This is a genomic window from Runella sp. CRIBMP, assembly GCF_009905605.1.
Classification (GTDB): Bacteria; Bacteroidota; Bacteroidia; order Cytophagales; family Spirosomataceae; genus Runella.
The window spans coordinates 1-57,671 of record NZ_JAAAKZ010000019.1 but is presented as its reverse complement, the minus strand read 5'-3'; the positions used below and the strand labels follow the sequence as shown (position 1 = coordinate 57,671).

Here is a 57,671-nt window from a genome sequence, read left to right as displayed (position 1 = left end):
GTGAAAGCAAATACGGGTAGACGGTTTCTGGTAATAGGAAAACATGATACACATTATGGAGAGTATTTGAAAGAAAAGTATAAAACACATAATTCAATGTTTTTTCTGGGGGGAATTTATGATATTAATAAATTAAATTCCATCAGGTATTTTTCCAATTTGTACTTTCATGGGCATACTGTAGGAGGTACTAACCCGTCACTACTCGAAGCTATGGCATCTGAATGTTTGATTTGTGCTAATCAGAACCCTTTTAATGCATATATTCTTGGTGATGATGCGCTCTATTTCTCTACAAAAAGTGACGTTGCAGATGTTTTAAGAACTGTTAAAAAGCAGGATATGTCATCTGTATTTATGATAAAGAATAATATTGCTAAAATAAAGGAAACCTATACATGGGACAAAATTGTGCATCAATATGAGCTTCATTTAGAATCTGTAATAGGCAAAATTAATCGAAAGTGATATTGTTAAAAACGTGTTCGCATCAGTTAATAAAATACCTATATATAACGTTATGAAAATTATAAACACTTCACTAAAAGATGTATTAATCATTGAGCCAAAAATTTTTGAAGATGCCAGAGGCCACTTTTTCGAATCTTTTAACAATTTAACATGGCATGAAAATGAGCTCCCAGTACATTTTGTACAGGATAACCAGTCTTTTTCAATCAAAGGTGTGTTAAGGGGGCTTCATTTTCAGAAGGGTCAACATGCTCAAGGGAAGTTGGTTAGGGTAATCAGGGGAAGAGTTTTGGACGTTGCGGTTGATATTCGTCCTGAATCTCCGACCTTTGGACAATATGAATTTTTTGATTTGGATGCGGAAACTAGCAAAATGGTATATATTCCGGAAGGATTCGCTCATGGTTTTATAGCCTTAGAAGACAGTATATTCAGCTATAAATGTACAGCGGGCTATCACAAAGCTTCAGAGAGCGGTATTCTCTGGAATGACCCGACGCTGCAAATTCAATGGCCGATTTCTGCGCCTATTGTCTCCGATAAGGACAAAGTGTTGCCTACCTTTGAAATGCTCTTTAGTAAACAGAGCGTTTAGAGGTAAGTTTTTTTGAGATTGTTATTCTACTCAACGTACACAATGAAAAATATACTGATCACTGGAGGGGCCGGCTTTATCGGTTCTCATGTAGTACGCCTTTTTGTTAAAAAGTATCCGGAATATCACATTTACAATCTGGATAAACTTACCTACGCCGGCAATTTGGCCAATCTGACCGATGTGGCAGGGGCTTCTAATTACACATTTATCAAAGGCGACATCGTAGACGCTGATTTTATCAATGAACTTTTTGCGGATATCCCTTTTGACGGGGTCATTCATTTAGCGGCGGAGTCGCACGTAGATCGATCGATCCTGTATCCGATGGCGTTTGTTATGACCAACGTGGTAGGCACCTGTCATTTATTGAACGCGGCCAAAAATAGCTGGAAATTAACCGGGTACGAAGGGAAACGCTTCTACCACGTTTCTACCGATGAAGTATACGGTGAACTACATCGACCCGAAGACTTCTTTCGGGAAACCACGCCGTATGATCCCCGGTCACCTTACTCGGCCTCCAAGGCATCTTCCGATCATTTTGTTCGGGCCTACGGCAATACGTATAAGCTGCCTGTGGTCATCACTAATTGTTCTAATAATTACGGTCCCAATCATTTTCCTGAAAAGCTGTTGCCACTGATGATTCATAATATCCTGCATGATAAACCTTTGCCGGTGTACGGTAAAGGCGAAAATGTGCGGGATTGGCTGTTTGTGGAAGACCACGCCCGCGCTATTGATTCGGTGTTTCATACAGGTAAAGACGGAGAAACGTATAACATTGGGGGTTTTAACGAATGGAAAAATATTGACATCGTCAAACTGCTCTGTACGCTGATGGACCAAAAGTTGGCCCGTCCTGCTGGTACCTCTGAAAAACTCATTACATATGTAACGGACCGAGCAGGCCACGATCTGCGCTACGCCATTGATGCTTCCAAGATCATGAATGAACTCGGCTGGAAGCCTTCGTTGCAATTTGAAGAAGGGTTGGAGTGCACGGTCGATTGGTTTTTGAGCAATCAGGTTTGGCTGGATGAGGTCACTTCGGGCAACTACCGGAACTATTATGAAGAAATGTACGCCAATCGGTAGCTGATATGTATGTACTATGATTTTACGATCCGATAGATTTGTGCGCTATAAAAATTCCAAGAATATTATAATCCGGAATGCTCCGCAGCCGCGTCCGCTCAAAATAAGAGCAAGCCAGCCCCGGTAGCGAAGCCGTATATACATGCCGTACCGTATGAAATAGATAAAATTTCATCCCTAGACTATGATACGTTACCTACTTTTCTTTTAATACTTTCGGTAGATACACAAGTTAATACTCTTAAGGGCATTGTTTCACTGACTGATGTTTATTTACCATGTTTTTCGAAGTGAAATCATACCGCCAACATTTGAGGAATAGAGATTACCAAAATCAGCAGAAATAGCGGTTTTTAATTCCATCCCTTTTTTCGGGTATGGAAATGACAATTGAAAAAATCCTGAAAACTGATTTGCCTGATTAGAAATCTTTCGAAAATATTGCGGAAAATTTTGACTGAAAGCCAGCTTCGTTTCAGCCTTAATGAGATTTCTGAATTTACCCTGAAGACCCAAATAGAGCATCGTGACAGTGTTATTGCTAATGATATTATGGCGCAAGCTTTTGGTTAAATAGCGTGGGTCTATAAGCTCTTTTCTGGTATCCATATAGCGGGTAATGAAAGGAGTGCCAATGACATATTGCTGATATGACCAACCACCCGTATATTGCCCATGGTTAAAATAGGTGTCCGGTTCATATCGGTTGAGTAAATCTTCACGAATGTTACCGCCTTTATCCATTGTAGTGAGATACTCAAGGGTAAAATGTTCAAGATGAAAAAAGGAAGCTGAGACTTTGCTTTTATTATTTAATCGAATACCATACAGGCCATCGGGGAAGTTAATGAATACTAATCCCGATTTATCTTCATATGGATGCTGGTGATAAAGTAATACATCCCACTTAATGTTACTGTTTATTTCAACAGCAAAATCAATGGAACCAAGATGATTCCCTAATTGATTCATTAAGTCATGAGAGGAATAATTGGCCCCCTGAGGTGGTTTAGCTACGATTAAATATAAATAATCTTTGAATGAGGAGGGGTAAAGTCCATTGGATGATAGACTCTTACTTAAAAAACGTGCACGACCTCCCCACTGTACATTGTGAATGATTCCGGCAAAAAACTTCACTTTTGATTTACCTATCCGAACATAAAGACTCTTTTGGTGCAGGTACGATTTAAGTGAAGAGTCCTGAGAGCCAAACCAACCGTGTGAATAGGTTACCTGAAAAGCGATAAGCCCCTTCGTAAAGCTGATAGGAACAAAACCGCGTGTACCGATCTGTATCTTGGGCAGGGGTAATGCATTACCGGACCAAGAATAGGAGCCCGAAGTAAGCAATGTATCACCCAAACCAAAGAATTCTTTGCGGCGGCCAGCGTAGATTTCAAATTTTCGGAATCGGAGCGTGGCAGCGGCTGTGGGCAACAGTACGTTGAAAGTTTTACTGGCGTTGGCCACAAGTTCAGCTTGCAGGTGCAGTTGGGGTTTGCGTGAATCGGTACCAAAGGTGGTTTGGCCGCCCAATTTCACAAAGGCAAACGGGTTTTCAAGCGGTACAGTACCGAATTGATTGGCCCGCAGCCAAAACGGCGTCCTTGAATTAGAGGCGGCCATACCGCCCGCTTCAGCAAAGTAGCTTGTTTTACGTAGGGTGGTATCGGTTTGGGCAACCACACTGAAATTCAGGAACAAGAGTAAAAATAAATAACACAGAGCAAAAGGTTGTAGTTTTTTCATAACGTTTAAATTGTGTAGCTTGACTATTAATAAATCACATACTTTTCTATTTCAGAATAGTAGTTTAATAAGCTACCCAAAAGTAATACTTTATAATTCAAATAACAAGTTGATTGTGCTTTAGCTGGCTATTTATACATTAATATTATATATTGATTTTTTACTTCATTGAATGACCCTTTTTGTAATCCAATTTATACTATATCTGCAATTTATATTAGTTTTTTTATTATATTGTATTTTGGAGCTAGAATGAATTTTTAAAGTTTAATGCTGTAATTTAAGCTTTGATGTGCCTTTTTTGGTGATTTGTTTGTTTGGAGAATACAATACTTAGCATTGTGATAATATAGAATAATCCCAATTTTAGCATTGATAATGAATGATATTGCCAGAAGTGGTATAGAAGTAACAAGCAGGATTAGTACAAAAAAGAAGCTGATTATACTGCGGATTATTGTTGCTGTCATTTTGTTTTAAATTAAGTTAACAAAGACTGAAGGTGTGTATGTAATATGCCTGTTTTGTAATAATAATTATGTTTGCAATAATTTTGAAAAAGTTTATAAATCCGCACTACAATATGATACGGATTTATTTTCACTGTTCAACGTTATGAATTATTTATCAAAGATATTATATATGGATTTTGCTTTCTAATTTTTAAGATTATCAAATGATTAATTTACTTTAAAACGAATCAAAGCTTCAGTTAATTTCTGTTAAGTATCCTGTCTTGTTCCTTGATAATGTTTATGTTTTTTAGTAGTTTCTTTCAACGGAATAGCTTATTTTTACCCCACGTTATGACGAAAACTCTACCGTATTTTAGCTATATTTTTTATTCGCCTTTGGGGAATGTTGTTTATGTTAACCGCTGATTCTTTGACTCTATTCGATACCATAGGTCCGCTGGTGGAACTTGCCACGCTGTTTCAGTATGAGTGTGTACTGCCCGAAAACGTAACATCCAAAACGCCGCACCCGTTAGGGGGGGGCTGGCGTGGGCATGCTGCAAACCAGTGGACGGGCGTAGCAGTAGTGTGACTTTTTTCTAGGCGGGTGGTTTGTCCGTTACTATCAAATACTATTCGTTTTGCCACTCGCAAGTTTTGGATCATTTGCAGGTGGCGGCCATACCGCCCGCTTCGGCAAAATAGCTTGCTTTGTGGTGCGTCGTATCATTTTGGGCGGTTACGGCAAAAGCGGATAGACAACAAAGAAACAGAAGCAGCGCTTTAGGGGAGGGGAAAGAATGGTTCATAACGTTGAGTAGGCGGGATTTCTTTTGAGTTTTGGAAATTTACGCCACGTCAAAAATAGGCTAAGAACGCTTATCCTCCAAACTGCTTGGTAACTTTTAGGGGTTTTTGTAGCATCATCCGCCCAAAATTTCTATTTTTATCCCACGTTATGGAAAATACTATACTTAAGTGCTTCCAATTTTTGATTTCTTTTTGGTCGGTAAGTCTTGCAACAATTACCGTTGCGGGGGCCCAATCGGATACGGTACGTCCTCAAATTGAGGGGGGAACGGTATTTCACTATGGCTATGTACGTCCCGAAAAGGTAACGCCCGCGTCGGCACATCCGCCCGTGGGGGTGGAACTGACGCTGGGCCGGCTGCAAACGGGTCAACGGGCGTGGCAGCAGTGCAACTGTTTTTTTCGGGCGGGCGGTTACTTCAATTACTATTCATTTCGCAATCTGCAGGCCCTAGGGCATTCGGCGGGCGTGGGGGCGTACATGGAGCCGCTGCTTTGGCACCGGGCCGCGTTCAGTGTGTCGGTGCGTTTGTCGCTGGGTGTCTCCTACGTGAGTAAGCTATACGACCCGATAGAGAATCCCAACCGCAATTTTGGCTCGCACGCCAACGGCATGACGGGCGTAGGCGTGTACGCGAGAAGGCGCCTTGCGGGCCGGTGGTCGGGGGTGCTGTCGATGGAATACCGTCATTTGTCCAACGCGGGTATTTGGCAACCCAATCAGGGCCTCAACGTGCCGTCGGTGGGCGTGGGGCTGGTGTACGGTCCGCCCGCGATGAAGCTACCCAATCCGCAGTCGTGGGGAAAAGCACCGATGCTGTCTAAGCGATGGTTTGGGCGGGCGGTGGCGCTGGCATCGGTGCGGGTGATGGCGGCGCGGGATGCGTTTCCGGAGCGTTCGTGCCCGATGTTTGGTGTCAATCTGCTGGCGGGCTACCGCTTCACCAAAGCCCACGCGCTGTCGACGGGCGTAGAGCTGCTGAACGACGGCTACATGAAAGAAGAGCTGCGGCGCGGCGGCAGTTCGGCGCGGTACCAACAGGCCACGTGGCTGGCGGGGTATGAATTATGGCAGGGTCGGGTGGCGTTTACGGCGCATTTCGGCTGGAACGTCGTGCGTCCCGGGGCCGCGTTCATGGGGCAAGGTGGCTATCGACCGGCTACCTATCAAAAATACGGATTGCTGTACGTCCTCCACAACGGCCTGACGATGGGCATTGTGGTGAAGGCGTTTGGGGAAAATACCAAGGGATTTCAACTGGCGGTGGGAGGGAGTTTTTAGAAGAATTAGTGAATAATATAAATGTAGGGGCAGGCCTTGCGTCTGCCCGATCCACAACCGAAAAACCAAAAAATGTTAAATGAAAAATGTAAAAGGGGGCAGGCCTTGCGTCTGCGCGATCAACAACCGAAAAACCAAAAAATATTAAATGTAAAATGTAAAAGGGGGAACGTGCTATCTTTTACATTTTGCAGTTTCGCGCGGAGGCGCCTTAAAATGCCACTAAACCAATATCAATTATATGAAGAATGCTCTATTTGTACTCTTTTTAGCCCTTTCGTTGGCTGGGCGAAGTCAATCATCGGCGACGAGTGAGGTAAAGGGACAGGGGACGCCGGTATCGCCCCAAGGAATTTTGTACCGTCCGGGCGTGGTGGTGATGCTTCACGGCGGGACGGCGGGTTTGGGGGCCGGCGTGGCGGTAGCGCTGCACCGACGCGTCAACCTGCGGGTGGGTGTGAATGCCTTCACGTATCAAACCCAGATCCTGAGCGGGAAAGATACGGATGACCTTCAGATTGCCTTTGACGTAAAAGCAAAATTGAAGTCGGCCAATGTGCTGTTAGATCTCTATCCGTTCAAAAATCTGGGCCTGCACTTGACGGGCGGGCTGTATTATAACCTCAATGAAATGACGTTTTTCGGTAAGCCCACCAAGGACGTGAAATTCAACGATGTGGTCTTTAACATTGACGAGATCGGCACCCTCGACGGGAAGGCAAGCTTCAACAAAACTGCGCCCTACGTGGGGTTTGGCTGGGGACAGCCTTTTTTGCGGAATCGCTTTAAAGTGTCGTTCGATGCCGGATTTTTCTTTATGCAATCGCCGAAGATCACCTTCCGCACCACCAAGATGCTGGAGCCTTCTTCCGATCAGGGAGCCGTGATCGAGCAGAGCCTGGAGCCGGTAAAGTATTATCCTGTCGTGAATATCAGTCTTTCATATAATTTGGGAAAATTTTGGTAAGGCGATACAATGGAACACGGATGACACGGATTTATACGGATACATTCATTTAAACCTCAACCTCGAAAAACGCTATACCAATGAAAAAATCACTACTGTCTTTTAATAACCCGGCCGGCATTCTGCTGTTGTTGGTACTGATGACTGGCTGCAAAGCCATCACGGACATGACCAAAGTGGAGCCTTTTGCCAATGTAACCTATAAACTGAAATACCAACCCGCCAAAACGCTGGTGCAGGGCCTGATCGTGGATGCCAAAACGGGCGTTCCGCTGACGGTTCCCGTACAGATCCTGATCACGGGCAAGGATGCGGGGCGGATCGTGACCTTTGAAGGCAAAGCCCTGCGCAACTTTACCGCCGACCGAGGAAGCCTGTACCTTGGATTGACGGGCACGGTGCCGTCGGTGTTGGCCCCGGCCGAAATTAAGATCGTGGCGGATGCAGCGGGGTACATTCCTTCGAGTGTGACGGTGCCGTTGGTGCAGGAACTCAATACACCTTTTACCCTCGCATTGGTCAAAGAGTCGGCACCGCCGGCGGGCGTGGGCGTCAAGACGGAAGCATTGCCCGCCGCGACCGCAGCGGGACTGACGGCCGCTAAGCAAATAACGGTTTCGGCCCCAGCCACCGCCAACAGCGCACCCGTACAGGCGACCATCGAATTTCCGAAAAATACAATTTTGCGGGATGATAAAGGCAATCCCATCATCGCGACCGTCACCGCGACGGTTTCGACTTATTCGACGCAGTCTTCGACGGCGATGCTGGGGACGGCCATCGGGTCCAACATTCAGTTGGCCAAAGATGCCGACGGAAAAACGGATGTGAAGGCTACCCTGCAACCGGCCGGGTACCTATCGGTGGAGCTGACTGACGCGAAAGGCACCAAAGTAAGCGCGTTTAGCAACCCCGTAATGGTGAGCACGGGCATTTCATCAGAATTCGTTCACCCGATCACTAAGCAAAAGGTAAAAGCCGGTGATGATCTGCAGGTGTACGTTTACGACGAAAAAACGGGCGTATGGGCGTACGAGCAAATGACCAAAGCGGAAATGCTGGGCAGCGGCTTGGGGGTAAAATTTTCCGTGACGCACTTCTCTGACCGAGCCATTGGCTGGCAGGCGCAGAATCGCTGTGATGCGAATTATTTCAATGTCACTGGCTTACCGGCGGGGTTAGCGTTTGAATATGAATTTCGGGAGAATTTTTATCCGGGCAATGTGTACCGCTACCAAAGTGCGATCGGGGCCGATGGTACCGTGTCCATTTATTTTCCCGGTGCTTCGTTGGATGCGGCAGGGCGCAGCATGTCCGTCGAGCTTTTTACGCCATCGGGCATCAGTCTTTACAAATATACCGGCTCACTTTGCGCCCTTCCGCTGCTGTTGAGACTTACCCCTCCGGCGGCAGGAAATACGGTGAATGTAGCGGCGGTGGCCAAAGCAACCTGCGAAAACGGCAAGAAGTTTGAGATCACGTCGCCCGCCACTATTTACTACGCCAAAGTAAGCTCACCGCCGCCTTTCGGCTGGCCGAGTACGCAGTTTGGCCCCGATGGCAAAGGAACATTCGTGGGTTTGGAACCCAATACCGACTATGAAGCACGTTTATACTACGGAGAAGATGTTTTTTCACAACCTTTTAAAACAGGAACCACTAACACCACCCTTACCTTTGAATACCAAATCAGGGGCGATGTAAGTTTCTGTAAATAAAGTGTCTCTGAAACTGAAAAATGTTAAATGAAAAATGTAGGGGCAGGCCTCGCGTCTGCCCGGCTATAAACCGAACAGGCCTGCCTCCCGCAAGGCCGATTAGACGCAGGTTAGACGCAAAATAGGTTAGACGCAAAAGAGGGCAGACGCAAAATAGGGTAGACGCAAGGCCTGCCCCTACGGATTCGGTTTTGCATTTTGCGGTTTTACATTTTTCGGTTCTTTTAACCACTATTAGATGAACAAATACAATCCATACCATCTGTTCGCGGCGCTATTGGCCGTGCCGGCGCTGTTTTCTCATTTGGGGTATGTCCCGCTGGACATGTCGACCGATGAGGCGCGCCGGGCTTTGGTGGCCTTGGAGATGGATTTGACGGGTAATTACCTTACGCCGACGCTGAACGGCAAATTTTATTTCAACAAACCGCCGTTGTACAACTGGCTGATTTTGGGGTCTTATCGGCTGTGGGGCGATTATTCGTCGTGGAGTTTACGGTTTCCCATGGCAGTGTCGGTACTGGGGTTTTCGTTGACGATCTTTTTATGGTTACGACGATACGTTTCATACCAAACCGCCGCCGTGGTAGCGCTGCTGCAACTGGTGAACGGACGGGTATTGTTTTACGAAACACTTTATGGACTCATCGACAGCACCTATTCTTGGGTGACTTTTTCAGGTTTTATGGTGGTTTATGCCTACGACCGAAAGAAAAATTATTGGGGCCTTTTTCTCCTTTCATACCTGCTCACTACGCTGGGGTTTATGATGAAGGGATTGCCTTCGTTGGTATTTCAGGGCCTTACTTTGGTGGCGTGGCTGGGGTATCAACGCAAATGGCGGGTGTTGTGGCATCCCGCGCATTTTGTGGGAATTGCGCTGTTTGTGGGCATTGTAGGTACTTACTATACCCTGAGCGCGGCGCAATTTGGGTTCCCTCTCGACAAAGCCGTTCAGATTTTATGGAGTGAAAGCGCCAAACGGACGGGATTGGTGTTTGGTTGGGTAGCTACGCTGGAGCACTTGGCGTCGTTTCCGTTCGAGTTTTTCTTTCACTTTTTGCCGTTTACGTTGCTGTCGTGGGTGTTTTTTGGCTCTCCTTGGCAGGCTCGGTTGAAAGAGAATTCATTTTTTACGTTTTGTGGGTTGGTTTTTATCGCCAATATTCCAGTGTATTGGATTTCTCCGCAGGTATACGCGCGTTATACGCTAATGTTGTTGCCGCTGCTTTTTGTACTGTTTGTCGATGCCTATGAGCGGCACCCCGAAGGTCGCCCGCGCAAATGGGTTGAGTGGGTGTATGGCGCGGCCATGGGGCTGACTTCGGTGGCGATTTGGGCGGCGGCATGGATCAAATCGACGCGGGATCTGCCAGAAGTATACTGGGTATGTACACTTAGCATGGTAGCATTGGCCGGATGCACGTGGGTATTTTGGAAAACCCCCGCCTGGCGCTTGGATGTGTTTATTGTATTTTTATTGGTGGCGCGGCTGTCGTTTAATTTTTTGTTTATTCCACCCCGAAAAGACAAGCGCCAACGCTACCAAGACAACAATGAGCGAGTGGCTCGCCTCACGCTGGATGGGCAAGGAAAGCCCTTGCCTTTGTACGGTTATGGGCAGACAATCGGAGATGATGGCGCGACCGATGTTAACAGTTTTCACGTTTCGGCCCTGCGTGGGCGGGTGCTGACGAGCACGTCGAAAAAAATACCAGGCGCTTATTACATTGCGGACTCAGTGCATCTGGTGGGAGAACGCTACCATGAGTACGCAACGGTGCTGCTCTACCCCGAGCGTCAAGCTAAACTTATTAGGTTTGACTCAACCCAAAAGAAGGAGTTAGGAGGCGGTACTACTATCCACAACAGACTCCTCACTATTAAATTTAACCATTAAATATGACTTTAAAACTTCCTACGGAGGATCTTCAGGTCTCCATCGTCATCGGGGTTTACAACGAGGAAGAGAATATTCGCCCTTTGCTCTCCGAAATCAGGAATGCCCTGCGCGGATACATGTACGAGATCATCATTGTCAACGACGGCTCAACCGACGGTAGCCTTGCGGAAGCATTGAATCCCACGGTGGGCCACCCAGTCGTGGTGGACTTACAGAAAAACTACGGTCAAAGCCAGGCCATGGCGGCGGGTATTGAAGTGGCACGTGGTAAATACATTGTCACCATTGATGGCGATGGGCAAAACGACCCTGCGGATATTCCATCCATGCTAACCTTGGCCCAAAAGGACAATTATGACTTGGTGGCTTCTGTGCGCAAAAGACGAAAAGATAACTACTTTACCCGTAAGCTCCCTAGCCAACTCGCCAATGCGCTCATTCGTCGGCTGGTGGGTGTTCACCTCCATGATTACGGAAGTACCTTGAAGGTGTTTCGGGCTTCATTGGCCAAAAAGCTGCCCCTCTACGGCGAACTCCACCGGTTCATTCCTGTGTTGGCGGCCATCGAGGGCGCACGCATGACGGAGGTGCCGGTCAACCATCGCCCTAGGCTTGCGGGAACCTCCAAGTACGGCTTAGGGCGTACGGTGAAGGTCATGAGTGATTTGGTATGGGTCTATTTTTTAAAAAAATACCTATCGAAGCCTATTCATTTTTTTGGACGTATCGCTTTTTGGCTGGTCATGGGTGGGAGTGGGTTGGGGGCTTTAACGGTGACCCGATGGTGGTTATCTCCACATAGTACCTTAGGGAGTTTGCCTTTGGCAACCCTGTTGTTGATGCTTTCGGCGGGTTATTTTCTGGGCTTGGGTATTTTGGCCGAGCTGCTGATGCGCACATTCTATGAAGCAAAAGGTAAAAAGCCTTATACGATTCGGCAGATATATTATCCAGAATTTAAAAAGAAATAAACATGGTTGTATTAATCACAGGGGGGGCGGGCTTTATCGGTTCCCATTTATCGGAGCGATTGTTGCGGCAGGGGCATACCGTTCTGTGTGTTGATAATCTAGATAATTATCTTTATTCCGCGGCACTTAAGCGCGAAAATGTTCAACTTCTTTCGGCCTACCCTGCCTTCATCTTCGTTGAAGAAGACATCCGCAACAAGATGGCGTTGCGGCAGGTGATGCTTGATTATGGTTGTGAGGCAGTGTTTCACTTGGCGGCTTACGCGGGGGTGCGGGCGTCGGTAGAGGTTCCCGAAAAATTCATGGAAATCAACATCAACGGCACCTTGGCGGTGCTGGAAGCCATGCGGGAAGCGCAGGTAAAAACCTTGGTTTTTGCTTCCTCTTCTTCAGTGTACGGCGATACAACGCCTACGCTATTTAAAGAAACCGACGCCGCCGAGTGCCCTATTTCCCCCTATGCGGCTTCTAAACGAGCGGCGGAGCTGTTGGCGTATTCCTATTACTCCCTCTATGGCTTTGATATTACATGTTTACGGCTTTTTACGGTCTATGGCCCCCGCCAACGGCCAGAAATGGCCATTAGGAAGTTTATACAGCTGATACTAGACGAAGAGCCGATAGAATTGTACGGTAATGGTCAGACTTTTAGGAATTACACCTACGTGGCAGATGCCGTGCAGGGCTTTATGAAAGCACTTGAACATTCGGCGGAAGGATTTAGGGTGTACAACATCGGCGGGGCAAAGTCCATTGGTTTGGAGGAGGTCATTTCGACGCTTGAACGGGTTATTGGGAAAAAAAGCACTGTAATCTATCGCGCTGCGCAGGCGGGCGACGTGCGACATACGGCGGCGGATATTTCAAAAGCGGGTAAACAACTCGGGTATGCCCCCGTAGTCACGCTAGAGGAAGGCATTCGCCAGTATATGAAATGGCTGATGGCGAGTGCTACGCCCGTAAACGTTTAGGTCGTTTTTTGTTTGCTTCGGCATCGCCAAAATAGGGGGAAGTGTGATAGAATAGGGGCCCTTCGTAGAAATAATACCTCGCGGTTGTGTTCTTGAAAATTTAATATAAAAAAAACGCATTACCATATTTCGGGGGGGGCTGGCAGGCGAAAAACTGATTTTTTACGAAATTTACCTTGCAAGTAGAAGGAAGTTTGGTATTTTTATCCAAGTTTATCAAGGCTTCCTTAGGTTGGAAGGCTGAAAACAAACTCAACGTTTTGAAAATGTAGCGTTATGAAAAAAGCACTATGGGTGGTTTGTGTCCTTGCTTTGGGGCGAGTGTATGCAGTGGAAAGCAAGGGAGATTCTTCCGTACAGTGGTTGCCGGGAGGCATTGGAATCCACGCTGGAATCACGGGTGTGGGGGGGCATTTGGCCTGGAAACTACCCACTAAGGCGCGGTTAGTGCTGCGGCTAGGAGGTACTTATTTAGGATACAAAAAAACGTTAGAATTGGATTTGGGCGATAGCTCGATTGTTGAGCTGCGACCTGATTTTGTAATAGGACTTGTACAGACCTCCCTTAAATGGCATCCCTTTCGGCGGGGTGCTTTTTTTGTGACTGGCGGCGTAGGCTACACTTGGCGCCCCGATATTCGACTGGAAATGACGGCTAAAACCCTGCTCGAACTGGGTGGTATTCAGATGAAGCCCGAAGAGTTTGGAACCATACAATTGGGCGTGAGGTGGTCGCCGATTGTGGGTTATGCTGGGTTTGGCTTCGGGCGGTCTATTCCCCGTCGCCGCTTCGGAATGGGAGTAGAAATGGGCTGCTATTATTTAGGCTCACCCAAAGTGGACATGGAGTTTGAAGGTTTTCTAGAAACCACCACGCTTGCAGAACAAACTCCACTCATCGAACGAAATATGCGCGGGTATCGCTTCTTACCCAATCTGCAATTGGTGTTTACATATTCATTGTTTAAAAAACCGCTCCGCCCATGAAAAGAGTTCTGTTGCTGTTGGGGATGTGGCTAGGAATGGTCAGTGCCTGTAAGAATCCCATTGATGGGCTTGAAATTCGTTTCAAAAAGCCGTATCCAGTGGCCCTGGATGTACAATATTACACAGCGGCGGGCGACAGTGTGCCCGCTTCGACGCAGGTTATTTTGACCGGGCCAGATGCTAATCGCCTGATTACGACGGTCAATACCAAGAAAATTAAAGTCTCCTCCGACGGGGCGTTGTTTTTGTCGATAGATTCTCTTGGGCTTCGGCCTACCCCCGAAAATCCCCTACGCTTTACAGTAGTGGTGAAGTCGCCGGGCTTTGTAGATGCTATTTTGCCAGTAGAAATGAAAAGCGACGTGCAACGCTCGGTAGTGCTGATCATGCAGCCTTCGGGGACTAATTCCCGGGTGAGGGTATCCCAAATGAATGCGGGAGGGCAAGGAGCCTTAGATAAAGATTGGAATATTGAAACCCCAACTCCGATTTTATCGGGGCAATCAACAGCGAAAGCGCTAATAGTCAAAGGGGCCCAACTAAAAGATGTAAAAGGAGCGGCGGTCGACGGAACCCTGACGGCGAGGTTTCAATCGGTCGACATTGCCAAACCCTACGAAACCTTCCTGATTAATCCCATCACCAATCAAACCATTACAAAGCCCTTGCTCCCAGGTGGTACGGCGGTGGCGGCCAATCAGCAGTTGACCCAAATTGCGGGGGCTTTTCTGCTTCAACTGCACAATGAGCAGTACCAGTTGGTCAAAACACTTTCGCAACCGATTCAGGTGCGTTTCAGTGTTTCGCCGCAGTTGTACAATCCACAAGAACGGCGGGTAGTGCAGGCGGGTGATGCTATCCCGCTTTACAGCTTTGATGCTGCCACGGAGCAGTGGCAAACCGAAACCGCGGGGAAAGTACAAAAGTCGGCCAATGGCGGGTTGGAATACATTGCCGAACTGTCGCATCTGTCGCTGTGGGTGGCAGGATTTACGAAGCAGAAGTGCGACACGGGCCCGAGTTTTAAGATTAAGAGCAGCCTGCCAATAACCAACCTCCAGTACCAGTGTGAGGTTATCAACGAAGCCACTGGTGCACGTCTGCAAGTGTTTAAATCAACTGTCAATAACGGCGAGATCATAAAAGTCAATGGGTTAGAAAGTGATCAATTTGTCCGTTTGCGCATTACAGATGTGTTGGGAACGGCGGTGGTCAATTCTCAATTGGTCAACGGGTGCAGTGGGGAAGTGCAAGAAATAGACGTATCGTCGTTTAAGAAACAGATTCAGAAATGCCCCAATGGGCCAAGTTTTAGAATAAGGAGCCCCTTGCCTAACAGCGACTACCGCTATAATTTTACGGTTATTAACGCCGAAACCAACGTCACGTTGCAAAGTTTCCAAACCACGGCCAATAACAACGAAGTGGTGCGTCTGAGTGGGCTTGATAGTGACCAGAGGGTGCGTTTGAGAATTACGGACATTGTAAGCTCGGCCGTGGTGACCTCGGAGCCAGTGGATGCTTGCGCGAGTAATGCGGAGTTGGGAATAGAGATCAATAATTTCAAGGTACCGCCGCAGCGCTGTGCTGCTTCGCCCGTATTTCGCATCAGCAGTACTCTGCCCAACAGTGATCGACGGTATTCGTTTGAGGTGATAGATGCCGATACCAAAGGGCGTATTCAGTTCTTTCAAACTACTGCCAACAACGGTGATTTGATTCGACTCGGCGGGTTTTATGAAAATACGGGTAAAATTCAACTCCGCGTTTTTGACATTGTAAGCTCGGCTCAGGTGCTTACGGGAGCCGTAGAAGCGTGTAGCAACGTAACATTGGCATTGGTATTGGAGAATTTCAAAACACCTCCACCCAAATGTTCGGTTCCGTTGGGATTCCGGGTAAAGAGCAATCTACCAAACAGTGGTACGACCTATCAGGTGCAGGTAATCAATGCCCTTACCAACGGAGTGATGCAGTCATTTGCCACCACTATCAACAATGGTCAAATAATCAATGTCAACGGCCTTTATAGCGACGAGACAGTTCGCCTTAAGATTATGGATAACTTAAGCGGGGCTGTGGCGCTCTCAGCCGCTGTGGGAGCCTGTAATACGACAGTTCAGGAAATTGATGTGACCTCGTTTAAAAAACCAGTTCTGAAATGCCCGTCGCCGCTGACTTTCAGCGTAAGAAGCAATTTGCCCATCAGTGAGCGGACTTATAATGGGGAGGTAATCAAAGTATCCAATAATGCAGTACTGCAAACCTTTACAACAACCCTTAATAATGGTAATCAGATTAGAATCAACGGATTGGATGCTGAGCAGAATGTTCGTTTAAAAATTTATGATAACCAAAGTACGGCAATTGCCAACTCTGCTTCGACGGATGCCTGCGCGACGGGGACGCAGGTTATTGATGTGACCTCGTTTAGGGCGCCACCAGATATCAAACCAGGGCAAGTTTTGATCACCTTGCAATTCCCTTGTAAGGAACTGGACCGCACTAAACTGCCTACGCTAGAACTATACGGCCGATTCAGAGAAACGGGTACGCTCCAATGGAGGAACCTGCCCAATTTGGCCTATGAAGAAGGTAAATCTTCATTCAGTATATTGACCGACTTGCTGGTAGTGGGCAAAACCTACGATTTTCAGGCTGGGCCTGCACCAGGATATTATTCTTTCAGTGAAAATGCCTACAAGCTGGAGAAGGCGGATTGGATCATTAAAATTAAGACCGATGAATATTGTAAATAATAAATATTGAACCGCCTAGCTGAAACTACGGAAGGGTACATTTTGGAGCAAAAATCAGGCGCTAATCGGAGGAAGCTCCCGATGAAGATAAATATGCTTTAAGAGATATTGGCGAGGCTTGAATGCAAATTAAATATTTTTTTTGGTATATATAATTTGAGGACTTTAAAGTGTAAAACTTGTTAATTAGAGATAATTAAAGGTATTTTTGGTTGATTGTTCTTTAAATATATGCTGTTTTATGGGATATTTAATTATGAATTAAGTAAATAAAATTTGTAATATTTTTAGATTTTCACCCTAAGTTAATGCATTTGTGTATGCTTTATCGGTTTTACGAATTCAATTAAAAGAATATTATTTGATAACTTTTTTTGAAAAAAGGTAAAAATTTATGGTTTATTTTACGGAATTCGTCTATATTTGATATACCAATAAGAAATGACAAAAATCATATTTATTGTAAGGTAGTTTTATAACTTTACCGATATTAAAATTTATTATTTTGGCATTTTGATAAAGGTACATTACTAGTGCTTTGGTCGAGTATCAACCATTGTAAATTCAACGTTATGTCTCAACACTCGTTACTACCGTCTACGATTACTTACCAAATTAATCGACGGAAAAATCACCCACGCTTTGTGGCTGATGTTATGCTAGTTATGCTGTCTTACATACTGGCCGCCAATTTTACCAACCGTACCTTACAACAGGTAGATGTTTTAATTATTTCTGGAATGGGAATGGGTTGGTACTTCTCTTCCAAACTCACAGATCTGTACAATGAATTTCGAACGGTAACCTTCATTGATGAGATTCTGGCATTGTTGCCCAATTTGCTTACCCAATTTATTATTTTAGTGGTCTCGCTTTTCTTCTTGAAAGATTACGACTACACCCGCAGCTTTACCCTTGCGTATGTGGCGGTTTTGGGGGCAAATGTGGTATTCAAAATGTACAGCACCCGAAAGTTAGTTCGCTTCTGGAATCTAAAAGGCGTAAACCAGCGGAACTTAGTGATTGTTGGTGAAATGAATCAAGTCGATGGTTTTCGCGATTTGGTGCAACGAAACCCACAGTTTGGGTACACCATTTTGGGAGCATGGGGCTACAAGGAAGCTGGCAGAAGCACGCCACCACTTCTTGAAACCATTGATTTTCTGAACGAAACGGCCCTTGGCAAAGTGATTGATGAATTGGTGATTGCGCCGAGTCAATTTGAAGAAAGTTACGTAAAAGGCATCATCACCTGGGCAGACAAAAAAGGAATTTTGGTGCGTTTTACGCCCGGCTTTTTTCAGTTCAGCGCCTCACGTTATTCACTGGAGCTGTTTGGTAATTATCCGTTGATTACCGTGCGCAGTACCCCGCTCGAAATGGATTCGTGGTGGATGCTCAAGCGGGCGTTTGATGTGCTTTTCAGTGCGGTATTTTTGGTACTAGTCGCTTCTTGGTTATTTCCCTTGATTGCGCTGGCCATCCGGTGGGATTCGCGCGGACCCGTGTTTTTTGTCCAGGACCGTTGGGGACAACGCGGACGTAATATTGGGGTTTGGAAGTTCAGAACCATGTACCACAACGCTTCAACGGTGAGGGCAGATGGTGGATTTAACCAAACGACCCAAGATGACCCACGCATCACAAAAGTTGGACGGTTTTTACGGAAGACCAACCTCGACGAACTTCCGCAGTTTATCAATGTGCTGCTGGGAACTATGTCGGTGGTAGGCCCGCGACCACACGCAGTAAAGCATAGCTTAGAAACACTCCCCAAAATTGATAATTACATGATTCGTCACCGCCTCAAGCCGGGCATTACGGGATGGGCGCAGGTGAATGGTTTTCGGGGCGAAACGCAAGAAATCGGCCTGATGCGCAAACGCGTCGATTATGATATTTGGTACATTGAAAACTGGAGCTTAGTGCTTGATTTTCAGATTGTACTCCGTACTGCTTACAACATGGTGAAGGGAGACCCCAAGGCATTTTAACGGGCTCATTTCACCGCAACCCTCCTCTTTGACAATGAGTGGAAGTGTAACAAAAACCCTTTTCTGACGGAAAAGGGTTTTTTTATGGGCCGATTAGCGTTGTCTTTGGGGATTTCTTCCTTATTTTTATGAAATGATCCACAATTCTTATTTTGAATGGCCTTTTTATTCTTTTTTCAGACTTTTTTTTCTTCCCCAACGCTGCTTGATGGGCTGATTATTGCCGCTTTGATTGCGCTAATAGCCGTTCAAATAGGAGCCCTTTTGAGGGCAAACTCATTGTCAAAAAAAAGAAAGCAAATCCGTTTGGGGCTCAACGTTTTGATGGGAATTGTACTTTTAATTTATGTCATACAGCCGCATTGGACAACCTCAGCCGATACCAACCGTGTATTGCTCGTCAGTGAAAATATACCCTTAGATGCTGTAAAAAAAGCCCAAGATAGTCTGAAAATTACCGAAACTTTTTCTTTAGAAGACTTTGAGCGCCGTACGTCAGAAACGGCCGATTTTGTGGCCCAATTGGGAACGGTTTATGTGCTGGGGCAGGATGCTCGCCCCCAATTGCTCGCCCATTTGAGTAATCATGAGATTCATTGGATTCCGTGGTTTAAAAAAAACGAATTAACGTCGATTCAGTGGAAGGCCATGCTCCGAAAAGGAGAATTGCAGGAAGTGTCGGGAGCCGTCGCCTTGGACGCGCCTAAGGTGCTCAAAATCAACTATGCCAATCAGGTACTGGACAGTGTTTCGTTGCGCAAAGGAAGCCAAACTTTTCGCCTTACGTTTCCTTCTTTTGCCATTGGACGAACCGAAACCACCTTGCTGTTAGACAATCAACCCTTACAGAAAGTGGCTTTTTATTCCCGAAAACCGCAGCCTATCTCGGCCTACTTTGTTTTGCAAAACCCTGATTTTGAGAGCAAAGCCGTAGCAGAGTGGTTGGGAAAAAAGGGTAGCAGGGTAGAAATGGTTACGGCCGTAGCCAAGAATACTCAAATGAGTGTATCCATGAATCAGGTAAAAAATAAAAAAGATTTTGTGCCCGATATTGTCTTTACTGACCCCGAAAATGCGGGCCATCCGTTGGTGAAAAAGGCCGTATCGGATGGGAAAAGTGTTTTATTTTACAACATAACGAATCCTGAGCAAGCTGCAAAAAAGGTGAATGCCGCACTGGGAACAAAATGGAATCTAAAGAAGATTTCGAATGATGAAAGTGTTTTGGTAGGAAACGAACTGACGGCCTTGCCGTACCGATTGGCAGAAAATCCAAACCAAAAGAATATTTTGGGCTATCCCGTTGCCGTGCAAAAAACGGGTGGAATGGTGGGTCTTAGTTTATTCAACGAAACTTTTTCGTTGAAATTAAGCGGCGATAGCTTGGCTTATGATAAAATTTGGTCGGGTATTTTGCAGGCGTTGGTGCCCGCGCAAGAAGGGAATATTGTAGTGACTGCCCCGCTTTGGAAAGACACGCGCGCGAGCCTGGTTTTGAATAAATTTTCGCAACCTCTCCCGTCCATTTCGGTGGCCGAAGATACGGTTTCACTCCAACGTTCTGCCCTCAACTCGCTTAGTTATGGTACTGACTATATCTTCAGAAAATCGGGTTGGCAGACCTTTCTGGATTCGTTGGAAGTGTACGTAGAGGAAAATGAAACGATGGTATCGAATGCGGCCCGAATGGCGGAGAGTGTGCAGGCGCACAAGAGCAATTTGCCGAAATATTCGAGAGAAACGACGCAACAGATGACCGAAAAATTGCCAGATTGGGCATGGTTGGGGCTCTTTTTGCTTTGCCTAACTGCCCTTTGGGTTGAACCTAAATTAAGGTATTAACTTACCAGTTAGTCGGTTCAAAACCGACCGACAGCTAATGACTAAGCTATTGGCAGGAATTGTTTATTCATCTTTAAGCAAAAAAAGGCAGACCAACACGGCCTGCCCTTCAGACTTAAAATATCATGGCTGTGAATGGGTATTATTTTTTAAAGAAAAAAGTACTCGGTGCGATTTCGGCCTTGACCGAATCAATCAATGTACCGTTGGGTTGATAGCGGAGAACATAGCCAGCTTGTTTGAAAGAGGGCACCAAACCCGCATAAATTATGCCCGTTTGTGGGTCAACGCCCAACCCACCCGAAAATAACCGATTGATGAAAGGTTTGTCGGCCACTACGACCGCCGCATCGATGGGGAAGCTGTAAGTTTCGCCTTTTTGGAGGTAGCCGTCGGCCGCGTCGTAGAATGAATGGGTGAAATAAATGGTCTTTTTGTCGGCGCTCAGCGTGAACGAACTAGGCGATTTTGACGCATTGGGCGACGTAATTTTAAAACGTGTTTCCACCGTTTTGGTTTGGGTGTTTAGCCGTATCATTTCTCCTCCCGCGTACAGCCAAAGTTTGTTATTGACATCAAGACCCACCAATTCAGGATTTCTGCCAATTTCGATTGATTGTTTAACGGCATCGGTGGCAATATCGATAACGGTAATTTTTGTCATTCCGCTTCCCGTATTTCCCACAAAGGCTTCGTTGCCAATGACCAAAATGCTTTCGGCGCCGTTTTGGACGGGGATTTTCTTGGTCAATTTGTTGGTGGTCAAATCAAGCACGGCCACGTAGCCAGGGTTTTTGTAAAAATTAGAAAAATCTCCGGTAACGTCCCAGCAGGTAACGTAGGCTTTGGTATCGGTTGCTTTGGCCACCGCCCGAGGATTCTCCACTTCGGTGGAAGGAATTGACGTTAGACTTTTAAACGTTCGGGCGTCAACGATTTCGATGCCGTCTTTGCCCGCCGTTGAGTTATCGACGAGGATAATACCTTTTTCGTTGACTTCCGCATAACCGCTCAGGCTCCCTGCAAGCGTACGACTGTTCTCTTTCTGAAAAATGTCATACGAGGCGGTTGTAGAAGTTCGTTGTACCAAAGAAATAGACCCATTGTTGTCCAGAAAATTTCCCGCATTAATGACGAGTACACCATTGTCGTAGGGTTGCGACGGCACGGGATCGGTGGAGTTACAGGCGGAGAAACCAACGCTTAAAAGGCTGATAATAAGCAGATAATTACGATTCATTTGTGGTTTGTTTTGATTGAAAATAAAAAATAACGTTGAGTGATAGTGTTCTTAAAGGCATCGCGTTTTTCTTGAGATTGGGATACACGGTGTTGGTTAGGTTGTTTCCCTGAAGCGCGATGTCGCTGCGAAAGTTTCCTTTTTGAAATTGATAATTCAACACCGCATTCAGCAAATAATAGGGGGCAAAAGGCCGACCCGAGTGGTCAAAAGTGCTGTAACGCGCCGAATTAAATTGCTGTTGCACGGTGAGAGAGCCTTTGCCATGGGTGGCAGTAAGTGTTCCTGCAAACGTGTGTCGTGGCACATAAATGAGTTGTTTTCCGATAAAGTCTTGGGTGTAAGGCCCGTAGGTTTTTTGTTGCGAAGCATCGGTCAACCCATAATTTAGGTTGGCGTCTAACTGCGTTTTATGCCATTGGGTTTTTAAGCCAAACGTAAATTCAAGCCCTTTGGAAAGTACCTGCTGGAGGTTTTCGACCCGATAATTGCGTTCTGGGTTCCAGTACGTCCAATCGTCGATGAGGTTATGAAAGGCGGTGAGTGATACCGAAAATTGATTCATTTCGGCCAGCCGTTGTTTCCAAGTTACGCCGATTTCTTTGTTGAAACCCCGTTCGGGGCGGAGTTCAGGGTTGCCCAAATTGACCCAGTAACGCTCATTCAGTGTTGGTACGCGGTAACTGAGGGAGGTATTTCCGCTAAAACTGATTTTGGTACGCGGACGCGTAAACGCGGTGTACTCCACCCCCAACGACGGGGTAAAGGGGGGGCTGAATCGGGTCACGAAGGCTTGCCGTAGGTTGAGAGATGCGCTGAGTTTTCCGTTGAACTGGTGTCGGAGTAAGGCGTAAACGTCGGCCCGATTTTCTCGTTTTACCTCATCTCCGTACCCATCCACCCGGGCATTATAATGCACCAATTCAGCCCCAATTTTGAGATTAGTGCCTTTGTCGCAACTTTGAATCCACGAAAAATCGTGCTCGGCACGGAGAATAAAACGGTCGATTTCGGTATGGCTGGGGGTTAGATTTTCTCCTTTTCCGTAATCAATCACGTCCCGGATGAAGCCCGTTCGTATCAGTGTTTTGCCAATCTGATACGAACCCAGCACGCGGTAGGCCTGCGTACGGGTGACTTCACGCAACGGAACTTGATGGGGCTGAATGGTGAGGGTATTGTCGGTCAGCCAGAGATTAAGCGAGAATAGATTGCCTTTTTGATGTTGCCAATACAGGTCTTGCACCACGCCTTTTTGGGTAGTTCGGGTGGGCTCAAAAGAATAGCTTTCGCCTTGGCGGGTACGTTGGGGGTTGGTCCCGAAATAGTTATTTAAATTACTGCCATATAAGCTGGTTTTGCCCGAAATTATCCAATTTTTGCCTGCTTTATGATTGAAACGTAGCCCCACCTGACCGGTATAATTTTCGGAGCTTTCGAGGCGAAAAGCGGCCAAGGTTTGAAGCCCTTTTTGCCTAAAATCGGGTACAGAGCGTAGTTGAATACTGCCCCCCACGGCATCAGTACCGACGCAGCTTGCCGCCGACCCGTACTGCACGCTCATTTGGTCGAAGCCCGCTACAGGAATCGTCGAAAAATCACTTTGCCCTAATGACGGCGAATTAATATTCACCCCATTCCAAAGCACCGCCGTATGATTAGCGGATGTTCCCCTAAAAGCAATGCTTGTGGCCTGCCCTGCCCCATAACTTTTGAACGCCACTGGACTTTGAAACTGGAGGAAATCGGCCAGCGTGCTGTAATGAAATCGCGTCAGCTGGACCGAATCAATTTCCTGCACTTTTTGTCCCACCATGAAGCGCTCGGGTCGCACTCCCCGCACGGTTACTTCGCAGAGGCTTTGCTCTTTTTGGGCGTAGAGGTGCGGAGCAATAGCCGACAGTACCAGGATATGGATGCAGCTAACAAACCGCAGGAGTTTGTAAATCAAGGTATTTTGCCGAAAATGTGAACGTGAAATCGAACGCTCGACGTTGCCTCATTACCCGTAAGGACTCGTCAAGAATGATTGTTGGCAGGTCTCCTGGCTTGTTTCGTTGGCGCTGGTCTTCCCATTCTTTTTAAATTCAGAACAGTGACTAAAAGGTGAGCGACAATGTATTGAAACGTACAGTTGCGGGAACAGCCCCCGAATCGAACGGGATTCCCTATTAAGCCAATCGGCACACACAGAGGCGTACATCAGGCACCAATAACTGGCTCAAAGGTAGAGCAAAAGAATCCGTTTGTCAACTTCTATTTTTAAAATATTCATTCATTTTTCTAAAAATGTAAAGTTAGAGGAGCGTTTGGTTTTTAACAATCCCACTGATTATCAATTAAATGATTTTGTGAAATAATAAGTTGGAACGTGCTTCAATATTCAGGGGGGAAACTGGGTTAATTGTCATTTCTGGCCAATTAGGTACCCCAAAAATAGGGGAGAAGCCGTCCCCTCTAAAGGGGGAAAGGGTCGGGAAAAACCTGTTTTGTTTCCATCGCGTTGATTTCAGCATCTGTACACAGACAAGCTTGCAATTCTTTTTCGATGATATCTTGATTGAGGTCTTGTCCGATAATGACCAACTCGTTTTGGCGGTCTCCAAAGCGCTTGTCCCATCGGGTTTCAATAATAGATTTATTGTCAAGATAAGCCGCGTAGCGAATGCGTTGATTGAATGGCATACTTGCCCACCAGACCCCGGCGCTTTCGGCCCGCAATGAACCACCCGCTTGACTCCAGTTGATGGCTTCGTTGGGGCGGGAGGCAATCCAAAATAACCCTTTGGAACGAATAATGCCCGCGTGCCAATCGTTGGAGAGGTAATGCCAAAAACGCTCTGGATGAAAAGGGCGGCGGTCGCGAAAGACGAACGAACTGATGCCGTATTCAACCGTTTCGGGTGTATGGGTTTTGCCCGTTTTGAGATTTTCTAACTCCTGAATCCACCCCGCTGATTGTTCGGCTTTTTCGTAATCAAAAAGCCCTGTATTTAGAATGTGCGATGTAGATACGTTGCCAAAACTAGATTGAATGATTTTAGCGACTGGATTGAGAGACGAGATAATCGCCTTTAATTCACCTAATTGGGCTTGAGAAACTAAGTCGGTTTTATTAAGAATGATTATGTCGGCAAACTCTATCTGGTCAGTCAAAAGATTTACAATGGTGCGGTGGTCTTGCGGGTCTTCATTGAGGGCTCGTGTATGCAGGGTATCGACCGAACCAAAATCCTTGGCAAAATTTAGGGCGTCGACGACCGTAATCATGCTATCAATTTGGGCAAAACGGGACAAATCAATGCCGTTTTCTTCATCTTTAAACGTGAAAGTCTGCGCGATAGGTACGGGTTCAGAAATTCCTGTCGATTCAATCAATAAGTAATCAAATCGGTTTTCGTTTGCCAATTTTTCCACTTCAACCATCAAGTCTTCGCGTAGAGTGCAACAGATGCAGCCATTTGACATTTCAACGAGTTTTTCTTCAGTTCTGGAAAGGGTACTTTCCCGTTCAACCAGTTGAGCGTCAATGTTTACTTCACTCATATCATTGACAATCACGGCCACTTTTAGCCCTTCTCTGTTGTGTAAAATATGGTTGAGTAGGGTGGTTTTTCCCGCTCCTAGGAAGCCGCTCAGTACCGTAACGGGTAGTTTCTTTTGCTTATTCATACTTTAGATTTTTATTTGCAACAATGTTGCAAATATGGATGGATTAATTTTGTTATGCAACAATGTTGCATAAATTAAGATTTCTACATGTACCAAAATGAAAGGGCGCCGATTTTAGTTGTGGCTCAGAACTGGTTATTTTAATAAGAGGTTTAAAAAAAGAGCGAAATTATTTGGATTGAATCTAAATAGTCTATTCCTTTGTCCATTATTTATAATTAATCTAAATAAATACAATCATTCATTTCACTTTAGAGAAAGAAGGAGAGTGATTGAGAAATGATATAATCCCTCTTGCCATTGCTATGCGTTTACCCATAAACAGCACTCTTATGACACACCAACATCCCTTTAAAACCCTTCTCGAAAAAGAGTACGGATACGTAGGCGTATGTGAAATCTGTAAGGTTTATCACATTGCTTTTAAGAACATTATGTTTTGTTTGAATGAAAGTGAATTTGAGTGGTTTCGGCAATTATTGACCGAAAAAAGAATGATGGAAGCCTATGAAACGCCACACGGTAAAGAGTTGATTCATTATACGCCTTTATCCAATTTTTATCTCCTTTTTTCTCACGACGAAGTGAGTGAATTGCTCACACTTATGAATGAAGTAGCCCTCACGGTAGAGGCGCGAAAAATGCTCAAACATGTCAATTGATGCCTTGAGTGTTTTAGTTATCTAGCTGTAATACAATTTTTTAGGTTGTTGATGCTTTGGCTTCAACGCGGTTTTGTTTTGTCGTACTATACTTTACCTTACTTATTTTTTACCAGTTGTTTTACCAATCAGTCATACCTCTTTTTATAAAATGAACCTTATCTGTATCCCCACTAAAACAATGAAAATCTACTTTTTCCTTGCATTTTTATTCCTATCCAATTGGGCAATGGCCCAACTTGCAACCATCAAAGGCCGCATCACAACGAGCGACGGCAAAGCGGCCGAATTTGTGAACGTAAACCTGAAAGGAGCGGGCAAAGGAACCGTTACCAACCAAGAAGGTGAATACATATTTGAAAAAGTGAAAGCGGGCAATTACGCACTTCAGGTGAGTTTTGTCGGGCTAGAGACCCAAACTCAAAGTGTGGCGGTCACGGCGGGGCAGGTATCAGACGTGAACGTAGTATTGAAAGAAAATCTGCGCCAATTGGAAGAAGTGGTCGTGACGGCTTTTCCCAATAAATACAATGCCGATATGCCTTCGGTTTCGCTTCGGTTAAAGACGCCGTTGATTGAGACGCCCCAAAATATTCAGGTATTGACCAAAGCGTTAATTAACGACCAACAGATTTTTGACATGCTCGAAGGCGTAACCCGCAACGTAAGCGGGGTGACTCGCCTCGAACATTGGGACAACTACGCATTGCTGAACATGCGCGGCTCGCAAATTGCGGCTTTTCGCAACGGCATGAATGTGCAAATGCCTTGGGGACCGCTTGCCGAAGACATGAGCATGGTAGAAAGCATCGAATTTGTGAAAGGTCCAGCGGGTTTTATGATGGCCAATGGCGAGCCTAGTGGGTTTTATAACGTGGTGACGAAAAAGCCGACGGGCATGACCAAAGGAGAAATGACCCTGACGTTGGGAAGTTTTGATACCTACCGCGCCACCGCCGACTTTGATGGCTTGCTGAGCAAAGACGGAAAATTGCAGTACCGCCTCAACGTGATGGGCCAAATGAAAGGCTCGCACCGCGACTATGAATTTAACAATCGCTATTCGGTGGTGCCAGTGATTAAGTACAAAATCAACGATAAAACCTCGTTGACGGCCGAATACACGTATCAATATTCACAGATGTCGATGATCGGCTCGGCTTACGTGTTTTCGCAAAAGCCCTACGAGCACTTGCCCGTAAACTTTACCTTGACGGAGCCTAATTTAGACCCGACCAACATCAATGACCACAGTTTATTATTGATACTGAATCACCAAATTAACAAAGACTGGAAGCTGACGGGGCAATTGGCGTACTATAATTACAACCAAATCGGAACAAGTATGTGGCCCAGTTCAGTAAATAGCGACGGGACAATTCTGCGCGGTATTAGTATCTGGGATGCCTTGGGAATCAATAGAATAGGTCAAGTTTTTGTGAATGGTGACGTCAAAACGGGTGGTGTTACGCATCGTATTCTGGCGGGGCTGGACATGGGGCAGAAAGAATATTTTGCCGATTGGGCGCAGGGCAGTACGTTGAAAGGGGCCGTTCCTTTCAATATCTATAATCCCGTCTACGGAACGGTGTCTGCCGATTCATTGCCAGTATTTGACCGCTCGAAGAGCCTTCGGAGCCGTGGGGTGAATTATGGACAAAGTTATTCGGGCTTATATGTGCAGGATGAGTTGCGTTTTTGGGATGGAAAAATTCGGTTGACCCTCGCGGGAAGATACACCACTGCTAAAGACTATGACCCGTATTCGGGCAGTGTAAAAAGCAGTAAATTTACGCCACGTATAGGTATGAGCGTTTCTTTGAATAAAAGCACTTCTGCCTACGCAATGTACGACCAGGCCTTTATCCCACAGGCAGGGGCGGATGTGAATGGAAAGAGTTTTGACCCCATTACGGGCAATAATACCGAAGCGGGTTTGAAAAAAGAATGGATGGGTGGGCGTTGGAATTCGACGGTTTCGCTGTACCAAATTACCAAAAATAACGTCCTGACCGCCGACCCAAACAACCCCAATTTTTCAATTCAATTGGGGCAAACCAAAACCAAAGGCGTGGAGTTTGATTTGCGCGGCCAACTGCTACAAGGCCTCGATTTGACCCTAAATTATGCCTACACCGACGCAAAAGTGACCAAAGATACCGACGAAAAAAAGGTGGGTGTGGCCGTGGCGGGGGCAACAAAGCATATCACCAACGCGTGGCTTTCGTACCGCGTTAGCAATGGCCACCTGAAAGGTTTGGGCGCTTCGTTGGGCTATCAGTGGCAGGTAGACCGTTCGTCGTGGTACGTATTTGACGGAACGAACCAGGCGCTCCCCAATTATTTCCGCCTCGACGGAGCCGTATCGTGGCAGAGTAACCGCCTGACGGTGGCGCTCAATGTCAACAACTTACTGAATGAGTACCTGTTTTCGGGCGCGCCCTATACGTGGTTGAACGCGTACTATTGGCAAACCGAGCCGCTCCGCAACAGCCGTCTTAGCATTGGTTATAAATTTTAATCAACCATGAAGTTCAAAAAAATCATTGGACTGCTACACCTGTGGCTTGGGTTGGCGTCGGGGCTTGTGGTGTTTATCATCAGCATTACTGGATGTTTGTATGCTTTTCAGGAAGAAATTCTGAATGCGACCGAGTCCTTCCGATACGTTGAGCCGAGGGCTTCTGTTCAGTTATCTCCTTCTGTTTTGAAGGAGATAGCCACCCGACAGTTGCCCCAAAAGCATCTTCATGCCATCATGTATTCGGGCAATGCCAAAGCTGCTCAAGCCATCTTTTTTCACTTCGACCCGTCGTATTATTACATTGTGTACCTCGATCCATATACGGGTAAGGTGTTGAAAGTCAAAGACATGGATGCCGACTTTTTTCGGATAGTGTTGCAGGGGCATTTTTACCTGTGGCTACCTCCCAATATTGGCCAACCCGTAGTGGCGTATTTCACACTGGCCTTTGTGGTGATGCTTATTTCGGGGATTGTGCTATGGTGGCCCAAAAACCGAGCAGCCGCCAAACAACGCGTTTGGTTTCGGTGGAGAGAAGGAATGCAGTGGAAGCGTAAAAACTACGATTTGCACAACATTTTGGGTTTTTATGGGGCTTTTTTTATCCTTATTTTGGCCGCAACGGGCTTGATATGGGGGTTTCAATGGTTTGCGAGTTCGGTCTATACTAGGCTGGGAGGAGATAAATCACTGCTTTTTGAGGAGCCTATTTCCGCCATAACCCAACCCATTTTGCCTTCTTCTCCAGCCCCCGCTATTGATCGAATTTGGCATCAAATGCTACAAGAACACCCCAACTCCAAAACCTTGGAAGTGCACATCCCTGAAACAGATTCCTCTTCTATTGCGGTGAATATCAATGAAGAAGAAGGTACATTTTGGAAAACTGATTACCGCTATTTTGACCAATACACATTGCAGGAGTTGCCCGTAAATCACATTTATGGACGCTTCAAAGACGCGACGTTGGCCGATAAAACCTTTCGTATGAACTACGATATTCACGTGGGGGCCATCGGTGGATTGGCGGGCAAAGTACTCGCTTTTTTTGTCAGCCTGATTGCGGCGAGTTTGCCCATCACGGGATTTTACATTTGGTGGGGCCGCCGTGGAAACGGCCGCCGTATTCAAAGCGACCCAAATAAAGTACTGAACACAACTGGCAGAACAGCAACAAAACCGGTGTTGACCAAATAGGGGGCATGAGAATCGTTTTTATCACCATATTATTAACGCTGATTTATCTCAGTGGGTTGGGACAAACAGCTACCATCAGAGGTAAGGTGTACTCCAGAGAAAACGGCGGCGTAAGCTACGCGGGCATAAAGTTGACCCAAAGCAATAAATCCATCATTGCCGATCACAATGGATTTTTTGTCTTAAAAAACGTACCCTTTGGGCAAGACGAGCTTATTGTTTCATCGGTTGAGATTGAAACCCAAAGCATAAAAGTGAACGTCAATAAGCCACAGATTGACGTATCCATCGTTGTCAAGCCCAAAAATGTTGATTTGAATGAAGTTCTAGTTATTCAGAAATCGGAGAAAAAAGAGATTGAAACCAAGGGATTTGCCGTCAACGTCATCGAAACCAAAGACGTAGCGCAACGCAATTTCCAAACCAATGAGTTGCTAGACCGAACCGTAGGTATCAGAGTGCGTCAAAATGGTGGGCTGGGTTCGGCCGTAAATTATAACCTAAACGGGATGTCGGGCAACTCAGTTCGGGTTTTTATTGACGGCATTTCGATTTCTACTTACGGGGAGTCTTTTAGCCTAAATAGCATTCCGCCCGCGCTTATTGAGCGAATCGAAGTGTACAAGGGCGTTATCCCTGCCCATTTGGCCGACGACGCCCTGGGGGGAGCCATCAATGTTATTCTCAAAAAAGGGGCAATGAACAACCTAACGGCCGCTGTTTCGTATGGGTCATTCAACACCTTCCAAACCAATTTCAACGGTACTTACCGTAACGAAAAAACGGGTTTTACGGTGAGGGCGTCGGCCTTTCACAATTATTCAGACAATGACTACGAGGTATGGGGCAAATTCGTCAGAAATATTCTTCCGAATGGCCGCTACGAGTACGTTAGGGCCCGAAGATTTGATGACGCTTACCGCTCAACGGGGGGGCAATTACAGGCGGGATTTACCAATGTTAAGTGGGCTGACCAGTTTTTGATTGGTTATAATGGCTCAAATGACTATAAAGAAATTCAGCATGGTACGTATATGTCAATTCCTTACAAAGGCCGCACCAGTGAGTCGCAATCCAATGTATTCAGCCTAAATTATGTCAAGAAAAATTTCCTAGTTAAAGGGCTGGAGTTCAACGTAAACGGAATGTACAGCAAACGCGGTCAGGTGGTGAGCGATACGGTCAAGTGGAATTACAATTGGTATGGTCAAATAAGCGTTGGGCTCAACGATGACCCTATTTTGAGGCCAACGGGTGCTCAGCAAGCAGCCCCAACCCTCAATCACATTGACAGAAATGTGAGCACATTCCGAGCGGGTTTTAATTACGACGTTACTCAAAATCATCGTTTTGTGGTGAACCACATCTATTATGCCATTGACCGAAGGGAGCAGGATTTTATGCGTTCGGAAATCGAGAGGGAGTTTATTGGAACCCGAAATCTGGAAAAAAACATCACTTCGGTGGCTTATGAGTTGCAGGCTTTCAAAGCAAAGTTGAAAAACAATCTCTTTTATAAGTACTATCGGCAGGGAATCGACCGCATGGACCCTGTGCTGCGAATGGTGGATGGTCAAAGCACGCGTACTGAAAATCGAACTAATAGCCATAAAACTGCCAAAGGATACGGGATGGCTCTATCGTACGCCATTACGTCCAGATTTACCCTTTTGGCCTCTGCCGAAAAAGCAGTGCGTTTGCCTTCTGAAAATGAGGTATTTGGAAGCCCGGGAGAAAATATCGTAGAAAACTTTGGGATTCGTCCTGAGGTGAGCAATAATCTAAATGTCGGATTGAATGCGGGCAGTTTCTACGCGGGAAAACACAAATATTCGTTCACCGTTTCGGGCTTTATTCGTGACACACGCGACAAAATAACCCAAAGAATCAACCCACGCGTCAACGATGCACTGCAAACCAATCCCTACGAAAACATTGGAAAAAACAAATCCATCGGTTTTGAGTCAGATTTTCGCTATACGTTTGATAATAAGTTGATTGTGGGGGTAAATATGTCAAAATTCAACTCAGTTTTCAATGTTCAATTCGACGAAAACGGGCGAAAATATCCATATTACAACAAGCAGCTTCCCAACGAACCTTACTGGACCGCCAACAGCAATGTTCAGTACACGCTTAAAAACCTGTTCCTGAAAAATTCCGCGTTGAATCTGTATTACAGTTTCCATTTTGTCGAGCGATTTTATACTTCGTGGCTAGAAATTGAAGACTTCCGAACCCCACGCCAGTACATTCAGGACATTGGTTTGAGCTACGTGTTCCCCAATAATAAGTTTGTCATTACCGCCGATGCCAAAAATCTCTTTGATCGTCAGGCGTACGATAACTTTGCTGTTCAGAAACCTGGCCGAGCTTTTTATCTGAAAATCAACTATTTAATCAATCAATTTTAATAAACAATCCATATCAAAATCAAATGAAAACTCAGTTAACAAATTTTTTCCGCTATACCACAGTTATTACGGCATTTACCTTGGCGAGTTGTGATAAATCGGATTCGGCCGATGATGTTGACCCCGTAACCAACCAAAGCCGATGGATAACGGTGGCGGGTGCCTTGATGGGAACCACCGCAGGCGATGGAAACGGCGGCACGGTCGTGTATTCGGTGAGTAAAGAAGATGCAAGAAACCCGAATGTATCAATAAGCGTTTATGATCAAGGTTTTCCCGTAAAATCTACCAGAACTGCTCGTTTGCAATCATCGGAAGATGGAAATACGCTTTTCAATATTGCTTATTCGGGAGATAATGGAGGAGAATTTGCCCGCTACAAAGTAGGTGGAGCAGGAAGTTTTGTACAGGAAGACGTTACGGTAAATATTTCTCAATATGCTACCACAACGCCCCGGTGGTCAAAACTGATGGATGGAGATAAAACGGGGGTTGCATTAAATATTGCAAACATTGCCGCCAACAACGCTACCGATAAAACCAAGCCGTTTCAATATTATCGAGGTACAGCCACTGTGCTATCACTTGACCTGCAAAAAGTGTTAATAAATGGGTATAAACAATATCAAGTGCCTTTATCGGCCGAAGAAGAATTAAAAGGTCACTGCTTTTTTCGTTTCGATGCTCCAGTACTCAACAAAGCACAAAACAAACTCATTCTCGGCACATGGATGCGTAAGTACAACCCTGCCACTGGACTTACCGAAAGTACTTTCGACCGCTTAGGAACCAAATCGGTTATTGTGGATTATCCGTCACTCGAAAATCCGAAAGTCATTACTTCAACGGTAAGTTTTGGCGACAACAGCGGCTACCGTAGTCCTAATTCTTTTGTGGCAGAAGATGGCAATATCTACCAAGCTACTCAGCGTGACAGCAAAGGTTCGCACATCCTCAAAATCAATACCAACAACGAGTACGACAACTCGTACATCTTTAGTTTAGATGCCGCGCTGGGCGTTAAAAACGCATACGTTGACAGTTGGAGGTATGCGGGCGACGGTATCGCTTATGCGCTTTACACCCACGATGGCACCGAGCAGGGCTACATCGCTCGCTTGGACTTGAATGCCAAGACGGCCACCAAAGTAAACATTGAATACGATGCTGATTTGAATTTTGGACAATACCAGGGTATTTTGGTGAGCGGTGATGAAGTTTTTGTGGCCGTTACGCCCGTTGGCAAAGACGGAAACATCTACATCTTCAACAAAAAAACGGGAGCGGTGACAAAAGGGGCAAAGCTTGTCAACAAAGCAGGTAATCACTACATCGGTATCTTCTGATTAAACCGTTCAGATAGTTTACCAAGGTGGTCTTAAACTTATTTGGAATAATTATAAATAGATACTACATTTGTCGGTCACCTGAGTCCAAATGAAAAGCTTTTTAGCGTTTAATTCATCACTAAATATACACAATGAAAAGTCTCTTTTTTTTAGTTATCACCCTGTTCCTACTTGCCGGAAACGTCCCCTCAGGGGCCAATAATCCGCTTTTTGCCGACGAAAGTCGTGCTTATGCTTTGCCAACACTCGCCAAAAATAACAAAGGTGAGGCGGTGCTTTACTGGACCGAGAAAGACGATAAAAACGTGGTTTATCTTTACTTATCGGTGTCCAAAGACGGTGGAAAAACGTTTTCTGACAAGAAATTGATTTTTGCCGATGCTGGTTTGGGTAATGGCCGATTGGCGCGTCCAAAATTGTTATTCAAAAAAGATGGAACGATGGCGGCGGTTTTTTCTTTCCGTTCGGGTGGAGCTACACCGTCTAGAGAGCAAAAACCCGCTCCTACGGCGCACGAAGGCAGCCACGCAAACCATGATAAACCCGCGACGGCTCCTGCAAACGGCGGCCGACCTAAGAGAGAGTCGCAAATTAGATACACTGTTTCAAATGATGGAGGAAATACTTGGACAGTGCCAGTTTCGGTCGACAGTGACCCAACGCCTTTGGTGAGAGGTTTTTTTGATGCAGTGGTGTTGCCGAATGACGAAATTGCGGTGGCTTATCTGAAAGATGTAAAAAACAGTACCAAACACGAAGAGCGAGATTTGCGGATGGTGATTACAAAAAATGGCGTTTTTCAGGAAGAAAAACTCATTGACCCCGTGGTGTGCGATTGCTGCAATATCAGCCTGTTGGTAGATTCAAAAGGCATTCTGAACGTTTATTACCGTGACAATAACAACGATATTCGGGACATTGCCAAAATGACCTCAGCCGATAATGGCGCTACTTTTTCAAAATCGCAAATTCTTTTCAATGACCAATGGCAACTGAAAGGTTGCCCGCACAGCGGAGCGAGTTCCAGTGTTTTTGGCGAAAGTGCCCTGATTTCTTGGTTTTCGGGGACCGCCACCAATTCGTCTGGTTTGCGCGTGGTGACCAACGAAGGGAAGCGCCTGTTTGTTTTAGATAACCCGACGGCCAAAAATTCGTACCTCGTGACCGCCCCTAATGCATCGGTGGTGGTATGGGAACAGGTCAAAGAAAAAAGTGAAGAAGGGGTTACGTTGATTGGACTTCGGAAAATAAGCCCTAACAATGTTTCTGAAACACGTTGGGTTGAAAACTCCGAAAACGGAACCAATGCCAGCGTTTTGGTGACCGACAATGAGGCCATTGTTGCTTATGAAGTGAAGCAGGCCAACAAATTGAATACAATTAAAGTTAGCACCGTTCGCCTTTAGGATTTCTTCAATCGGCCCAGTGAATTGGTGTTTCTGCCAGTTCACTGGGTTTTTTGTATTTAAACTTTTGGATACATAGCGTATATGGGTAAGAGTTTGGTCAAAAAATATCCATAGGATGATGGTTGACTAAAGCAGTAAGAGGCTGTTCTTTTGTAAGCAAACAGGAGAAAATTATATGTTTAAACATAGTAAAGTGAATGGTTATCAGATTATTAGTAATTAATAGGGGTAAAATAGAAGATTGTAGCCAATTTGGAAGGGGGTAAAGAAAAATTAAAAAAAATATTGATATAATTATACTTTTCGAGTTGTTTTTTCTTAAATTTGCTTAAACTCAAACCCCAAAATAATGACCGCAATAAACGAGTTTATCGATTCTGAAAAGGTACATCAGCTTGTATTAGAACGGTTTGAAGTAAAACCTTCGAATCACCCTGGTATGGTGGCGGGAGAGCTGCACCAAACGATGGATATGGATCCCGAATTAATGGAACTCATTCAGGATTTGTATACTAATTCAGAGGGCTTTCCATTTGAAAAGATGTATAAGTTTTCGCTTGAAGAAATTTTGACGTATCTACAGGCAACGCATCGGTATTATCTTACCAAAAAGCTGCCCGAAATCGAACAGTCGTTGGTGGATATTTTCAGTAAGTACAGTGAGAGTTATCAATTATTGGCGAGTTTGGCCTACTTTTTTAATAATTATAAAGCAAAATTGATTGACCATATTCGCTTTGAAGAGAAAGATTTGTTTCCGTACATTCAACTGTTAATCAAGGCATCTAAGGGAGTACAAAACACGCTGAAATTGGCCTCAAATCCCGACTTCAGTATTTGTGGTTTTAAGGAAGCGCACGCCTGCATTGAAGATGAATTGGAACAGGTAAGTACCCTGATCAAGCGCTATTCGGGCAATCAGGCGCTGCCGTTGCCGTATAAAATTTTTCTCAATCAGGTTGAGTTGTTTGAGATGGAACTGCGCAAACACGCTATCATAGAAGACCACGTCTTGGTGCCGATGGCGTTGGAATTGGAGCGAAATTTGAATTGATTTTTTTCAATAAGGGGCGATGGGTGCTATCAAACTTTTCATTGGCAAAGTTGAAGGCTTTGCCAATGAAAAGTAATCATTACGAATAAGATTCCTGTTCTACTATCCTACGTATTCTGCCAGCTGCCTCCACCATATTTTTGAGAGCGGCTTCGGTTTCGGGCCATTTACGGGTTTTTAGGCCGCAGTCAGGGTTGACCCACAAGTTTGAGGCGGGGAGTACCGTCAATGCCTTTTTCAACAATCCAACCATTTCTTCCACCGTGGGCACGCGGGGGCTGTGAATGTCGTACACGCCAGGCCCGATTTCGTTGGGATAATTAAAACCAGCAAAGTCATCCAATAGCTCCATCTGCGAGCGGGATGTTTCAATCGTGATTACGTCGGCATCCATGGCCGCAATATTTTCAATAATATCACTGAATTCCGAATAACACATGTGCGTGTGAATCTGGGTTTCGTCCCGCACTGCCGCCGCCGACAAACGAAACGCTTGTACGGCGTGGTCGAGATAGGCTCTGCGGTCACTTTTGCGCAGTGGTAATCCCTCTCGGATGGCGGCTTCGTCGATTTGAATGATTTTGATGCCCGCTCTTTCCAAATCAGCTACTTCGTCCCGAATGGCCAGCGCTAGCTGCATCATGGTATCGCTGCGGGGCTGGTCATCGCGTACAAACGACCACTGTAATATCGTAATCGGGCCTGTCAGCATACCTTTCATGTATTTTTGGGTAAGCGACTGCGCGTAGACCGTCCAACGAACCGTCATGGGTTGTGGGCGTTCAATGTCGCCGTAAAGAATCGGTGGTTTTACGCAGCGTGAGCCGTAGCTCTGTACCCAGCCGTTTTGGGTAAAAACATAGCCTTCGAGTTGTTCTCCGAAATATTCTACCATATCGTTGCGTTCAAACTCACCGTGAACCAAAACGTCCAATCCTAGTTCTTCCTGCCACTTTACCGCTTTTTGAATGTGTTGTTCAATAGCTGCTTCGTATTGTTTAGGTGACAGTTCTCCTTTTTTATACTTTGCACGAAGTTGACGCACATCTTCCGTTTGCGGAAAAGACCCAATGGTGGTTGTCGGAAAAAGTGGAAGATTCAGCAGGGACTTTTGTTTGTTTTGTCGTACCTCAAAAGGGCTTTTGCGCTGGGTATCTTTCTCTTTAAGCTCCGCCACCCGTTTTTTGACGTGTTGTTTATGAATCAATGGCGAAGTTCTACGGCTCATAATCGCGGCTTGATTTTCTATCAATGCATTCACGTTGTCATTTACAGCAATGTCGTATAAATCAGTTATTTCTTGCAATTTTTGTTTGGCAAAGGCCAGCCAGTTTTTGATTTCGTGAGGCAGGCCTTTTTCCGATGCTAAGTCTGACGGGCAATGCAGTAACGAACAAGAAGGGGCAATCATGACCCGGTCTGGTCCCAGTTTAGCTATGGCTTTTTGGATGAATGGCAACGACCTAGCATAATCATTTTTCCAAATATTGCGCCCGTCGATGATTCCTAGCGACAGCGACATGGGCTCTTTCAGGGCAATCAATAGGTCGTCAAATTGGCTTGGAAAGCGAACCAAATCAACGTGTAATGCACAGACGGATAGATGAGAAGCGGTCAGGATGTTGTCTCGTAAGCCGTCAAAATAAGTGGTTAGCAGCGTTTTAAGGTTTGGGAAGTGGGTACGAATGGTTCCATAGGCCAATCGTAATGCATCTTTTTCTTTGTACGTCAAATCCAACGCCAGACAAGGCTCGTCAAACTGAACCCACTCGGCACCAGCGGCGTGGAGCCGTTCGAGTATTTGACAATAAACGGGGAGCAGGTGGGGGAGCAGGTCTAACCGATGAAAGCCTTCCTCTTTTTCTTTACCCACCAACAGATACGAAACGGGTCCTAACAAAACGGGCTTGGTCAAAATACCTAATCGCAAGGCCTCCTCAAATTCATTGAAAATCTTGTTAGATGCGAGACGAAAGGATTGATTTTTGGTAAATTCTGGAACGATGTAGTGATAATTGGTATCAAACCATTTGGTCATTTCCATGGCTTTGATGTCGAGTCCATCTTTTTGGTAGCCGCGTGCCATGGCAAAATACATGTCGAGGGCGTTGTTTTGGGGATGAGCCGATAAGACGGCCTGATAGCGCTCGGGCACTGCGTCGAGTGTAAGGCTCAGATCCAGCACATGGTCGTACAACGAAAAATCGTTGGAAGGAATCAAATCGATACCCGCCGTTCGTTGCAGTTCCCAATGCTGACGGCGCAGGGATGCGCCCACACCCAGCAATTCCTGTTGGGAGATTTTGCCTGTCCAGTAGGATTCACAGGCTTTTTTGAGCTCGCGCTGGCTACCAATGCGGGGGTAGCCAAGGTTGTTTTTTAGCATTTGCTTAAAAGGAGTTGATTGAAACAATAAATTGTTGGTAACTTATTGTCCTTTCCTTTTGCTTGACTACTGCTTTAAGCCGTGAAAGCATGGGTCAAAACGTTTGGGGGCGAGTGTCTCGGCTCGCAGCGCTTTTGGGCGTTGCTTACGGTTGCACGTCAGCTCGTGATTTACACACGATTCCTTTTTAATTCTGACACTTTAAAAAGTAAGTCAGAAACCTCCAAACGGCAATTATAATGAAAGAACTTTGGCAAAAATAAGGGAAGAAAATAATCGAAGATATAAAAACTGATTATGTAAATAAAAATAGATAAAAAGTCTATATAAATGTATAAAATTAAACTTTAAACGTTTAAATTTTCACAAAAAATATATTTTTTATCTTTTAAAATTTACCAAAAAGCCCTTTCTTCAAGGGTAAAAATTGTAAGTCTATGCTTATCTAAAGATTAAGAGTAGAATCATTGGTTGCATTGACTTCGGTATGTATATTTCATTCACAACGTTGGGGTTTACAGACGTTTTTATTTACCGCGCTTTGCCATGAAATTATCGAAAAGGAATGGGTTTAGAATTGTTTGGTTTAGCCTTGTTGGTACGTTCATGATTTGGAACTGGCTTTCGTACCAAACCCGAAACCTACCCGCCAACACGCTTATTTCCACTACGTAGACAACCAAGCGCTATGTGCTGGCGGGGCATTCGCAGGGGGGCAAAATGGCGGCCCAATTTGCGCATGAAAATAAAAATGTACTCGCAGGGTTAATCTTGATGGGGACCTCGCATCCGCGCGACATTGACCTGTCTTCGTTTACATTGTCAGTTGTAAAACTCTACGCCAACAATGACGGTTTGGCGAGTCTGCCCGAAGTTTTTGAGAACAAAGGGAGGTTGCCTTCCCACGCACAATGGGTGGAAATCAAGGGGGGAAACCACGCTCAATTTGGTTATTACGGTTCACAATTGGGCGACGACAACGCCACAATTACTCGTGAAGTACAACAATCCCTTGTTAATCAAACAGTTATTGGTTTTTTAAAGGCTATTGAGAACCAGTAACTCATTGAGTTTGAATTGAAGATTTCTTTCTATATTGTTTGTAATTAATCTAAATAAAGGTAAATTTGTGGCATAGATGCACCCGCTATTCTTATTTATAGATTATGCACACTTCACACCTTCGAGCAGCTACATTGCGACTGGACCAGTTTCTGGAGTTGAAAGGCTTTCGCCGTACCCAAGAACGGTATACGATATTGGAAGAAATATATTCGCACCACGACCATCATCATTTTGACGCAAACCAACTGCGTGAAATCCTGCTGGAAAAGGGATTTCACCTCAGCATGGCAACCGTTTACAACACGCTTGAACTGTTTGCGGAAGCGGGTCTGATTAAAAAACACCAATTTGGCAATTCGCCCGCGTCGCATTATGAACGCACGCTCGGCAGTCGGCAACACGACCACGTGGTTTGTTTGGACTGTCACTGCGTGAAAGAATTTTGTGACCCGCGCATGGGGTCTATCGAAAATACAGTTGGCGACTGGTTTCAAACGCAGGTTTTACAACATTCATTGGTATTTTATGGGCATTGCACCGACGAACTTTGCCCTCATAAATCAGGAAAAAATGTCAATTAAGGGCAATTTATTTACCCATCCATTTTTTGAAATCACTCACCTTTTCACGACTAACGATGGCTTCTTTCTCGAAGGTTGGGTGTAAATTGAGGGACAAACGATTGCCGAAATAAGGCTGAATCTGTTCGACGGCTTGGTGCGTAACAATGACGCTCCGGCTTATCCGAAAGAATTGGTATGGGTTAAGGTTTCCCGCCAATTCGTCGAGTGTATATTCAACCAAAAATTTTTGATTGTTGTGCGTCTTGAAGAAGCTAAAACGCTCATCGGTAAAAAAGTACGCAATTTCTGACGTTTCGATGGATAACAATCTTTGGCCTTGTCGTACCAGAAATCGTTTCCGAAACTCAACGGGCTGCTGTTGCAACTGCAATTCTTTGATTAGTTTTTCGATGCTAAACGGCACGCCCTCAGCCTGTTGGTTTCCGCGTAAATCACGCAATTTTTTCAGGCTCCGCTGTAAATCTTCCTTTTGTATCGGTTTGAGCAGATAATCAATGCTATTGACCTTAAAGGCCTGCAAAGCGTATTCATCGTAGGATGTGGTAAAAATGACGGTACTCTGTACATTGACCTGTTCAAAAATTTCAAAACTTTGTCCATCGGCCAATTCGATGTCCATAAAAATCAGATCGGGGGCTGGGTGGTTTTCTAGCCAATCGACCGATTCTTCAATACTTGCCGTGATGCCCACCACGGTGAGTGATGCGTCGGCCTCCGCAATGAGTTTTTGCAGTTTTTTGACGGCCAATTCTTCGTCTTCAACGATTAATACGTTCATGTTTCGTCGCAACAATTAGGGGTAATACAACGGTGAAAAACCCATCATGGTCAGTAATAATGGGTTTTGATTGGGTTAATAATTGATATTTGGCCATGATGTTTGACAGGCCGATTTGATTAGATGCTACGCGGGTATTTTTGCGTTGTAGGTTATTTCGAACTTGCAACAAATGACCGTCAAGTCCTGTTATCTCCAAGTGTAAAGGACGGCTTGCCACGATGACGTTGTGCTTTACCGCATTTTCGACCAGTATTTGTAAGGTAAGAGGCGGGATTTGACAGGAATAAAAAGATTCAGGAATATTAACCTCCAAATGAATCCCGTTTCGGTAGCGGGTTTTGAGCAGGTGAAAATAAGATTCGATGAATCTGAGTTCATGGGTCAAACTAGTCAGGTCCCCCTGTGAATTTGTTTGCAGTAAATAGCGGTACACTTTGGCCATCTCGTCCACAAAAATCTCAGCCTGTGCGGGTTCATCGGCAATTAAGGAAGAAAGCGAATTCAGGCTGTTGAAGAGAAAATGCGGATTAACTTGACTTTTGAGGCTATCAAATCTGCTTTGTAGGTTTTCTTGTTGCAGTTTCTCTTTTTCAAGCGCGTTTTCTCGCCATTTATTGATGGAATATACCGTTTCGTCGATTCCCACCGAAAGGAGGTTTGCCCCGATATTCAGAATAAAAATTTGTATGGTGATGCGAGGATTGTGATTATAGCCAAACAGATGAAAATAATCGTACAAGAAAATGCCCCCCAGAATGAATATGGGAGTGACAATCATAAAAGTAAGTAGCAACCATCCTGCCCGTTTTTTGGTCTGGTTGAGGTCGGGGTACCGTTGAATGATTTGCTGCGTAAAATAGTCGAGGGTAATGAGGCACGTCGCCGCAATGCTCAGGTTAAGACTGGTAGCTGCAATGAAAACAAATGGTTTGTTGAGATAGTCGGGGCCAACCATCCAAAAGGTAAGTAATGGAATAAACCACGAAAACAACAACAGAAAATGTAGTTTGGTCTGTTGTCGGATGCGAAAACCAGGCAGGGGAATATGCTTCAATGATAACTTCATTTATCTTCGCTTACGGTCAAATTGGGCAACAAGGGGAGGAGTACCGTAAAAGTTGTTCCGTTGTCATATATGGAAACGGGCTCTACCGTCAAGAAGGTATATTTGCCCATTAGGTTGGTTAATTCAGCTTGCGGATCTGCAATGCTGACCATTCGTTTTTGAATCGTGTGCTGAATCATTAATTGGCCTTCTTCGGTGCTTCGAATGAGTATATTCAGTGGTTTTTTGGCCGAAATTGTGTTATTTTTCATGGCATTTTCAAGCAGCATTTGCAAGGTAAGGGGTGGCAAATAACCCGATTTTTCGTTATTGTCGACATCAATAGTGACTGAAATGCCATTTCCGTAGCGTATTTTGAGCAAAAAGACGTACGAGTTGATAAAGTTGATTTCTTTTTCGAGTGTGGTGAGTGGGTTTTGGTGGGTTTGGAGCAAATACCGGTAGACTTTGGCCAGTTCGTCCACAAACTTTTCGGCCTGTTTGACGTCCTCCTGAATCAAGGAGGAAAGAGAGGTAAGGCTGTTGAATAAAAAATGCGGATTTACCTGCCCCTTCAGCGTGTCGTAGCGTCTTTGGAGTGCTTCATTTTTGAGGGTCTCCTTTTCGACCTGTTCTTGTTGCCACATGGATAAAGCGTAGAAATAACCGTGGGTGAGGCAAAGCAAAAAATCAAAGCATAACCCCAACAGAATGAACGCTTTGGCCGTCATGATGGAAAATGTAACGCCAAATATGTCGATTTCACTAATGACCCACAACGAGCATACTGTCGCTGTGGAAGAAACAGTTCCCGTCAAGAAAAGCATTAACAATACCCGAAAAAGGGTTTGACGTAGAAGAGGAAAAGTACGAATAGCCAGCCGGACCGACAACGTCAATAATACAGCGCAGGGTATGTATAGCATCACGACCAATGCGGAGCCAAGACTGAGTAGCAACGGGTCGGACAGATAATTTGGCCCGATAATCAGGTAATTGCTCAACGGAACCAACATCAACAAGACCAATCCATGAAATCCCCATTCTAGCGGACTCACTCCCGACCACCATCCCTGATAAGTAAGCACCAAACGGTCGTCTATTTTTGAAGACGAGTTGAGGGGCGACGAGTTTGGGCGAGAGGCTTGAACCTTTTTTCTTCGACAAGACTCCGCGTAAAACAAATTCAGGGCCGCGCAGATAAAAATGTCAAATACGGCTCCCAATATCCAAATCGGTTTTACTTTGGCCCAACTGAAAGGGATAGAAAGATGCGGGACTATGCTATACACCCAAACATCAAAAATGGCCAATAACCCCGTCAGCGCACCTACTACGCCCATCATGATAAGGATGCGCTTAAGAATAAACTGGTCGGGAACAACGGCGAGCACTTTTCGAATTGCAATGGTCAGCAACACAATTGAAAACCAATAAAGCCCACAAATCACGACCGTACCCGCGATAAACGTATTAAAAGAACGGAAATAATCCATTCCAATGAAAAAATAATTGCCGATGGTAAACAGCAATGGCATCATCAACAGATGATAACGCCACTCAGCAGGTGAAAAAAAGCGGGGTCTAAACACGTTTAGGTTAAATTACATGATGTTGCCATAATGCATTGCGGGATGAAGATAAGCGGCAATTTCCTAAACAAGGAAATCATCGGCCTTTATTTAGAGATTTTTGTGAATGAATTGATAAAAACACTGCTTGAATTGTGAAAGAGCCTCAGCCGATGATTCTATTCGCTCTGAGGATGTCGGGAATTCAAACCCCCAAGAAATTGTAGTAGGTAAAGTACTAAGTTGTACTTTTACGGCAAGAATCATTTTCCTTTCAAACTATCTATGTCAACACTCAATAAACCCGTGCGCGTTCTGGTGGTAGGATGCGGAAACATGGGAGCCTCCCACGCAACGGCGTATCATAACGCCGAAGGTTTCGAAATCTGTGGAATCGTTTCAACCGGAAAAAGCAAGGAAGTCCTGAATGAAAAACTGGGCGGCGGCTATTCGCTTTTCTCAGATTATGCCGAAGCCCTGAAGGCTACAACCCCTGACGCGGTTTGTATCTCGACTTATCCCGACACCCACGAGGCGTTTGCGGTGATGGCCTTCGAGCACGGCTGTCACGTATTTATCGAAAAACCAGTTGCCGACACGGTCGAAGGCGCAAAACGCGTGGTAGCAGCGGCCATTAAAGCCAATAAAAAACTGGTGGTGGGCTATATTTTGCGGCACCATCCGTCGTGGGAAAAATTTGTAGAACTGGCGCAGGAACTTGGTAAGCCTTTGGTCATGCGTATGAACCTCAACCAGCAAAGCCACGGCTACATGTGGGATGTACACCGTAATTTGATGAAAAGCCTCAGTCCAATTGTGGATTGCGGTGTTCATTACATCGACGTGATGTGTCAGATGACCCGTTCAAAACCCGTTTGGGTGTCGGCCATCGGTGCCCGACTGACCGAAGAAATTCCCGCTGGAAATTATAATTACGGACAGTTGCAAATCCGTTTTGAAGATGGCTCTGTGGGTTGGTACGAAGCAGGCTGGGGCCCGATGATGAGCGAAACCGCCTTCTTCGTCAAAGACGTTGTGGGACCCAAAGGCTGCGTCTCTATCGTGGCCAAAGAAGCGGGAGGCAGCGGCAAATCTGACAATGTAGATGCGCATACCAAAACCGAATCGTTGCGTTTTCACCACGCTGAGTTGAATGAAAACAACCAGTTTGTCAAAGAAGATGAGTGGATAAACCTGACCGACGAGCCAGACCATCAGGAGCTTTGCAACCGCGAACAAAGCTTTTTCTTAAAAGCCATCGTGGAAGACGTTGACTTGACTGATCACATGAACGACGCCGTCAACAGCCTTCAAATTGCCTTTGCCTGCGACGAGTCTGTACGTACGGGGGAAGTGGTAAGATTGTAATTCATAAAAGTAAATTTTGAGGAGTGCGCTCAACTGAGCGTACTCCTTTTTTATTCCCCCATCCATGCCCTAAACTCAGGCGCTTTGTAACGGCTGATGATTAACGCGTCTTCGGTGAGGGGTTTAAGCGTGATTTTGAGGCGACCGTTGAGATGAACCTGAATTTTGTCGATGGATGGCCGCGCCACCAAATACTGCCGAGTAGCCCTAAAAAATGCCTTAGGGTTCACCATCGTTTCCAATTCTTCAAGCGGATATTCAATCAAATACGAACGTTTATCGTGGGTTTTAACAAACGTAAGTCCTTCTTTACTTTCAAAATAAGCAATGTCGTCCACCCGTAGCGGCAACAGCTTAGTTCCTTGTTTGAGCAAAAAACGGTCGCGGTAATTGGGTCTGACGTGCTTGTGCGAGGTGAGCATTGCTTTTAATTCGTCCAGATTGAGGGTGTTTTCGAGAGCGCCGAACGTCTTTCGTAAGTGTTGAAATTTCCGTAGACTTTGTCGGAGCATTTCTTCTTCGATGGGTTTGAGCAAATAGTCAATGCTGTTTACTTTAAAGGCTTGAATGGCAAATTCGTCGTAGGCAGTGGTAAAAATGACGGGACATTTAAGCTGAATTTGATTGAATATCTCAAAACTTTGCCCGTCGGCCAACTCAATGTCCATGAGCGCCAAATCAGGCGTAGGATGTGTACGAAACCAATCTACGCTGCTTTCAACACTCTCTAGCATCGCCACTACTTCAATGTTGGCGTCAATTTCCGTGACCATCACTTTGAGGTGTTCGGCGGCCAATTCTTCATCTTCGATAATGACAACTTTCATTATTCTTGGGGTTTAATGAGCGGAATTCTGACGACATAATTTTCGGAGTCCTCGTACAAATCAATGGGCGATAGTTGTAACAATTCGTATTTGGCGCTGATACTGACAAGCCCTTTTTTGGTGGTTGGCAGCGAGTCATTGTTTTTACGTTGTAAATTATTCGATACCTGAATGTAAGCATCTTCAACGCTTTCGATCCTGATGGTCAATGGATTTTGGCTTGACACCTTGTTGTGTTTGACCGCATTCTCCACCAAAAGCTGCAACGTCATGGGCGGGAGTTGATAATTCTGCCATTGAGGATTGACTTTCACTTCCAGATACAGACCTTTGCTAAACCGGGTTTTGAGCAGACTGAAATAGGCGTGCATAAAATCAAGTTCTTTTTGGAGCGAAATAAGCGTCTGCTCGTTGCTTTGCAACAAATACCGATATACCTGCGACAAATCAGTAATAAACTTCATGGCCGTTTGGGTCTGTTGCGTTTTGACCAACGCCTGAAGGGCATTGAGGCTATTGAATAAAAAATGGGGTTTGACTTGATTTTTCAGCGAATCCAACTGCATTTCCAAATTGGCACGGGCCAGTTCCTCCTTCTGCCGATTGACGATGTTCCATTGCTGAAAAAAATAGTGGCTTTCGTAGAGGGAATAAATTATGGTAAAGTTGAAAAAACTCAGTCCCGTCATAAACAAAACGTCGATGTCGGCGTCGGTGAGCGAGGTATTCTTATAAACCCAATATTTGAGGGCAATGACCCGACAACCTACCGCGACCACAGTTCCTGGAAACATCAGCGCAATGAGCGTTAAAATTCGTTTGCGAGTGTTGGGAATCCCCTGAAAACGTCGTCGTACCCGAAAGACCAAAAAACGCACCAAAATCCAAGTAAAATAGACCGAAAGTAGTCCGAAAATCAGAAATTTAAACGAAGGCACGACCCCATTGAACATGTTTAGATTAAAGAAAATCGTCGAAATTGTCCAGAGAGCTAAAGGGCCAAGTAAGAGTAATTTTCGGTCGTCGGGGCTATCCATGAGGGATTCTGGTGAGTTTAATGTCGAGACTAATTCAGTTTTGAAACAAACCGACAAAGGTCAATTTTGGCATCGGTAGTTCGGAATAAATATTGCCCAAAAATCTGCCGACCCGCATTGATGGAAATGAATAGATAAGTATCGGAGGCGGGCACGTATATCAATTGAGTCGTGGCCCCGATATTGTCGCCTTCGTGTCCGTAGGTGGCTACTCCTTTGTTGTATTCAAAGTATTCCAACCCCAAACCATAGTCGGGCACCGTCGATTCTTTGCCTTTTATCCACGTTCGCATTTCGTTCAACGATGTTTCATTAACCACTTTTCCAGCGTTTAATGCTTCCAAAAATCGAATAGCATCGGTGCCGTTGGCGGCAATACCGCCGTAGCCTTCAATCGACTTGCCGATGGCGTTGTTCCATTGGGTGATATTTTCTAATTGTCCGTTGTTGTAACGTTCAAAATAATAATTGGGAAAGCCTAACGTACGTATTTGTTGATCTGTAAGGCCATAATACGTTTTGGTCAACGCCAGCGGTTGCAATATTTCTTCCTTTAAAAATTGGTCGTAAGTTTTGCCTGACAGTTTTTCGATAATCAGTTGCAATAATAAATAGTTGGTGTTAGAATACAAATAATCCGTACCCGGCTCAAAACGGGATTTCTTGTGGTAGGCCGTTTTCAGTTGTTCCAACAGGGATTGTTGGTCTAAGGGGTTGTTAAATTGTCGTAGCTGAAACTCGGGCAGCGAGGTAAAATTGGGAAAACCAGAGCTGTGATTGAGCAGCATTCGAACCGTAATTTTGTCACTGTTTACGAGGTTTTGGGTAATACCAGCGGGTAAATACGTCGTAATGGGCGCGTCCAAGGCCACCAAGCCCCGTTCTTTCAGTTTCATGGTGAGCGCAGCGGTGTAGGTTTTTGTCAGGCTGTACAACCAAGCCACCATGTTGTCCTGCATGGGTGTTTTATCTTCAATTCGGGCGTAGCCACCGTTGACAACGTACCAACCCGCAGGACTTTTGACCATGACCTGAATGCCCGGAACTCCCTTGGCAACGTGGCGGTTGACGATGGCCGTCAGGGAGTCTTTCATGGGGTGGGCGGCATTGACGGCAATGGTGCCGGGGATGTTTGCCACCATGTCGTCATAGAGATTTTTCTGGCAGGCGGTGGTGATAATTATGAGAAAAATAAATCCGATTAGGTGGTTTTTCATGTCTGTATGAATTTTTAAAAATACTGATTAATGCTGTTTGGGGGCGTATTTTAACCCGACTAAAAAGGTAGAAGTAGGCATGGGAGTAAGGTCGGGAGTGTACCCAAAATGGGCACCTAGTTGATAGGCAATGTACGGTCTAAATTCTCCCTGAAGGGTTGAAATACCCCGATAGCCCATGCTTAGCTGCAACGGTACCTGAATGACACCTTTATAGGCGCGGCTATTTTTCCACTCCGAGCCCGTCCATTGGAGCGAACGCGAAGGATGGAACCAACACCGATACCCGCCACCAATACCGATTCCTAGTTCCAGATGATTTGCTACTACGGGAGTGTATTGAAAGATGGCTTGAAGCGAAAGTGCATCGCCTTGGTACTTGTGGCGGGCGTAGCCAATGCGGAGGGTAAGTCCGAGGGTTTGACGCGTATTGAATGACTGGTGAACCCCCGCCATCACGACGGGTTGAGGATTGTTATACGAAAATCCTTTGAGGGGCACATGAAAGGCCTGAACGCCCGCTGATACATCAACCAGTGTTTGGTTTTGGGCTGAAAGTGAGGGTATTAGGCCAATTGATAAGTAAAAGAGCAAATAATATTTCATGGTGACTGTTGGTTAATTGGACACCACAAAATTTCATGTTTACCCCTTTTTTACCAGCCTAGGCGGGGCGAATGGTTAATTGTTCTACTTGAATTGTCGTATTTTAAAGGTGGCCGGTTTTGCTTAAATGCCCTAAAAAACTCCCCGTCCGACGGTTTCAAACGGTAAGACGGGGAGTTGGTTTGCTTTGTCAGACAGGGTAAAATGTTACTCTCCCGCTGGTAATTTCAATAGATAGCCAGATAAGTCTGACAAATCTTTTTCTTTCAATCCCAACGATGAAGCCTCGGGCATGAGGCTGTTTTTGAGTTGTTTACGCGAAATTATGTTGGTAGATTTAAGGCTCATAGTTTGTCCAGCAGCGTCTTTCAGCACCACCGTTGCACCATCTCCTACGAGAAATCCGTAATACGTATTTTTGTCTTTGGTTTGGATAATCCACGGCTCATACCCAAAGGCCAGCCCAGCACTGGGGTTGATGATGGCGTCGAGTAATCCATTTTTGTCAAACTTCTTATTAATCATGCTCAAATCGGGACCGATGTCTTTGCCGTCGGTCTCAAAACGATGACAGGAAGCGCAGTTGGTTTGAAACAATTGCTTGCCTTTGGTGACATCAGCTGGGAGACTCGCGGCCAAATTGACCGACAATCCTTTACCACTGGGGCGCGGAAAATAGTCGCCTGCCATCATTCGGACGCTTCGGTCGGGGTTATTAAAAATCGCTTCCGCAATCACGGGTTTAAATTCTTTGGGGATTTTGGACTCTCCCGCCGCCGCTAATAAAAGCTGACCGCCGTAGAGATCGGAGGCGAGGGTTTTGGCGGCCAATTCGCGTTGTGGTTTGGCTACCGAGGTATCCATCATTATTTTTTGCCATTCGAGCATTTTCTTTTGAACGGGAGAAAGAACAGCCGCCGTAGCTTGCTGCCAGTTGATAAGGTCTTGCCAATCGTTGGTTTTACGGAAATTTACCCAATAGAACGCCTGCTCCGACACATCTTTCAATGGGCTTTTAGATAATTCCAGCATCGTTAATGCGGCAGCTTTGTCTTTGATAAACGCAATGGCGGTGAGGGCTTGCTTGCGGTCGGCGGCTGATAATGCCTTGGCCGTGGCCCGAGTTCGTAAATCGCTCAGTGCCGCTTTAGGGTGCAGCCGCCAAGCCAATGCTGCCTGTTTGGGTGTCCAGCCGACGGGGTCTTTGGGCCAACTTGGGCGAATATCCTTGTAAAATGCTTCTTCTTTTCCGTCTGTCCCAATGCCCAAGGCTTCCAAAAAATAGCGGTCTCCACTGTCAAAAGCGGTAAATAACGCTTTGAGTTTTTCTTTGGATTGTTCGTAAGGAACATCGCGGAGCGAAATGGCCATTTCGCGTAAAAGCCCACTCCCTAAATTTTTTTGAACAGAAAAATTGCTAGGGTTTAATGCCCTAAACGCCGTTATTCTTAGGTTTTCGTCTTTGCTTTCTTTTAACACCTTTTCGGCCTCCGCTTTTCCTTGGTCACCCAACTGGGCCAATAACCACACAGCCCTTGCCTGAATAAAAGAGTTGGGGTCATTCAAAAGCATTTTTACAGGCTGAACCACCTTTTCACCCTGTGCTTTCAAAGCCACGAATCCAAGGTTACGGACGTTGATTGCGGGGTTCTTGAGCGCCTCAATCTGTCCGTCAATGCTTGAAAGGTCGAATTTAGGCGTGGTTAATTTCTTGCCTTTGGGGGTAATGCGGTAGATGCGTCCGTAGCCTTTTTTATCGTGCATGGCGTGCCCTCCCACAATGGGGTCATACCAGTCGGCTACGTAGATGGCACCGTCGGGGCCAGTAGCAGCGTCGCTGGGGCGGAACCATTTGCGCTTATCCACGCCCGTGTCGTTCCATACATAATGGGCTTCTACTTTAGGAAATGAACTGATGAAATCAATGCGTTTGCTCAAGTCAAAGCCTGCGCCTTTGGGTTGTGGCCAATATGCCCACACCACGTTTCGGCCTGCTTCGCAGCTCAGTACGGTGCCTCGGTATTTTTCCCCCAACGCATCCCCTTCGTACACGAGCATCCCCGTGGGAGAGCCCGCCCCTGTATTGTCGCCAGCTACCAGTACGCCAGGGTCTTCTTGGTGCCAATGCGCCGTAAACATGTCTTGGTCGGGACGGCGGTCTGCCTGCCAAGTACGCGTACCATCGGCACTGAAATAACCCGCATTCGACCCCTCCATCACCCAGCTTGTACGGCACGTAACCACTTGGTCGTCATTGTCATTTTGCCAATAATTGCCGTAACTGTCGATGGCGATTTCATAACTATTACGGAAATTATGCGCCATCACTTTCAGTCCTGTGCCGTCGGGATTCATTCTTAAGGCCAAGCCACCTACCCACACGCGCCCGTCGTCGCTTTTTTGATTTCCCTGATTTTTGTCGTTGTAGGGCGTTCCGCCCGTATAAATACTGCCCGAACGCAGGTTCCAGCCGCTTTTATCTTTTACGTTGTGGGGCCCTGCATTGCCCGTATTAAAATGCCATCGACCGTCGGGGCCAGCGGTGAGAGAGTGGAGCGAATGGTCATGGTCAAGCCCCCCAAAACCCGTTAAGAAGATTTCTTTTTTATCGGGAACATCATCGCCATTTTCGTCGGTGTACATGATGATATTGGGTGCGCAGCTCACAATGATTTTATTGCCAATGACCCCAATGCCGAGCGGTGCTACCAAATCTTTGTCCTGTACAAAAACCTTTGATTTGTCGGCTTTGCCATCCCCATCCGTGTCTTCCAGAATGACCACGCGGTCGCCTTGGTCAAAGTGGAGTTTTTTATCGGGTTTGTTGTTGAATTCGCGATAATTGACCGCCTCCGTTATCCAAACCCTTCCTTTGGCATCAATGTCCATGTTGGTTGGATTATAAAATAACGGTGCCTCCGCCCACAACGTGGCCTCTAAATCATCGGGAACAAACACTTTATTGGAATCGGATGGCGATTCTGCACGGTATTCGTTTTGGAGGGTGTTGGTTCCTGTAAACGAAAGAACCGAGACCAAACTCATGGCAACAATGATTTTCAAAGGCGCATTTGGCATCTTAACAAACGGTTTTGAGGTTGTAAAATTAAAAGTACACATTCTAGTAAAATATACTCTTAACTTATTATAAAGAGTGAGCGAGAAGTACATTTTTTTAAATAGGATTGTGGCTATTTGTGTAAATTGCCCACCATGTAGCATTTTGATAGAATGATGAAAACATTAGCCGATTTACTTTTATTAGGTGACCCTCGTTTGTACGAAACCTGTTCGTCGATTTTACCCGAAGAAAAGCCCTTGGTGAAAGGCTGGGTGGCCGATTTGCATAATGTGATGCAAGAAGTACGCGCCAAATACGGTTTTGGTCGGGCCATTGCGGCGCCGCAATTGGGCATCATGAAACGCTTGATTTACATGAATATCGACAAACCAGTGGTTTTTATTAATCCTGAATTGACCCATCTCAGCGATGAGATGTTTGAATTGTGGGACGATTGTATGAGCTTCCCCAATTTGTTGGTCAAAGTGAAACGTCATAAGTCGCTTACCATAAAGTACTTGGATGAAAACTGGCAGCCCCGTGAGTGGATAATGGACGATAGCAGTCTGTCTGAATTGCTACAACACGAATATGATCATCTTGATGGCGTTTTGTGCACTATGCGGGCCATTGATGATAAATCGTTTCGGTGGCGGTAGTTTTTTGCACAAAAAGTAAACAACAGAACGTTGGTTAAACTTTGGCTATGGGCGTATAAAAAATTACTTTTGCCGCGGCGTGTTGTTGATTAGTAATAAAAATTACGTTTCTAATGACCCGCTGATAAGTAACCAATCCCAATTTATAAGAACTCCATGAATCGCATCGTCTCTCTTTTTCAACACCATCCGAGCCATAATCTTAACGTTTATTTTACGGCAGGTTTTCCCAAACTGGAAGATACTCGCCGCATTTTAAAGTCACTTCAAGACGCAGGGGCCGACCTCGTCGAAATCGGAATGCCTTATTCTGACCCCGTTGCCGACGGTGAAACCATCCAAATCAGTAACCAGCAAGCGCTGGAAAATGGGATGAGTGTCAAAAAGTTGTTTGACCAACTCCGCAACATGCGCGAAGAGATAAAATTGCCTGTGTTACTGATGGGATACATCAACCCAGTGCTTCAGTTTGGGGTGGAGAATTTCTGCCAGCAGTGCGCTGAGGTGGGTGTAGATGGACTAATTTTGCCCGATATGCCCGTAGACGAATACCTCGAAACGTACAAGCCTATTTTTGATCAATATGGTATATTAAATATATTCCTAATTACACCTCAAACCTCGGACAAACGTATTCGTCAGATTGACGAGAACAGCGCCGGGTTCATTTACATGGTTTCTTCGGCCAGCGTAACCGGCTCTCAAACGGGCGTAACGCACGACATGGAAGCGTATTTTGCCAGGGTGAACGCCATGAATTTGCGTAATCCTCGTTTGATTGGCTTTGGTATCAAAGACCACGAAACCTTCGTAACAGCCTGTCAGCACGCCGCTGGTGCGATTATTGGGAGTGCCTTTATTCGGGTTTTGCAACAAAACGAAAACTTAGAGGAAGCTATTACTACCTATGTTTCGAGTGTAAAGCAAGGTTTATAAGTCCATCTGACTGAGTGAAATGACCGTTCATCCAATTTTTTAAAGTTCTTATTTTTGCTCACCATTTTCGCTTTACCTTTCGTCCAAAATTGACATTTTAACCGTTGTAAAGACATGAAAAAACTAGTTGTGATAGTTGCGCTACTCGCAAGTGCCGCGTTAACAGTGATGGCCCAAAGCGCCGAAGAGATTCTGGACAAGTCAATTCAGGCGAGGGGAGGAGCCGAAAAACTCAATAGCCTCAAATCTCTGCGCATGGAAGGGACCGTCAGTGTGATGGGTATGGAAATCCCGACAAAATCCGTCATTGTGCATAGACGTGGAATGCGAAATGAAATGGAAGCCATGGGACAGTCTATCATCATGGCAATAGACGGAGAAAAGGGCTGGATGATAAATCCAATGGCTGGTCCAGAGCCTACACCTTTGCCCGAAGAACAATTGAAGGCGTCAGTAAGTCAACTTGATTTATCGGGAATTACCAATTATAAATCATCAGGTACCAAAACTGAGCTTTTGGGCAAAGAAACCCTTGATGGCACAGAAGTATATAAAGTAAAAATGGTTTCGAAAGATGGGATGAGCATGACGCATTCTATTGACACCAAAAACTTTAACATCATCAGAACGGCCATTAAAGTCAATGTGAGTGGACAAGATGTAGAGGTAGAAACCAAAATGTCAAACTATAAGATCTTTGACGGAATTTCATTCCCTACAACCACCGAAATCACCAACCCTCAAGCGGGCGTTATCATGACCACAATTACAAAAGTGGAAATAAACCCAGCTATCGACGAAAGTGTGTTTGTGATGCCTAAAAAATAATTAATTAAAGTTTGGTGGTCGAAAACTATTTGACCACCACTCTTCTGACCAATACCTTGTCGAGTTTTTCGTAGCGAATCAGGTAAGTGCCTGAGGGGACACTGTTGAGCGTGGTTTCAAAAAAATGTCTTCCAGGTGGAAAAAGGTCATCGGCAAGTGTTCGTATCATTTCCCCTTCCAAGTTGACCATTTTGAGGCTGATACGGGCGGGTAACTTCATGCCGATTTCGACGGTAAGCACTTCGTAAGCAGGGTTGGGATAAGCTTTGAAGTACTCATATTCAGGGGTAATATCAGAAACAGAAGCTGATTTGGGATATAAATAGCATACAGAATGGCTGCTTTTCTCTACTAATGGCAAAGAAAAGGGGGAGAAAAAAGATATTAAAATAAATAGCACCAATCCCTTCATTCTAACTGGAATTTATACCTTAACAAGCGCTAAGTTAAGATATTTATACCTTAAAATGAAGTGAATGGTATATTTTTCAAACAAAAAAAATCCCACATAAAAGCGGGATTTTTTTTGTAGCGGGGAGCACGCTAGAACCTACTTAATCCATACAACCGCAATACATGCTAAAATAGGGGTAAATGTACTGATTTTAAGGGAATTAAATAATACATTCTTTTGGTAGATTATTAAGAGAGGTTAATCTAAATACGGTATTTATTAAGAAAAACGCTTAACCAATGCTTAACCATTGTAAGAAATAGCTATCTTTGAAGTATCAAATCAAGACGAAATAGTATTATTTATCGTAAAAAAATGGCTAAAGCATTCTTTTATTTGCGAAAATCTACCGGGAAACAGCCACAACTTATTTATGTTGGATTAAGAACTGGTGATGACCAACTAGCGGTATCGACGGGAATAAAAGTAAATCCTAAACGCTGGGACTCCAAAAAAGGAGAAATTAGGCAGAGTGCAACCCCTTTTGAAGTGCAACTACCTGTTTTGTTAGGTGAGAGATGCAGGATAAAAAACTTAGACGTTATCAGTTTTACAAATAATTACCTTCAATCCATTGCCGATTTTGTCAACCAGAAATCAGGCATACCCAAAGACCTACTTACAGGGGAAATAAAATCGTTTGTCAATGGCCGTAGTGAGTTGGAACAGTATGCGTTTGACCTTGATTGTTTTGTGAAGGGGTTAGTTGCCCGTGAAGGCATGACAAAGGAAAAGTTAATAACTGCCATTGATTCTTATTTACACCCCGCCACGGACAAAATAACGCTGTTAGATTACATTGATAAAGTGGTTACTGACTCCACTACGGGCCGCAGGATGAAAGACGGGCAAATACTCAACCCGCGAACAATCCAACGCTACAATACAACAAAACAGCTTTTGCAGGACTTTCAAAAAGTGTATAGCCGTAACATTGATTTTGATACCATTGATTTAGACTTTTATAAAGACCTCAACGCCTACATGGTGAACGTGAAGGACTACAAGCCCGCCACGTTGGGAAAACACGTTAGTACGCTTAAAACCTTTCTTCGTGAAGCAACGGAGGAAGGTATCAATACCAATTTAAAGTATCAGAGTAAGGCGTTTAAAGCCGTTGAGGATGATTCAGATAGCATCTACCTAACGGAGCAAGAACTGGCCGCAATGTATGCCCTTGACCTATCAGCAGAGCCGCGACTGGATAAAGTACGGGACTTGTTTTTGATTGGGGCAAATACGGGGTTGCGTTTTTCGGATTTTACCACCATTAAAGCCCACAACCTCAAAAAAGTAACTAACGGCTATAATTTGGAAGTTATACAGTATAAGACAAAAGAGAAGGTAGTCATACCCGTAAACGATACCGTGATGGCTATTCTTAGCAAATACAAAAACGTGTTGCCCGAACCTATCAGTAACCAAAAGTTTAACGACTACATTAAAGAAATTGCGCAACGCGTCCCCGCCCTTCAAGCCTTAGAAACGAAGGTATTTGTAAAGGGCGGTAAAGAAGTTGAGGAAACTTGTGCCAAATGGGAACTGGTTACGACACACACCGCCCGTCGGTCGTTCTCAAGCAATGCCTATTTAAGCGGTAAACCTACTTTGGCTATTATGGCAATAACAGGCCACCAAACGGAAAAGTCTTTCATGAGGTACATAAAGACCTCAAAGAATGAACACGCTGAACTTATGCGTAAACATGGTAAGTAATACCCGTATTGGAATCAGCCGAGCCCTTTAATGAAGAAAGTTGCACGATAAACCATTTGTTAACATGGATGACTCTTTTGAAGAAATAAGCAATAAAATCAACAATGGCATTCCTTTGAGCGAAGAAGAACAGCAGTCTTTGAATAGGCTAAACGATAAAACTCAAAAATTCATTGAGGCGTTGAAAAGTAAGGGTTTGCTACCCTTGCAACCAATAGGGGAGAAAATGGCGTTATTATCCCAAAAATTAGGGGAAGTTGCACCCGCTTTAATAGAATCGCACAAGAAGGGGTTAGCAGCTATTAATACTGCAATGGATTGGGATGGATTTGGAAAGGCAGTAATACGTTTTCAAGAGCTTTATAATGAAAAAAAGCGACTATGGAACAAGAAGAGGAATTATTATAAAAATAGGGGTTTTGACTATGACTTTGAAGAAGTTATGCATGACCTTACCAGATTTTTCCCCCATTTGAAAAAGAAGCGTATAGCGGAGCTTTTTGGAATGCCTAACGATGAATTTAGGGAATTATTCGACGATTGGTTTGTTGCTTGTGAAGCAGAAAGTGATAGAGGTATAGAAGAGGCTAGAATTAGACGTATTGCACAAGCCCCGCCCGCGCCTACCTCAACAGAGCCAAAAAAGCACGCTAAAACTATTCAAAAGGAACAAAACTATGTTACGTATACTAATAAGTACATTGACCTCCGTAAAAAAGTTAGTCCAATTTACAACCGGGAAGGAGCAATTAAAAAAGTTTTAGATGAGTTTATTATTGACGAGAGAACATTAGGCAGAGCGTTTGATGCAAACGCAGATACACTAGAGAAATTTGGACACGAAAAAAAGATTTTTAAAAAATATTCGCGCGTAAAGTGGTCATAAATAGGGGTTTGTTGGGACAAATTGGGACAAATGGGACAGATACTTGCTGTCCTTTTTTTATGCCCAAAATTTGCCTAAACAAATTTCATTATTCTAATGACAGCACAACAAAATTTAAGTTTCGCAATTGAACAAATTTTGCGGCCTATTGTAGTTAACGCGGTTGAACACGTCTTAGACGAAATCAAAGCCGCTACCCCGTCACCCGCGCCCGTCGCAGAGCCTGACCGATTTATCACAAAGAAAGAAGTAGCTACCCTGTTTGGGGTTAGTGAAGTTTCCGTATGGGATTGGGAGAAAAAAGGGCTTCTAACTGGCTACCGTATCGGTAACTTAGTACGCTACAAATTAAGCGAAGTAATGGCTTCACCTAAGATGATTATTAGATTAAATCAAAAAGGGCTGAAGCAATGAGTAACCAAAGCAACCGCCCCCCTGAATCTTTGAATGATGCTAATTCAAAGGTACTGTAAAATGATGCAGAAGGGAGCCACCGAATGATGGCAAAGTAGTCCAAGTGTGGATAAGTTCAGAGCGATAAAAAT

46 protein-coding genes and 2 riboswitches (1 of these 48 running past the window's edge) are annotated in these 57,671 nt (G+C 45.1%); of the genes, 31 read left to right on the top strand and 15 right to left on the bottom strand.

Annotation, left to right across the window (positions count from 1 at the left end; translation table 11 throughout):
* The 3 genes in view from GVN20_RS26040 to rfbB are tightly spaced (at most 52 nt apart) and all read left to right on the top strand, a layout consistent with a single transcriptional unit that may run on beyond the window.
* Positions 1-468 carry the 3' portion of a DUF1972 domain-containing protein gene (locus tag GVN20_RS26040; RefSeq protein ID WP_166561153.1) on the top strand. Its footprint begins 642 nt before the window's first position, so the window shows 468 of its 1,110 coding nt (coding positions 643-1,110); the start codon falls outside the window, past its left edge; its stop codon occupies positions 466-468.
* A gap of 52 nt (positions 469-520) precedes the next feature.
* Complete coding sequence (gene rfbC, locus GVN20_RS26035; protein ID WP_166561152.1) at positions 521-1,066, top strand: dTDP-4-dehydrorhamnose 3,5-epimerase; 546 nt, start codon at positions 521-523, stop codon at positions 1,064-1,066.
* Between the two features lie 42 nt (positions 1,067-1,108).
* On the top strand, positions 1,109-2,167 hold the full coding sequence (gene rfbB / locus GVN20_RS26030; protein WP_166561151.1) for a dTDP-glucose 4,6-dehydratase: 1,059 nt from the start codon (positions 1,109-1,111) through the stop codon (positions 2,165-2,167).
* Between the two features lie 273 nt (positions 2,168-2,440).
* Here rfbB and GVN20_RS26025 read toward each other — a convergent pair whose 3' ends face one another.
* On the bottom strand, positions 2,441-3,919 hold the full coding sequence (locus GVN20_RS26025) for a capsule assembly Wzi family protein (RefSeq protein WP_166561150.1): 1,479 nt from the start codon (positions 3,917-3,919) through the stop codon (positions 2,441-2,443).
* An 885-nt stretch (positions 3,920-4,804) separates the two neighbouring features.
* Between GVN20_RS26025 and GVN20_RS26020 the strand changes: the two genes are divergently transcribed.
* Positions 4,805-4,966, top strand: coding sequence for a hypothetical protein (locus tag GVN20_RS26020; RefSeq protein WP_166561149.1), 162 nt, complete (start codon positions 4,805-4,807; stop codon positions 4,964-4,966).
* Between the two features lie 70 nt (positions 4,967-5,036).
* On the opposite strand, the gene GVN20_RS26015 is transcribed toward GVN20_RS26020, so the two are convergent.
* A complete protein-coding gene (locus tag GVN20_RS26015; protein ID WP_166561148.1) occupies positions 5,037-5,183 on the bottom strand; it encodes a hypothetical protein in 147 nt (48 codons plus the stop codon).
* 149 nt (positions 5,184-5,332) lie between these two features.
* Here GVN20_RS26015 and GVN20_RS26010 point away from each other — a divergent pair, with 149 nt between their 5' ends.
* The 10 genes from GVN20_RS26010 to GVN20_RS25965 all read left to right on the top strand — a co-directional run bounded on the left by GVN20_RS26010 (position 5,333) and on the right by GVN20_RS25965 (position 20,578).
* A complete protein-coding gene (locus GVN20_RS26010; protein ID WP_166561147.1) occupies positions 5,333-6,466 on the top strand; it encodes an acyloxyacyl hydrolase in 1,134 nt (377 codons plus the stop codon).
* A 241-nt stretch (positions 6,467-6,707) separates the two neighbouring features.
* The gene (locus GVN20_RS26005) at positions 6,708-7,433 is read left to right on the top strand and encodes a hypothetical protein (protein ID WP_166561146.1); all 726 of its coding nucleotides are present in this window, start codon (positions 6,708-6,710) and stop codon (positions 7,431-7,433) included.
* An 80-nt stretch (positions 7,434-7,513) separates the two neighbouring features.
* Positions 7,514-9,151, top strand: coding sequence for a hypothetical protein (locus GVN20_RS26000; protein WP_166561145.1), 1,638 nt, complete (start codon positions 7,514-7,516; stop codon positions 9,149-9,151).
* Positions 9,152-9,389: 238 nt separating this feature from the next.
* Positions 9,390-11,051: a glycosyltransferase family 39 protein gene (locus tag GVN20_RS25995; protein ID WP_166561144.1), complete on the top strand. Its 1,662-nt coding sequence runs from the start codon at positions 9,390-9,392 to the stop codon at positions 11,049-11,051.
* Positions 11,052-11,053: 2 nt separating this feature from the next.
* On the top strand, positions 11,054-12,025 hold the full coding sequence (locus GVN20_RS25990; RefSeq protein ID WP_166561143.1) for a glycosyltransferase family 2 protein: 972 nt from the start codon (positions 11,054-11,056) through the stop codon (positions 12,023-12,025).
* Positions 12,026-12,027: 2 nt separating this feature from the next.
* Complete coding sequence (locus GVN20_RS25985) at positions 12,028-12,996, top strand: SDR family NAD(P)-dependent oxidoreductase (protein ID WP_166561142.1); 969 nt, start codon at positions 12,028-12,030, stop codon at positions 12,994-12,996.
* A gap of 276 nt (positions 12,997-13,272) precedes the next feature.
* On the top strand, positions 13,273-13,983 hold the full coding sequence (locus GVN20_RS25980; RefSeq protein ID WP_166561141.1) for a hypothetical protein: 711 nt from the start codon (positions 13,273-13,275) through the stop codon (positions 13,981-13,983).
* A complete protein-coding gene (locus GVN20_RS25975) occupies positions 13,980-16,742 on the top strand; it encodes a hypothetical protein (protein WP_166561140.1) in 2,763 nt (920 codons plus the stop codon). The genes GVN20_RS25980 and GVN20_RS25975 overlap by 4 nt, the downstream gene beginning before the upstream one ends.
* A 572-nt stretch (positions 16,743-17,314) precedes the next feature.
* Complete coding sequence (locus tag GVN20_RS25970) at positions 17,315-18,736, top strand: exopolysaccharide biosynthesis polyprenyl glycosylphosphotransferase (RefSeq protein ID WP_166561139.1); 1,422 nt, start codon at positions 17,315-17,317, stop codon at positions 18,734-18,736.
* A 156-nt stretch (positions 18,737-18,892) separates the two neighbouring features.
* Positions 18,893-20,578, top strand: coding sequence for a hypothetical protein (locus GVN20_RS25965; protein WP_166561138.1), 1,686 nt, complete (start codon positions 18,893-18,895; stop codon positions 20,576-20,578).
* Positions 20,579-20,720: 142 nt separating this feature from the next.
* Here GVN20_RS25965 and GVN20_RS25960 read toward each other — a convergent pair whose 3' ends face one another.
* From GVN20_RS25960 to GVN20_RS25950, 3 genes are all read right to left on the bottom strand, one after another.
* Entirely contained in the window at positions 20,721-21,818 is a 1,098-nt protein-coding gene (locus GVN20_RS25960; protein ID WP_166561137.1) for a DUF5074 domain-containing protein, read from the bottom strand.
* Positions 21,808-23,769 (bottom strand): TonB-dependent siderophore receptor, encoded by a 1,962-nt coding sequence (locus GVN20_RS25955; RefSeq protein ID WP_166561136.1) that lies wholly within the window; start codon positions 23,767-23,769, stop codon positions 21,808-21,810. Before GVN20_RS25955 ends, GVN20_RS25960 begins: the two co-directional genes overlap by 11 nt.
* A 65-nt stretch (positions 23,770-23,834) precedes the next feature.
* Positions 23,835-24,047, bottom strand: a riboswitch (cobalamin riboswitch).
* 228 nt (positions 24,048-24,275) lie between these two features.
* Entirely contained in the window at positions 24,276-25,490 is a 1,215-nt protein-coding gene (locus GVN20_RS25950) for a GTP-binding protein (protein ID WP_166561135.1), read from the bottom strand.
* A gap of 332 nt (positions 25,491-25,822) precedes the next feature.
* Here GVN20_RS25950 and GVN20_RS25945 point away from each other — a divergent pair, with 332 nt between their 5' ends.
* The 7 genes from GVN20_RS25945 (at position 25,823) to GVN20_RS25915 (ending at position 36,099) form a co-directional block, all read left to right on the top strand.
* Positions 25,823-26,152, top strand: a complete 330-nt coding sequence (locus GVN20_RS25945; protein ID WP_166561134.1) for a DUF6686 family protein — start codon at positions 25,823-25,825, stop codon at positions 26,150-26,152.
* A 181-nt stretch (positions 26,153-26,333) separates the two neighbouring features.
* Complete coding sequence (locus tag GVN20_RS25940; RefSeq protein ID WP_166561133.1) at positions 26,334-28,673, top strand: TonB-dependent receptor; 2,340 nt, start codon at positions 26,334-26,336, stop codon at positions 28,671-28,673.
* 6 nt (positions 28,674-28,679) lie between these two features.
* The gene (locus GVN20_RS25935; RefSeq protein ID WP_166561132.1) at positions 28,680-29,873 is read left to right on the top strand and encodes a PepSY domain-containing protein; all 1,194 of its coding nucleotides are present in this window, start codon (positions 28,680-28,682) and stop codon (positions 29,871-29,873) included.
* Between the two features lie 5 nt (positions 29,874-29,878).
* Positions 29,879-32,287 (top strand): TonB-dependent receptor, encoded by a 2,409-nt coding sequence (locus GVN20_RS25930; protein ID WP_166561131.1) that lies wholly within the window; start codon positions 29,879-29,881, stop codon positions 32,285-32,287.
* Between the two features lie 23 nt (positions 32,288-32,310).
* Positions 32,311-33,633: a hypothetical protein gene (locus tag GVN20_RS25925; RefSeq protein WP_166561130.1), complete on the top strand. Its 1,323-nt coding sequence runs from the start codon at positions 32,311-32,313 to the stop codon at positions 33,631-33,633.
* Between the two features lie 134 nt (positions 33,634-33,767).
* Positions 33,768-35,042, top strand: coding sequence for a sialidase family protein (locus tag GVN20_RS25920; RefSeq protein ID WP_166561129.1), 1,275 nt, complete (start codon positions 33,768-33,770; stop codon positions 35,040-35,042).
* A 352-nt stretch (positions 35,043-35,394) separates the two neighbouring features.
* On the top strand, positions 35,395-36,099 hold the full coding sequence (locus tag GVN20_RS25915) for a hemerythrin domain-containing protein (protein WP_166561128.1): 705 nt from the start codon (positions 35,395-35,397) through the stop codon (positions 36,097-36,099).
* 79 nt (positions 36,100-36,178) lie between these two features.
* Here the strand turns inward: GVN20_RS25915 and metE are convergent, their stop codons facing one another.
* Positions 36,179-38,485, bottom strand: a complete 2,307-nt coding sequence (gene metE, locus GVN20_RS25910; RefSeq protein WP_166561127.1) for a 5-methyltetrahydropteroyltriglutamate--homocysteine S-methyltransferase — start codon at positions 38,483-38,485, stop codon at positions 36,179-36,181.
* A 90-nt stretch (positions 38,486-38,575) separates the two neighbouring features.
* A riboswitch (cobalamin riboswitch) is annotated at positions 38,576-38,725 on the bottom strand.
* Between the two features lie 306 nt (positions 38,726-39,031).
* Here metE and GVN20_RS29960 point away from each other — a divergent pair.
* From GVN20_RS29960 to GVN20_RS25900, 3 genes are all read left to right on the top strand, one after another.
* Complete coding sequence (locus GVN20_RS29960) at positions 39,032-39,160, top strand: hypothetical protein (protein ID WP_255455466.1); 129 nt, start codon at positions 39,032-39,034, stop codon at positions 39,158-39,160.
* 15 nt (positions 39,161-39,175) lie between these two features.
* Positions 39,176-39,547: an alpha/beta hydrolase gene (locus GVN20_RS25905; protein WP_166561126.1), complete on the top strand. Its 372-nt coding sequence runs from the start codon at positions 39,176-39,178 to the stop codon at positions 39,545-39,547.
* Positions 39,548-39,651: 104 nt separating this feature from the next.
* Complete coding sequence (locus tag GVN20_RS25900) at positions 39,652-40,131, top strand: Fur family transcriptional regulator (RefSeq protein WP_166561125.1); 480 nt, start codon at positions 39,652-39,654, stop codon at positions 40,129-40,131.
* Between the two features lie 7 nt (positions 40,132-40,138).
* Here the strand turns inward: GVN20_RS25900 and GVN20_RS25895 are convergent, their stop codons facing one another.
* The 3 genes from GVN20_RS25895 to GVN20_RS30055 are packed head-to-tail and all read right to left on the bottom strand — an operon-like array spanning position 40,139 to position 43,552.
* The gene (locus tag GVN20_RS25895) at positions 40,139-40,912 is read right to left on the bottom strand and encodes a LytTR family DNA-binding domain-containing protein (protein ID WP_166561124.1); all 774 of its coding nucleotides are present in this window, start codon (positions 40,910-40,912) and stop codon (positions 40,139-40,141) included.
* Entirely contained in the window at positions 40,893-41,981 is a 1,089-nt protein-coding gene (locus GVN20_RS25890) for a sensor histidine kinase (RefSeq protein WP_166561123.1), read from the bottom strand. The genes GVN20_RS25895 and GVN20_RS25890 overlap by 20 nt, the downstream gene beginning before the upstream one ends.
* On the bottom strand, positions 41,978-43,552 hold the full coding sequence (locus GVN20_RS30055) for a sensor histidine kinase (protein ID WP_166561122.1): 1,575 nt from the start codon (positions 43,550-43,552) through the stop codon (positions 41,978-41,980). The genes GVN20_RS25890 and GVN20_RS30055 overlap by 4 nt, the downstream gene beginning before the upstream one ends.
* Positions 43,553-43,816: 264 nt before the next feature.
* Between GVN20_RS30055 and GVN20_RS25880 the strand changes: the two genes are divergently transcribed.
* Complete coding sequence (locus GVN20_RS25880) at positions 43,817-44,899, top strand: Gfo/Idh/MocA family protein (RefSeq protein ID WP_166561121.1); 1,083 nt, start codon at positions 43,817-43,819, stop codon at positions 44,897-44,899.
* 50 nt (positions 44,900-44,949) lie between these two features.
* Here GVN20_RS25880 and GVN20_RS25875 read toward each other — a convergent pair whose 3' ends face one another.
* The 5 genes from GVN20_RS25875 to GVN20_RS25855 all read right to left on the bottom strand — a co-directional run bounded on the left by GVN20_RS25875 (position 44,950) and on the right by GVN20_RS25855 (position 51,664).
* Entirely contained in the window at positions 44,950-45,726 is a 777-nt protein-coding gene (locus GVN20_RS25875; RefSeq protein WP_166561120.1) for a LytTR family DNA-binding domain-containing protein, read from the bottom strand.
* A complete protein-coding gene (locus tag GVN20_RS25870) occupies positions 45,726-46,763 on the bottom strand; it encodes a sensor histidine kinase (protein ID WP_166561119.1) in 1,038 nt (345 codons plus the stop codon). Before GVN20_RS25870 ends, GVN20_RS25875 begins: the two co-directional genes overlap by 1 nt.
* A 29-nt stretch (positions 46,764-46,792) precedes the next feature.
* Entirely contained in the window at positions 46,793-47,980 is a 1,188-nt protein-coding gene (locus tag GVN20_RS25865) for a serine hydrolase (protein WP_166561118.1), read from the bottom strand.
* A 27-nt stretch (positions 47,981-48,007) separates the two neighbouring features.
* The gene (locus GVN20_RS25860) at positions 48,008-48,586 is read right to left on the bottom strand and encodes a hypothetical protein (RefSeq protein ID WP_166561117.1); all 579 of its coding nucleotides are present in this window, start codon (positions 48,584-48,586) and stop codon (positions 48,008-48,010) included.
* A 207-nt stretch (positions 48,587-48,793) separates the two neighbouring features.
* A complete protein-coding gene (locus GVN20_RS25855) occupies positions 48,794-51,664 on the bottom strand; it encodes a PVC-type heme-binding CxxCH protein (protein ID WP_166561116.1) in 2,871 nt (956 codons plus the stop codon).
* A 156-nt stretch (positions 51,665-51,820) separates the two neighbouring features.
* Here GVN20_RS25855 and GVN20_RS25850 point away from each other — a divergent pair, with 156 nt between their 5' ends.
* The 3 genes from GVN20_RS25850 (at position 51,821) to GVN20_RS25840 (ending at position 54,070) form a co-directional block, all read left to right on the top strand.
* A complete protein-coding gene (locus tag GVN20_RS25850) occupies positions 51,821-52,306 on the top strand; it encodes a peptide deformylase (protein ID WP_166561168.1) in 486 nt (161 codons plus the stop codon).
* Between the two features lie 156 nt (positions 52,307-52,462).
* Positions 52,463-53,242, top strand: coding sequence for a tryptophan synthase subunit alpha (gene trpA, locus GVN20_RS25845; RefSeq protein ID WP_166561115.1), 780 nt, complete (start codon positions 52,463-52,465; stop codon positions 53,240-53,242).
* A gap of 114 nt (positions 53,243-53,356) precedes the next feature.
* Complete coding sequence (locus GVN20_RS25840; RefSeq protein ID WP_166561114.1) at positions 53,357-54,070, top strand: outer membrane lipoprotein-sorting protein; 714 nt, start codon at positions 53,357-53,359, stop codon at positions 54,068-54,070.
* Positions 54,071-54,095: 25 nt separating this feature from the next.
* On the opposite strand, the gene GVN20_RS25835 is transcribed toward GVN20_RS25840, so the two are convergent.
* Positions 54,096-54,431 (bottom strand): T9SS type A sorting domain-containing protein, encoded by a 336-nt coding sequence (locus GVN20_RS25835; RefSeq protein ID WP_166561113.1) that lies wholly within the window; start codon positions 54,429-54,431, stop codon positions 54,096-54,098.
* Positions 54,432-54,839: 408 nt separating this feature from the next.
* On the opposite strand from GVN20_RS25835, the gene GVN20_RS25830 reads away from it, so the two are divergent.
* The 3 genes from GVN20_RS25830 to GVN20_RS25820 all read left to right on the top strand — a co-directional run bounded on the left by GVN20_RS25830 (position 54,840) and on the right by GVN20_RS25820 (position 57,540).
* Entirely contained in the window at positions 54,840-56,240 is a 1,401-nt protein-coding gene (locus tag GVN20_RS25830; RefSeq protein ID WP_166561112.1) for a site-specific integrase, read from the top strand.
* Positions 56,241-56,304: 64 nt separating this feature from the next.
* The gene (locus tag GVN20_RS25825; protein ID WP_166561111.1) at positions 56,305-57,126 is read left to right on the top strand and encodes a hypothetical protein; all 822 of its coding nucleotides are present in this window, start codon (positions 56,305-56,307) and stop codon (positions 57,124-57,126) included.
* A gap of 96 nt (positions 57,127-57,222) precedes the next feature.
* Positions 57,223-57,540, top strand: a complete 318-nt coding sequence (locus GVN20_RS25820) for an AlpA family transcriptional regulator (protein ID WP_166561110.1) — start codon at positions 57,223-57,225, stop codon at positions 57,538-57,540.
* Positions 57,541-57,671 lie beyond the last annotated feature (131 nt).

What these genes read in the sequence shown, in the direction of transcription:
- rfbC (WP_166561152.1), top strand. Translation starts at nt 521, where the DNA reads ATGAAAATTATAAACACTTCACTAAAAGATGTATTAATCATTGAGCCA.
- rfbB (WP_166561151.1), top strand. Translation starts at nt 1,109, where the DNA reads ATGAAAAATATACTGATCACTGGAGGGGCCGGCTTTATCGGTTCTCAT.
- GVN20_RS26025 (WP_166561150.1), bottom strand. Translation starts at nt 3,919, where the DNA reads ATGAAAAAACTACAACCTTTTGCTCTGTGTTATTTATTTTTACTCTTG.
- GVN20_RS26015 (WP_166561148.1), bottom strand. Translation starts at nt 5,183, where the DNA reads ATGAACCATTCTTTCCCCTCCCCTAAAGCGCTGCTTCTGTTTCTTTGT.
- GVN20_RS26010 (WP_166561147.1), top strand. Translation starts at nt 5,333, where the DNA reads ATGGAAAATACTATACTTAAGTGCTTCCAATTTTTGATTTCTTTTTGG.
- GVN20_RS26005 (WP_166561146.1), top strand. Translation starts at nt 6,708, where the DNA reads ATGAAGAATGCTCTATTTGTACTCTTTTTAGCCCTTTCGTTGGCTGGG.
- GVN20_RS26000 (WP_166561145.1), top strand. Translation starts at nt 7,514, where the DNA reads ATGAAAAAATCACTACTGTCTTTTAATAACCCGGCCGGCATTCTGCTG.
- GVN20_RS25995 (WP_166561144.1), top strand. Translation starts at nt 9,390, where the DNA reads ATGAACAAATACAATCCATACCATCTGTTCGCGGCGCTATTGGCCGTG.
- GVN20_RS25990 (WP_166561143.1), top strand. Translation starts at nt 11,054, where the DNA reads ATGACTTTAAAACTTCCTACGGAGGATCTTCAGGTCTCCATCGTCATC.
- GVN20_RS25985 (WP_166561142.1), top strand. Translation starts at nt 12,028, where the DNA reads ATGGTTGTATTAATCACAGGGGGGGCGGGCTTTATCGGTTCCCATTTA.
- GVN20_RS25980 (WP_166561141.1), top strand. Translation starts at nt 13,273, where the DNA reads ATGAAAAAAGCACTATGGGTGGTTTGTGTCCTTGCTTTGGGGCGAGTG.
- GVN20_RS25975 (WP_166561140.1), top strand. Translation starts at nt 13,980, where the DNA reads ATGAAAAGAGTTCTGTTGCTGTTGGGGATGTGGCTAGGAATGGTCAGT.
- GVN20_RS25970 (WP_166561139.1), top strand. Translation starts at nt 17,315, where the DNA reads ATGTCTCAACACTCGTTACTACCGTCTACGATTACTTACCAAATTAAT.
- GVN20_RS25965 (WP_166561138.1), top strand. Translation starts at nt 18,893, where the DNA reads ATGGCCTTTTTATTCTTTTTTCAGACTTTTTTTTCTTCCCCAACGCTG.
- GVN20_RS25960 (WP_166561137.1), bottom strand. Translation starts at nt 21,818, where the DNA reads ATGAATCGTAATTATCTGCTTATTATCAGCCTTTTAAGCGTTGGTTTC.
- GVN20_RS25950 (WP_166561135.1), bottom strand. Translation starts at nt 25,490, where the DNA reads ATGAATAAGCAAAAGAAACTACCCGTTACGGTACTGAGCGGCTTCCTA.
- GVN20_RS25945 (WP_166561134.1), top strand. Translation starts at nt 25,823, where the DNA reads ATGACACACCAACATCCCTTTAAAACCCTTCTCGAAAAAGAGTACGGA.
- GVN20_RS25940 (WP_166561133.1), top strand. Translation starts at nt 26,334, where the DNA reads ATGAAAATCTACTTTTTCCTTGCATTTTTATTCCTATCCAATTGGGCA.
- GVN20_RS25935 (WP_166561132.1), top strand. Translation starts at nt 28,680, where the DNA reads ATGAAGTTCAAAAAAATCATTGGACTGCTACACCTGTGGCTTGGGTTG.
- GVN20_RS25930 (WP_166561131.1), top strand. Translation starts at nt 29,879, where the DNA reads ATGAGAATCGTTTTTATCACCATATTATTAACGCTGATTTATCTCAGT.
- GVN20_RS25925 (WP_166561130.1), top strand. Translation starts at nt 32,311, where the DNA reads ATGAAAACTCAGTTAACAAATTTTTTCCGCTATACCACAGTTATTACG.
- GVN20_RS25920 (WP_166561129.1), top strand. Translation starts at nt 33,768, where the DNA reads ATGAAAAGTCTCTTTTTTTTAGTTATCACCCTGTTCCTACTTGCCGGA.
- GVN20_RS25915 (WP_166561128.1), top strand. Translation starts at nt 35,395, where the DNA reads ATGACCGCAATAAACGAGTTTATCGATTCTGAAAAGGTACATCAGCTT.
- metE (WP_166561127.1), bottom strand. Translation starts at nt 38,485, where the DNA reads ATGCTAAAAAACAACCTTGGCTACCCCCGCATTGGTAGCCAGCGCGAG.
- GVN20_RS29960 (WP_255455466.1), top strand. Translation starts at nt 39,032, where the DNA reads ATGAAATTATCGAAAAGGAATGGGTTTAGAATTGTTTGGTTTAGCCTT.
- GVN20_RS25900 (WP_166561125.1), top strand. Translation starts at nt 39,652, where the DNA reads ATGCACACTTCACACCTTCGAGCAGCTACATTGCGACTGGACCAGTTT.
- GVN20_RS25895 (WP_166561124.1), bottom strand. Translation starts at nt 40,912, where the DNA reads ATGAACGTATTAATCGTTGAAGACGAAGAATTGGCCGTCAAAAAACTG.
- GVN20_RS25890 (WP_166561123.1), bottom strand. Translation starts at nt 41,981, where the DNA reads ATGAAGTTATCATTGAAGCATATTCCCCTGCCTGGTTTTCGCATCCGA.
- GVN20_RS25880 (WP_166561121.1), top strand. Translation starts at nt 43,817, where the DNA reads ATGTCAACACTCAATAAACCCGTGCGCGTTCTGGTGGTAGGATGCGGA.
- GVN20_RS25875 (WP_166561120.1), bottom strand. Translation starts at nt 45,726, where the DNA reads ATGAAAGTTGTCATTATCGAAGATGAAGAATTGGCCGCCGAACACCTC.
- GVN20_RS25870 (WP_166561119.1), bottom strand. Translation starts at nt 46,763, where the DNA reads ATGGATAGCCCCGACGACCGAAAATTACTCTTACTTGGCCCTTTAGCT.
- GVN20_RS25865 (WP_166561118.1), bottom strand. Translation starts at nt 47,980, where the DNA reads ATGAAAAACCACCTAATCGGATTTATTTTTCTCATAATTATCACCACC.
- GVN20_RS25860 (WP_166561117.1), bottom strand. Translation starts at nt 48,586, where the DNA reads ATGAAATATTATTTGCTCTTTTACTTATCAATTGGCCTAATACCCTCA.
- GVN20_RS25855 (WP_166561116.1), bottom strand. Translation starts at nt 51,664, where the DNA reads ATGCCAAATGCGCCTTTGAAAATCATTGTTGCCATGAGTTTGGTCTCG.
- GVN20_RS25850 (WP_166561168.1), top strand. Translation starts at nt 51,821, where the DNA reads ATGAAAACATTAGCCGATTTACTTTTATTAGGTGACCCTCGTTTGTAC.
- trpA (WP_166561115.1), top strand. Translation starts at nt 52,463, where the DNA reads ATGAATCGCATCGTCTCTCTTTTTCAACACCATCCGAGCCATAATCTT.
- GVN20_RS25840 (WP_166561114.1), top strand. Translation starts at nt 53,357, where the DNA reads ATGAAAAAACTAGTTGTGATAGTTGCGCTACTCGCAAGTGCCGCGTTA.
- GVN20_RS25830 (WP_166561112.1), top strand. Translation starts at nt 54,840, where the DNA reads ATGGCTAAAGCATTCTTTTATTTGCGAAAATCTACCGGGAAACAGCCA.
- GVN20_RS25825 (WP_166561111.1), top strand. Translation starts at nt 56,305, where the DNA reads ATGGATGACTCTTTTGAAGAAATAAGCAATAAAATCAACAATGGCATT.
- GVN20_RS25820 (WP_166561110.1), top strand. Translation starts at nt 57,223, where the DNA reads ATGACAGCACAACAAAATTTAAGTTTCGCAATTGAACAAATTTTGCGG.